The sequence below is a fragment of the Desulfovibrio sp. 86 genome (assembly GCF_902702915.1).
Taxonomy (GTDB): Bacteria; Desulfobacterota; Desulfovibrionia; order Desulfovibrionales; family Desulfovibrionaceae; genus Desulfovibrio.
Window position 1 is genome coordinate 1,901,512 of record NZ_LR738849.1, and the last position, 57,671, is coordinate 1,959,182.

At 55.4% G+C, this 57,671-nt stretch carries 34 protein-coding genes and 2 tRNA genes (1 of these 36 running past the window's edge); 17 read left to right on the forward strand and 19 right to left on the reverse strand.

Features of this window, described 5'->3' with window-relative positions:
- From DESU86_RS07845 to DESU86_RS07865, 5 genes are all read left to right on the forward strand, one after another.
- Positions 1-242 carry the 3' portion of an IMP cyclohydrolase gene (locus tag DESU86_RS07845; RefSeq protein ID WP_179980544.1) on the forward strand. 1,036 nt of this gene lie to the left of the window's left edge, so the window shows 242 of its 1,278 coding nt (coding positions 1,037-1,278); its start codon lies beyond the left edge, outside the window; it ends in the stop codon at positions 240-242.
- Positions 243-558: 316 nt separating this feature from the next.
- On the forward strand, positions 559-2,496 hold the full coding sequence (locus DESU86_RS07850; RefSeq protein ID WP_232088298.1) for a cobyrinate a,c-diamide synthase: 1,938 nt from the start codon (positions 559-561) through the stop codon (positions 2,494-2,496).
- On the forward strand, positions 2,489-3,907 hold the full coding sequence (locus DESU86_RS07855) for a glycosyltransferase family 2 protein (RefSeq protein WP_179980545.1): 1,419 nt from the start codon (positions 2,489-2,491) through the stop codon (positions 3,905-3,907). Before DESU86_RS07850 ends, DESU86_RS07855 begins: the two co-directional genes overlap by 8 nt.
- 452 nt (positions 3,908-4,359) lie before the next feature.
- Positions 4,360-4,641, forward strand: a complete 282-nt coding sequence (locus DESU86_RS07860) for a hypothetical protein (RefSeq protein ID WP_179980546.1) — start codon at positions 4,360-4,362, stop codon at positions 4,639-4,641.
- A 245-nt stretch (positions 4,642-4,886) separates the two neighbouring features.
- Positions 4,887-10,145, forward strand: coding sequence for a beta strand repeat-containing protein (locus DESU86_RS07865; RefSeq protein WP_179980547.1), 5,259 nt, complete (start codon positions 4,887-4,889; stop codon positions 10,143-10,145).
- Positions 10,146-10,817: 672 nt separating this feature from the next.
- On the opposite strand, the gene DESU86_RS07870 is transcribed toward DESU86_RS07865, so the two are convergent.
- Complete coding sequence (locus tag DESU86_RS07870) at positions 10,818-11,021, reverse strand: hypothetical protein (RefSeq protein ID WP_179980548.1); 204 nt, start codon at positions 11,019-11,021, stop codon at positions 10,818-10,820.
- On the opposite strand from DESU86_RS07870, the gene DESU86_RS07875 reads away from it, so the two are divergent.
- Entirely contained in the window at positions 11,022-14,336 is a 3,315-nt protein-coding gene (locus tag DESU86_RS07875; RefSeq protein WP_179980549.1) for a hypothetical protein, read from the forward strand.
- 672 nt (positions 14,337-15,008) lie between these two features.
- Here DESU86_RS07875 and DESU86_RS07880 read toward each other — a convergent pair.
- Complete coding sequence (locus DESU86_RS07880) at positions 15,009-15,212, reverse strand: hypothetical protein (RefSeq protein WP_179980550.1); 204 nt, start codon at positions 15,210-15,212, stop codon at positions 15,009-15,011.
- Between DESU86_RS07880 and DESU86_RS07885 the strand changes: the two genes are divergently transcribed.
- Positions 15,213-18,569, forward strand: coding sequence for a hypothetical protein (locus DESU86_RS07885; RefSeq protein ID WP_179980551.1), 3,357 nt, complete (start codon positions 15,213-15,215; stop codon positions 18,567-18,569).
- A gap of 290 nt (positions 18,570-18,859) precedes the next feature.
- On the opposite strand, the gene DESU86_RS07890 is transcribed toward DESU86_RS07885, so the two are convergent.
- Positions 18,860-18,935, reverse strand: a tRNA-Lys gene (locus DESU86_RS07890).
- 180 nt (positions 18,936-19,115) lie between these two features.
- A complete protein-coding gene (locus DESU86_RS07895) occupies positions 19,116-20,864 on the reverse strand; it encodes a glutamine--tRNA ligase/YqeY domain fusion protein (protein WP_179980552.1) in 1,749 nt (582 codons plus the stop codon).
- Between the two features lie 735 nt (positions 20,865-21,599).
- On the opposite strand from DESU86_RS07895, the gene DESU86_RS07900 reads away from it, so the two are divergent.
- From DESU86_RS07900 to DESU86_RS07915, 4 genes are all read left to right on the forward strand, one after another.
- Positions 21,600-21,694: transfer RNA gene (locus DESU86_RS07900), tRNA-Ser, on the forward strand.
- Between the two features lie 570 nt (positions 21,695-22,264).
- The gene (locus tag DESU86_RS07905; protein WP_179980553.1) at positions 22,265-23,662 is read left to right on the forward strand and encodes a 3'-5' exonuclease; all 1,398 of its coding nucleotides are present in this window, start codon (positions 22,265-22,267) and stop codon (positions 23,660-23,662) included.
- Entirely contained in the window at positions 23,659-24,291 is a 633-nt protein-coding gene (locus DESU86_RS07910) for a DarT ssDNA thymidine ADP-ribosyltransferase family protein (RefSeq protein WP_179980554.1), read from the forward strand. The genes DESU86_RS07905 and DESU86_RS07910 overlap by 4 nt, the downstream gene beginning before the upstream one ends.
- Positions 24,288-25,961 carry an ADP-ribosylglycohydrolase family protein gene (locus tag DESU86_RS07915; RefSeq protein WP_179980555.1) on the forward strand — a complete coding sequence of 558 codons (1,674 nt, stop codon included), beginning with the start codon at positions 24,288-24,290 and terminating at the stop codon, positions 25,959-25,961. The genes DESU86_RS07910 and DESU86_RS07915 overlap by 4 nt, the downstream gene beginning before the upstream one ends.
- A gap of 151 nt (positions 25,962-26,112) precedes the next feature.
- On the opposite strand, the gene DESU86_RS07920 is transcribed toward DESU86_RS07915, so the two are convergent.
- Positions 26,113-26,313, reverse strand: coding sequence for an integrase core domain-containing protein (locus DESU86_RS07920; protein ID WP_442873481.1), 201 nt, complete (start codon positions 26,311-26,313; stop codon positions 26,113-26,115).
- Positions 26,314-26,356: 43 nt separating this feature from the next.
- Here DESU86_RS07920 and DESU86_RS07925 point away from each other — a divergent pair.
- A protein-coding gene (locus DESU86_RS07925; protein WP_179980557.1) for an IS3 family transposase occupies positions 26,357-27,591 on the forward strand; the annotation gives its coding sequence in 2 pieces (ribosomal slippage) (positions 26,357-26,714 and positions 26,714-27,591; 1,236 coding nt in all).
- A 400-nt stretch (positions 27,592-27,991) separates the two neighbouring features.
- On the opposite strand, the gene DESU86_RS07930 is transcribed toward DESU86_RS07925, so the two are convergent.
- The 6 genes from DESU86_RS07930 to DESU86_RS07955 all read right to left on the reverse strand — a co-directional run bounded on the left by DESU86_RS07930 (position 27,992) and on the right by DESU86_RS07955 (position 36,434).
- Positions 27,992-29,563, reverse strand: coding sequence for an ABC transporter permease (locus DESU86_RS07930; protein WP_179980558.1), 1,572 nt, complete (start codon positions 29,561-29,563; stop codon positions 27,992-27,994).
- Positions 29,564-29,646: 83 nt separating this feature from the next.
- Complete coding sequence (locus DESU86_RS14390; RefSeq protein WP_197957551.1) at positions 29,647-30,762, reverse strand: ABC transporter ATP-binding protein; 1,116 nt, start codon at positions 30,760-30,762, stop codon at positions 29,647-29,649.
- A 142-nt stretch (positions 30,763-30,904) separates the two neighbouring features.
- Positions 30,905-31,894 (reverse strand): extracellular solute-binding protein, encoded by a 990-nt coding sequence (locus DESU86_RS07940; RefSeq protein WP_179980559.1) that lies wholly within the window; start codon positions 31,892-31,894, stop codon positions 30,905-30,907.
- A 304-nt stretch (positions 31,895-32,198) separates the two neighbouring features.
- On the reverse strand, positions 32,199-33,479 hold the full coding sequence (locus DESU86_RS07945) for a CdaR family transcriptional regulator (RefSeq protein WP_179980560.1): 1,281 nt from the start codon (positions 33,477-33,479) through the stop codon (positions 32,199-32,201).
- A 353-nt stretch (positions 33,480-33,832) separates the two neighbouring features.
- Positions 33,833-35,119, reverse strand: a complete 1,287-nt coding sequence (locus tag DESU86_RS07950) for an MFS transporter (protein ID WP_179980561.1) — start codon at positions 35,117-35,119, stop codon at positions 33,833-33,835.
- A 325-nt stretch (positions 35,120-35,444) separates the two neighbouring features.
- Positions 35,445-36,434, reverse strand: a complete 990-nt coding sequence (locus DESU86_RS07955) for a zinc-dependent alcohol dehydrogenase (protein ID WP_179980562.1) — start codon at positions 36,432-36,434, stop codon at positions 35,445-35,447.
- Positions 36,435-36,671: 237 nt separating this feature from the next.
- On the opposite strand from DESU86_RS07955, the gene DESU86_RS07960 reads away from it, so the two are divergent.
- The gene (locus tag DESU86_RS07960) at positions 36,672-38,645 is read left to right on the forward strand and encodes a sigma 54-interacting transcriptional regulator (RefSeq protein ID WP_179980563.1); all 1,974 of its coding nucleotides are present in this window, start codon (positions 36,672-36,674) and stop codon (positions 38,643-38,645) included.
- Between the two features lie 39 nt (positions 38,646-38,684).
- Here DESU86_RS07960 and DESU86_RS07965 read toward each other — a convergent pair whose 3' ends face one another.
- The 6 genes from DESU86_RS07965 to DESU86_RS07995 form a co-directional block, all read right to left on the reverse strand.
- A complete protein-coding gene (locus tag DESU86_RS07965) occupies positions 38,685-39,827 on the reverse strand; it encodes a glycerate kinase (RefSeq protein ID WP_179980564.1) in 1,143 nt (380 codons plus the stop codon).
- A 63-nt stretch (positions 39,828-39,890) separates the two neighbouring features.
- Positions 39,891-41,177 carry a phosphopyruvate hydratase gene (gene eno, locus DESU86_RS07970; protein WP_179980565.1) on the reverse strand — a complete coding sequence of 429 codons (1,287 nt, stop codon included), beginning with the start codon at positions 41,175-41,177 and terminating at the stop codon, positions 39,891-39,893.
- 40 nt (positions 41,178-41,217) lie between these two features.
- The gene (gene pyk, locus DESU86_RS07975; protein ID WP_179980566.1) at positions 41,218-42,621 is read right to left on the reverse strand and encodes a pyruvate kinase; all 1,404 of its coding nucleotides are present in this window, start codon (positions 42,619-42,621) and stop codon (positions 41,218-41,220) included.
- Between the two features lie 645 nt (positions 42,622-43,266).
- Positions 43,267-43,905, reverse strand: a complete 639-nt coding sequence (locus DESU86_RS07985; RefSeq protein WP_179980567.1) for a TetR/AcrR family transcriptional regulator — start codon at positions 43,903-43,905, stop codon at positions 43,267-43,269.
- Positions 43,906-43,907: 2 nt separating this feature from the next.
- Positions 43,908-45,500 (reverse strand): DHA2 family efflux MFS transporter permease subunit, encoded by a 1,593-nt coding sequence (locus DESU86_RS07990; RefSeq protein ID WP_269474308.1) that lies wholly within the window; start codon positions 45,498-45,500, stop codon positions 43,908-43,910.
- A 2-nt stretch (positions 45,501-45,502) separates the two neighbouring features.
- A complete protein-coding gene (locus DESU86_RS07995) occupies positions 45,503-46,726 on the reverse strand; it encodes an HlyD family efflux transporter periplasmic adaptor subunit (protein ID WP_179980568.1) in 1,224 nt (407 codons plus the stop codon).
- A gap of 501 nt (positions 46,727-47,227) precedes the next feature.
- Here DESU86_RS07995 and DESU86_RS08000 point away from each other — a divergent pair.
- The 3 genes from DESU86_RS08000 (at position 47,228) to DESU86_RS08010 (ending at position 49,346) form a co-directional block, all read left to right on the forward strand.
- Complete coding sequence (locus DESU86_RS08000) at positions 47,228-47,410, forward strand: hypothetical protein (protein WP_179980569.1); 183 nt, start codon at positions 47,228-47,230, stop codon at positions 47,408-47,410.
- Positions 47,411-47,926: 516 nt separating this feature from the next.
- Positions 47,927-48,712, forward strand: coding sequence for a hypothetical protein (locus DESU86_RS08005; RefSeq protein WP_179980570.1), 786 nt, complete (start codon positions 47,927-47,929; stop codon positions 48,710-48,712).
- Between the two features lie 403 nt (positions 48,713-49,115).
- Complete coding sequence (locus tag DESU86_RS08010) at positions 49,116-49,346, forward strand: DUF2188 domain-containing protein (RefSeq protein WP_179980571.1); 231 nt, start codon at positions 49,116-49,118, stop codon at positions 49,344-49,346.
- A gap of 400 nt (positions 49,347-49,746) precedes the next feature.
- Here DESU86_RS08010 and DESU86_RS08015 read toward each other — a convergent pair whose 3' ends face one another.
- Positions 49,747-50,958: an iron-containing alcohol dehydrogenase gene (locus DESU86_RS08015; RefSeq protein WP_179980572.1), complete on the reverse strand. Its 1,212-nt coding sequence runs from the start codon at positions 50,956-50,958 to the stop codon at positions 49,747-49,749.
- Between the two features lie 555 nt (positions 50,959-51,513).
- Between DESU86_RS08015 and DESU86_RS08020 the strand changes: the two genes are divergently transcribed.
- Positions 51,514-53,856: a Tex family protein gene (locus DESU86_RS08020; protein WP_179980573.1), complete on the forward strand. Its 2,343-nt coding sequence runs from the start codon at positions 51,514-51,516 to the stop codon at positions 53,854-53,856.
- Positions 53,857-54,478: 622 nt separating this feature from the next.
- Here DESU86_RS08020 and DESU86_RS08025 read toward each other — a convergent pair.
- Entirely contained in the window at positions 54,479-56,467 is a 1,989-nt protein-coding gene (locus DESU86_RS08025) for an ATP-binding cassette domain-containing protein (RefSeq protein ID WP_179980574.1), read from the reverse strand.
- Positions 56,468-57,671 lie beyond the last annotated feature (1,204 nt).

Consider the following 57,671-nt stretch of genomic DNA (forward strand, 5'->3'; position numbering starts at 1 on the left):
AAAAGCTGGCCGACATCGAAAGGCGCACCGAAGAGGCCCGTGGCGGGCTCATTGGCTCGGCTCTGGTGTCCGACGGGTTCTTCCCCTTCCGCGACGGCGTGGACGTGGCTTTGGCGCAGGGCGTGACGGCCATTGCGCAGCCCGGAGGCTCCATGCGCGACGCGGAAGTGATCATGGCCTGCAACGAGGCCGTGCCGCAGGTGGCCATGGTGTTTACGGGGCAGCGTTCCTTCAAGCATTAGACAGTGTAGTCACGAGCGCCTTTTCAGGCATCTCTTCGTCGAACTGCGCCTTTTATTTCGGTCGAGTACCATCAGAGTACACTCCCTGCATAAAAGGCTTGTTCTCCTTGATATGACTGAAAATTCATCTCGTGACTACACTGTCTGGATGTAATGCTCCAATAGGCTGTTCACCCTTTCCCTCTCTCGGTTTGCTGTTGTTTGCTAATTCCAGCTTTACCGATTTTGGTAGGGTGAGCAACCTATTGGAACATTACACTTAGGTATCCCCACCGGTTGAAGTCGTTTTTCTGACCCGGCCATTACGCGGAGCGCCATGAGCCACCAGCCCACATCCTCCACTTTCAGTCAGCACGGAGCCATGCCCCGTCTGTGCGTGACGGCCCTTTCGGGTGGCGGCGGCAAGACCCTGCTTTCACTGGGTTTGTGCCGAGCCTTTGTGGCGCGCGGCGTGACGGTGCAGCCCTTCAAAAAGGGGCCGGACTACATTGACGCCGCCTGGCTGCGTCTGGCCGCCGGAGTGCCCACCACCAATCTTGATCCGTATTTTCTCGAACCTTCGCGCCTGCGCGCGCTCTTTGCCCACACCATGCGGGCGGCTGCCGCAAGGCAGACCGGCGGCAGCCATGCCGACAGCCTGGCCGACAGCCCCGCCGACAGCCCTTCAATGGCGCGGCAGGGGCGGCTGATCGGCCTGCTGGAGGGCAACCGGGGTTTTTTTGACGGCATGGACGCGCGCGGTTCCTGCTCCACGGCGGAGTTGTCCCGCATACTGGCCTGCCCTGTGATCATCAGCGTTGACTGCACCAAGATGACGCGCACGGCGGCGGCTCTGGTGCGTGGCATGCTGACCTTTGAAGAGGGCGTCACTTTCGCGGGCGTGATCCTCAATCAGGTGGGTTCGGCGCGGCACGAACAGATTTTGCGGCAGGCTCTGGAGGAGCATACAAACGTGCCCGTGCTCGGCGCTTTGCCGCGCCTGGCTGAAAACCCGCTGCCGGAGCGGCACATGGGCATAGCGTCCTGCGGGGATGACCTCTCGCCGCAGGCGCAGCAGGTGCTGGACACGCTGGCGGCCTTTGTGGGCGGTCACGTGGATCTGGATCGCATCATGGCCGCTGCCCAAAGCGCTCCCGATCTGGAGGCCGAAGCCTTTTGGCCTGAATCTGCGGGGCCGGAATCTTCATGCCCGGAATTTGCGGCGGTGTCTGCTGGCATTCGGGTTTCTGGTGAAGAAACCGCTGCGGCAAAGAGCGTTCACGCGGATGCCGCAACAGGGGATCACGCTGCTGCCGAAACACGAGGCACGCCCCCGGTCGGGCAGGAAGGGGCCGCAGGCCGCAGGCCGCGCATAGGCTATGTGCGCGACGCGGCCCTGTGGTTTTACTATGAGGAAAATCTTGAGGCCCTGCGCCGGGCCGGGGCCGATCTTGTGCATCTGTCCCTGCTGCCCAGGGGGGATGACGGGGATGCCGGACACGGCGGCGCTGGCTGGCCGCAGGTGGATGGCCTGTATCTCGGCGGCGGCTTTCCCGAAGACCATGTGGCGGCCTTGAGCGCCTCGCCCCTGCTGCGTCAGTTGTCGCAGTGGGCAGGGCAGGGCATGCCCATCTATGCCGAGTGCGGGGGCTTTATGGTGCTGTCGCGCGGCATTGAGCGCGAAGGAAAACTGTGGCCCATGAGCGGCATTTTGCCGGTGACGGCGGTTTTTTGTCCCAAACCGCAGGGGCTTGGCTATGTTCGCGGCAAGATAACCGCCGCGAACCCGTTTTTTGCGCTGGATACGGAACTGCGCGGGCATGAGTTTCACTACTCCCACTGCCGCTGGGAAGAGCCGGAGGGCATGCCGCCCGGTTTGACCTCGGAATCTACTGTGGAATCCACTGTGGAAGCCGCCACGGAATCCCCAGGTGGGTTGTCGCCAGTCGGGCTGCCGTCAGCCAAAGAAGGAGCGCCGCCAGCCAGACCGTCATCAGCCATGCCGCCATCAGTCAGGCCGCCAGTCAGGCAAGCCAGCTCCTGGCCGCGCTGGGCCATGCAGCTGCACAAAGGGCAGGGCATGGGTCCTGCGCCGGGGCAGGAGCCGCAAAGCCCGCACGGGCGCGGCGCGCCAAAGGTCGATGGCCTTGTGTTCCGCAATGTGTGGGCCTCCTATACCCACATCTTTGCCCCCGCCGCTCCGGGCTGGGCAGAAAATTTCGTTGCGGCGGCCAGAAGTTTCGCCGCGCGGGACGGGAGCGCCAGCCATGAGTAGCGCGGCCAATAGCACGGCCAGCAGTGCGGCCAATAACGCGGCCAATAGCGCGGCCAGGGTTTCCGTTATCATTCCGGCCTGGAATCTCTGGGACATGACCGCCGCGTGCCTGCGTTCTCTGGCCGAGTGCACGCACGGTGAAAACATGGAAGTGGTGGTTGTGGACAACGGCTCCACCGACGCCACGGCCACCGAGTTGGAGCCGCTGGGCAAAGCCCTCTTCGGAGCGGATTTTCGCCCCGTGCGTCTGCCCGAAAACCAGGGATTCGCCAGAGGCTGCAATGCCGGAGCCGCTGCCAGTGAAGGCGACCTGCTCTTTTTTCTGAACAATGACACCACCATGACGCCGAACTGGTTGCTGCCCCTGCGGCAGGCGCTGGAACAGCCGCGCGTGGGAGCCGTGGGGCCGCTGTTGCTCTATCCCAACGGGACGGTGCAGCACTGCGGCATCTATTTCACGCCCTTTATGGCTGTGGGCCATCTTTATGAGGGCTTTCCGGGGAGCCACGCCGCGCCGCGCAAAAAGCGTCCTCTCCAGGCCATAACGGGCGCGGCCCTGCTGCTGCGCAAGTCCGTGTTTATGGACTGCGGCGGATTTTATGAAGAATACCGCAACGGCTTTGAAGATATGGACCTGTGCTGCGAGCTGCGCGCACGGGGGTACAAGCTTGCCGTGGAGGGCGGCAGCGTCATTGTGCACCATACCAGCCAGACGCCGGGCCGTTTTGACCACAATACGTTTAATGGCGAACTGCTCATGCGCCGTCACGGGAGCAGCGTCAAGCCGGACCTGCACACCCTGGTCGCCCTGGACGGCTATGAACTTGAGATGGGGCCGGATCTTGACGTCTGGCCCGTGCTGCCACAAGCGCAGGAAGAGCGGCGCAACAAGGCTTTTGACGCGCTTTCGGCCAGTGACGACGTTTGCCGGGAGATGCTTGAGCAGGAACCGCTTTGGCGGGGCGGCTGGCATCGGCTTATGGATATGCTTGAGGCTGGCGGAAACGCGCGCGAAGCTTTGCAATGCGCTGTGCGCTGCGCCATGTTTTTTGGCGACACGGTTTCACGTCAAAGGCTGCTGGCCCTTACCTCGCGGGTGGAAGGGGCGGACAGCGCCGTGTCGCTTCAGGCTGTCATGGAGGCAGATGCCTCGGAGGCGCAGCCGGGGGCTTCGCTTGAATGCTCTAAGGGCAACACTGCGGGCCAGACATCGGGCCAGGCTGTGGGCCAGTCTGCCGAGCCCCTTGCCCAGACCGCGCGCACGCCTGCCGAATCCGGCGGCATGGCTGACGGCAGGGCTGACCTGGCCAAGATACAAGTACAGCAGGCCAGGCGCGCCGCTTATGCGCGCGGGGACGCACTGCTGGCCGAGATTTTCAATCAGTGGCTTATGCGCTACAGCAGGCCATAAAAGGATTTTGCAGTACCAGGCCTGCAAGGCTGAAAAAGGTTCCCCGGTGCGCATGCCCGGGGTTTTTTTGTCTGCGCCGCGTTGCTTCCATCGACGTTATCCCCGTACCCTGTCTCAACACCAGCCCCACACGCGATCGTGCCCGCGACCCTGCCTACTCTTCTAAAGCATTTAACACTTGAAATGCTCGCGTACGGCAGGCAAAAGCCTGCCTACTCGCATTTCGTGGCAAGGATTTTCAGAAAAATCCTTGCAGAGCATTTAACTCATTTCATTCGTAAACTGCTCTATGGTTGGACGTGCATGATACACGTGATCACCATGCGAGCCTGCCCCGGCAGCCATCCCTCGGCTGTTGTCTGACTTTGCAGCCTGTCCATCGAGACTGCAAAGGAATTAACAATCCTGCATTTGCTGCCATCAGGAGCGTAAGCGACCACAAGAGGGATGGTGTGACGACGCGAAGCACCGGGGGACCGAAGATGCCGCTCTTGCCTGAAGAGGTGCCGCGTTGCGCCACACGCGGCACAACAAGCAGTATTTATGTGTCTTTTGCAGGCAAACAAAGCACAGCTTGTTGCGGGCAGACGCAATTCGATTATTCTATACAGGCTGGAGTGAATAAAAAACTTGTGTTTGGCAGTATTTATTATGCGATAATTAAAATCTATAAAAAAATGTCTGTTATGGTCATTTATTTAACATTCGAATTTAATATTCTATGCGATATGTAACAAAACATTTCTGCATTCGTTGACGCAAGTGATAACAGGTATTATTTCTGAGCGCGATGGGGTTTCCCCAGATCGCGAACCGCAGCTTCCACGTGTTCGCCATGTATTTTATGGGCCGCACCTTTATTCAAGAGTGTGTGGCCGGGGATATTTTCCTCAGAATCAGACGACATCTCTGCATTCTCCTTTCATATCAGACGCGCCTGAAGGCATATCAACGACTCTAGAATTCATGGGGGGCGATCATGACTATTTCTCAAATTTCACGTCCTGGCCCAGGTCAGACAATCACCATACACGCTGCTGGGAGTGATAAAATCACCCTCGGCTTTTCAACTGAAAGCATTACGTTGTCGCGCGACAATGGCGCGCTGGTTTTTACCTTTGATGACGGTGCCGCCATTCGCCTTGATGATTTTTACGACAGCTATCATGCTGGAAATATTCCTGAATTTGAAGCTGATGGCAAGCTGCTTTCCGGTACGGAATTTTTCAGTGCACTTGGGCCCGAACTGATACCGGCAGCAGGCCCTGCCCCTGTGGAGCGCTCCCATTCTGCTCAGGAGTACGGCGACGCCGACCTGTTGGGAGGGGTGGATCACCTGGATGGACTGGTCATGTCTGGTGAGGAAAAATCAGCTGCGATGGGCGGCGGCATACAGTTTGATCCCCTCCTGGCTGCCAGGGGGACGGATTTGGGCGGCAATCCAGGTTCGGCAGGCCCCGATGGTCCCAGTTTCACGCCGCCGCTGTTCCCCTCCGGGCCTTTTGTGCGCGCGGTGCTGTATTCCCCCGGTAATTCCAGCGATCCTGTAACCACCACCGTGTTTTTTGGCGGCAATGGCGTAGCCCCAGTGGCTGTTGCCCCTGGCGACATTGATTTTGCCGGTTCAGCGCCCGGGGCCCAGTATGCCGTGGCGGTTTCCCTGCCTGCCGGGTGGTCAACCTCGTGGGTAGACGTCAGTTTTGACAGCAGTGCCGGTCGGCTGGAATTCCGCCTCACCGCAAATGGCGTGGCTGAAATGCAGCGTCTCGGCCTTGCGGGTGAAAACCTGGTGGACTTCATCCATGTCACGGTTACAGACCGCGCTTCAGGCGATACCTTTGAATACAACGTGGAACTTGTGGCCACGGACAGCCAGAATTTTGATTCAGCGGCTCATGACAGCCAGTATGGCGGCCAGCATCTGGACAATATGGGCGAATTCCACCAGGGCCAGAATAACGGCGGGGCCTATTCCGTCATATCCTCGGCGCAGAATGATGAAATCATCATTAACGAAGCGGTGATCGGGGGCAGTTCCATACATGCCAGCGGATCGGCCGACCCTGCGCATATGGCTGACGACTATAATACCATCAACCTCAACGCCGGCGTTGTGAACACCACACAAGGCTCCGTCACGCACATCACTTCCGCCGACGGCGCGCTTGACGTGGTGGACGGCGTAGCCGTGCAGGGCAGCGGGGCCGAGAACGTCATTCATATGGGCAAGGGCTCGGTGTATGTCCAGCACGCCTCTGGCGATGGCGTGTCCGCTGCCGATGGCGGCAAAAATGCCGTCAGTGGCGGCGACGTGACTGTTTCAGGCCGCATCTATGGCATGACGAGCACCAATGCGGGAAGCAACAGCATAAACATCACCACCGCCAGCGGCAATGCAGACGTTGCTGGCGGCTCCCTTGGCATGTCTGCCATCAGCTCCGGCAGCAACAGCATCAATGCCGACAGTGGTGAGGTGAGGGTGTCGAGCAACGTCTGGGGTATGAATGCTTCCAGCTCCGGCGGCAACAGCATCAACACCAAGAGCGGTGACGTGAGGGTGTCGGGCAACTACCACGGTATGGACGCCTCCAGTTCCGGCAGCAACAGCATCAAAACAGATCTTGGCAATGTTAGCGTGTCAAGCAATACAGCGAGCATGTGCGCCTCCAGTTCCGGCAGCAACAGCATTGAAACTGAAGGGGGCAATGTGGGCGTTGCCGCCGTCGGTTCATACGGCGTGGGCATGTATTCCGATCTTACCGGAAAAAACAGCATTGACGCCAAGGATGGCAATGTGGCCGTTACCGCTACCGGGACTATTAACGGACACAGCATGTATGCCGCCAATGCCGGCAGCAGCAACAGCATTAAGACTACGGGCGGCACTGTGGAGATTTCCGCAACAAGTACAAGTACCGGTGGCTTTTCTGGTTTTGGATTCGGTATGCGGGCGGACGATTCCGGCAGCAACAGCGTCAAAACTGACAGCGGCGATGTCAGGGTTTCAGCTTCCACTGGCTACGGAAACAGCTATGGTGTTGCTGGCACCTCTTCCGGCAGCAACACCATTGAACCTTCCAGCAACAGCATTGAAACCTCCAGCGGCAACGTGACCATCGTCAGCTATGACACCAGCAACGGCACCAACTACGGTACCCACTACGGCACCTTTACCTCCGGTTCCAGTACCAGCATCGGCACCAAGGGTGGCAATGTATCCATCTCCGGCTCCGGCAAGGAGGCGTACGGTGTGCATTCCCAGTCTGGCGGCAATTTCAGCATCACCACCACAAGTGGCAACGTGACCGTGTCGGGCACCGGCCCCTCCTTTGGCATCGGCGTGCTTGCAACAGGGGCCACCAACACCATCGAAACTGAAAATGGCGCTGTAAGCGTTTCAGGCAGCACAAAGGGCCTGTATGCCACCAGTAAGGGCAGCAACACTATCACAACCAAAAGCAGCAGCCTCGGCGGCGCTGTGAATGTGTCGGGCGCTTACGCCATGCTGGCCGACTCTCTCGGCAGCAACGAGATCGAAACGGTAGTCGGCGACGTGACCATTGCCGGCGTCAATTCCGGCATGAGCGCCTATATCGGCAGCAACACAATCACAACCAGCAGTGGCGCGGTGAGTGTTACCAGCACCAGCAACGGTATCGTCAGCGGCGACGGCGTCGGCATGAAGGCCGAATCTTCCGGCAGCAATGCCGTCACCACCACAAGCGGTGACGTGACGGTGTCGGTCAACTCCGCCAGCGGTGCCGGCTACGGCATGTCCGCCTCTGCTCGCGGCAACAACAGCATCGCCACAACGAGCGGCAATGTGGTCGTCAGCGCACGCGACGGGCTTGCCGCCGACTTCGGGCAGAATACCATTACCGCCCATCAGGGCGGCAGCATCGAGGTCAAAGGCGACAGGCGCGGCATAGGAGCCTCAGCCAGTAATGGCGGCAGCAATACCATCACGGCCACCGGCAGCGCCACAGTGGACATTGCCAACAACAGCGAGGGGCTTGTGGCCGCATCGGGCGGCAGCAACACCATCAGCGCCGAGGACGGCAAGATATCCGTTTCCGCCAACAATACCGGCCTCAAGGCCGAAGGGTCTGGCAGCGGCAACGTCATTACCGGCAAAGACATGGACCTTGCTGGGGAAACCAGCGGCAGCAACGGCTTGTTGGCCAAAGCGGGCGGCATGAACAGCGTCTTCGGCACAGGCGGAAACGTTGCCCTGTCCGGCGGCAATGTTCTTCAGGCCGACGGAAGCGGCAGCGCAAACAGCCTGTCCGTAGATGGCGGCAGCATTGAATTCAATTCGTGGGCCAGCTGGGTGGTCTGGTCTCCCACGAACTCGTGGCTGTATTATAGTGACAGCGCCATGTATGCCATTGACGGCGGCGTCAACGCCATCACCGGCTCAGGCGGCACCGATATCAGTTTTACCGGACAGGCGGTCGGGCTTAAAGCCAACAGCGGCGGCAGCAACAGCGTCACAACGGACGGAGATGTCACCTTTAACGGCATCACACAGGCCCTGACCGCGCATGGGGCGACAGGCGGCAACACCCTGCAAGCGAAGAATATTATTATTGATTCCAAGGTGTATGCCGACCGAGACCTTGCCACCGTCAAGGCCCGGTCTGGCGGCAGCAACACGCTTGAGGCTTCACAAGGCGGGGCCATCACAATTACCACTTCCGCCGCGACCAACAGTAAGCGTGATCCGTATTCAACCAGCATAAATGACATGATTTCTGTGGAGGCTGACGGCGCAGGCAGCCACAACGCCCTGTCAGCGGGCGCGATCTCCATTGAGAACCAGTGCGGTATGGGGCTTTCTGCCACAAGCGGCGGCAAGAACACCCTTGAGTCCGCCATCAGATCGCCCCTCACCGTGACCATCACCGCGTCGGCCGATACCGCTGAAAAAGCCATTGCCATGTGGGCCAGTGGCGGCGGTTCCGTAAACCGCATCACCGGCCATTCCCAGGCAGGCGGTATGGGCGACAGTGTCACCCTGACCGCCAACAACGGCCAGGGGATCGCCATGCAGACCGCCAATGGCGGCGCCAATATCATCACCACAGGCGCTGGCGATGACAGCGTGGCCATCAACGGCAAAATCATCGGTGACGGCAATAAAATCGACCTGGGCGGCGGCAGCAATACTCTTACCCTCAACGGTGCGGTAGAGCCCGGCAGCCTGAATGTCGTTGCCACAGGCGGAACCTACACCCTGATACTTCAGGAATCCGGTGTTGAAAGCTTTGCCGACCGCTACGGGGACTGGCTCAACGGCATAGTGGCCAACAATCTTTTCAACGGGCTTTCAAGCATCCACTTTGAAGGTTGGGACGAGAACGCTCAGTCCGCAGGATATGTGGCGGACTTTATGGCAACCTTTGAAAATATCCTGAACGCTCTCCAAAATGCGGGCGTTTCCATTGAACCGCAGGCGCTTTCTGATTCCCTGACAGCCCCCAGCCCCGCCTTCAGCCCTGCGCCATTGCATGCGGAAACCGGCGTGGAACATCATGCGCAGGACGCGCAGCATGCTGCAGCCGGACATGCTGACAGTGCCCACGACGCGCAGCATGCCGCAGCCGGACATGACGACACGCAGAATGCGCTCCTGTCCGCGCATGGCGCCCCGGTATTCATGACAGGCGATGGCAGTCAGGAGGCCACCTTCAACGCGCAAGCGGACACTCCTGCGGCGCACGCGGGTATTCTTGCGCCTGACGACAGCGCACATCCAGACTTGATTGCGGGCCATCATGAGGGGGAACCGGCGCAGCCGCTTTTCGCCTTTCTGAATGCCCCTGGCGCAGGCGCGCACGTGGACACGTCCGCATACGAAGGTGATGCGTCCGTGCACAACGGCTACCTTGGCAGTGGAGAAAGCCAAAGCGGCAACGCCGGGGTTCAGGGCGAGATCGCTTTGACCCTTGGGGATGAGAGCCTTGACAGCCTGTTTGCTGGCACTGACCAGCAGTTGGCGGACAATGGCGAGCACGGCCTCTGGTACGTTGAATCGGGCGCAGAACTGCACGAAGTGGCTCTTGCCGACTTGAGCAAGATTGTTGTTCAAGGAGGCTCCGGCGAACATGCCGTTGAGACGCCCGTCATTACCGGGGAATATGCACCAGTGGAGCAGAACGTCGGCAGCGCCCCCACTGTGATGGATTCCAATCAGGAAACGACGGACAACGCCGCACGGGAAATGACCACATACTAGAGCATGTTAACGCTTGAAATGCTCGCGTATGGCAGGCAAAGACTGACTGCTTGCATTTCAAGCGTTAACGGCCCTGAAAGATGTCGGGTTACGTCATTCACATAGGATGCCGTATTTATTTGTCTTTTTCTATGAGGGTTAGTGCGGCTGGGTGTGCGACGGAACGTGCACCCGGGCAATACTACGAAGATAGCAGGGACGAAAAACGTTACGCAAGGCACGATGTATCGCTTTTACTTCCATAAAGTATTATATCAATAAGAACGGGTTGTTATCAGCAAGTCTGCGATAAAAAATAGCCTTGTAAATCAATAAATATATAAAATAGCTTTTTATATATTGACGCAAGCGCTAACAGGTCTTATTGCTAGAGCGATGGGTTCTTCCCAGTACGCGAACAGCAGCTTCCATTTGTTCGCCTCGTCTTTTCAGGGCCGCACCTTTATCAGAGGGTATGCGGCCGAGGATATCTTCCCCAGAATCAGAAAACTTCTCTGTATTCTCCTTTCCTATCCCCCCCGCCTTAAGGCGCATCAACGACTCCAAAAATCGTGGGAGGCGACCATGCCCCTTGATCAAATTTTACGCCCTGGCCCAGGTCAGACACTTACCCTGCACCCTGCTGCAAGTGATAAAATTACGCTTGGCTTTCCGACTGAGGGCGTTACGTTGTCACGCGATGATAACGCACTGATTTTTACGTTTGACGACGGTGCGGTCATTCGGCTTGTCGATTTTTATGTCGATTATCGTGCGGATTTTATCCCCGAGTTTGAAGTTGATGGCAGGCTGATGTCCGGCACGAATTTTTTTACTACTTTCGGGCCAGATCTGCTGCCGGGAGCAGTGCCTGAACATGAGACGCGTAATGCGCACGTGATTCAGACAGACGGCGACTCCAGCCTGATGGGTGGGTTGGACCACCTGAATGGCCTGGATGCCTCAGCGCAGGAAAAAGCAACTGCAGCCGATAGCGGCATACAGTTTGATTCCGCTCTGGCTGCTGGCCATGGGCCTGCTGACCATGGTTCGGGTTCGGCAGACCCCGAACTACCGCCGGCTGCTGAGGTAGCCTTTGTGCGCGCTGTGCTCTATTCCCCCGGCGATCCTGGCGATTCCGTATCCACTCCCGTGTTTTTTGGCCGCAATGGCGTGGCCCCTCTAGCCGTTCCCCCCAACGACATTGATTTTGGTGGTTCAGCGCCCGATGCCCGATACGCTGTCACGGTTTTCGTGCCTGAGGGATGGTCAGCCTCGTGGGTAGATATCAACGTTGACAGCTCCACTGGCCGGTTGAAATTTTCTCTCACTCCAGATGGCGCGGCTGAACTGCAGCGTCTTGGCCTGACAAATAAAAACCTGGTGGACCTGGTTCATGTAAAGGTTGCTGACCGGGTTTCAGGCGGCACTTTTGAATACAACGTGGAGCTTGTGGGCACGAGCACCCAGAATTTTGATTCCATAGAGTATGACAGACAGAGCGTCGAACATAATGCTGAAAATATAGGTGAATTCCATCAGGGTCAGCATAACAGCGGGGTTTATTCCATCATATCTTCCTCGCGGAATGATGAAATCATCCTGAACGATAACGTGGCCGGCGGCAGTTCCATCTACGCCAGCGGTTCGGTTGACCGCGCGCATATGGCTGACGACACCAATACCATCACCCTGAACGCCGGTGTTGTGAACTCCACACTGGGTTCCAGCACGCAGATAATTTCTGCCAACGGCGCGCTTCAGGTGGCAGGCACTGTTGCTGTGGAGGGCAATATTGGGGAGGACCTCGGAGCCGAGAACGTCATTGCTATGGGCAAGGGCTCGGTCTACGTCCATAACCCCTCTGGTGATGGCGTAAGCACCACCTATTACGGCAAGAATGACATCAGCGGCGGCGCCGTGGACATCACGTCAACAAGTGGTAGCGGATTGAGCGCGTCTACGGAAGGGGCCAACAACATCGCCTCTAGCGGTGATGTGACTATTGCCAGCACTAATCGTTCTGAATCTAGCCAAGTCGAAAGCAACGGCATCTATAGCGATGGCTACGGCAACAACAGCATCAAGGCCGACAGCGGGGATGTGACTGTTACCGCCGCTGCCGCTGGCTCTACCAAGGTTTATAGCTACGGCATCAATGCCGCTTTCAAATGCACCAACAGCATCAATGCCGACAGCGGGGATGTGACTGTTACCGCCGCTGCCACTGGCACCAGCGATGTCTATAGCGACGGCATATTTAGCGGTAACTTCGGCAGCACCAGCATCACCACAAAGAGTGGCGATGTGACCGTTACCGGCAATGCGACCGCTACCAGCGATACCCACAGCAAAGGCACCGGCGTCACCACCGAGGCAGGCGCTAGCAACATTATCACCACTGACAGCGGCTCTGTGACCGTTGCCGGCAAGGGCTCCGTGATTGGCGCGGGTATGGATTGCAGTGGGGGCGGAAGCACGAGTACTATTACCACCGGCAGCGGCGCCGTGACTGTGTCGGGCGCGGGTACAACCGTTGGCTATGGCATGTATATAACAGATGGCCACAATACTATCACAACCAACAGCGGCGAGGTGAAAGTGTCAGGCTCCGGTGCTGACAGCGGACACGGTATGTCTGCCGAATTTCGCGGCATAAACACGATAGAGTCCACCGCGGGATCGCCCCTCACCGTGACCATCACCGCATCGGCCGATACCGCTGAAAAAGCCGTTGCCATGTGGGCCAGGGGCGAGTACGTCGGCGGCGTAAACCGCATCATTGGCCATTCCCAGGCGAATGGCACGGACAGAGTCACCCTGACTGCCAACGACGGGCAGGGCATAGCCATGCTGGCCGACTATGGCGGAAAGAATATTATCACCACAGGCGCTGGCGATGACAGCGTGACCATCAACGGCGCTGTCAAGAGCATCTTTCCTTTGGTTGGCAGCGACCCCGCCAATGAAATCGACCTGGGCGGCGGCAAAAATACCCTTACTCTCAACGGTGCGGTTGAGGCTGGCAGCCTGAAAGTGTCTTCAGAGGCGGGGACCTATACCCTGGAACTTCAAGCGCCCGACGCTGAAAGCTTTGTCGCCCGCTATGGAGATTGGATCACGGCCATTGGCGCTGATCCGCTCATTGCAGACGGTCTGAGGGGCATCAGTTTTGTCGGTCTGAATCCTGCCGACTTGCCTGCTGACTTTATGACAACCTTTGAAGGGGTTTTGGAAGCAATCTACACTAGAGCGGGTGCGGATGCCATTGTTCCTCCGGAACTTATACACCTCTTGCCAGGGCACGACTCCGACTCCGGTTTTGCGGTTTCGTTTGCGGAAACAGACGCAGAACACCAGACGCAGGACGCCCAGCATGCCGCAGCCGGGCATGACATCAGCACGCAGGATGTGCAGCATGCCGCAGCCCAGCATGCCGCAGTCGGATATGACGCCAGCACGCAGGATGTGCAGCATGCCGCAGCCGGATATGACATCAGCACGCAGGATGCGCAGAATGCTACAACCGGGCATGACGCCAGCACGCAGGATGTGCAGCATGCCGCAGCCGGATATGGCGCCAGCACGCAGGAGACACCGTCCGCCGCTCATGAGGGTTCGGTTCATATGGCAGGTGATGACAGTCAGGTAGCTGCAGCTGCCGCCAGCGTGCAGCCGGACACTGCTGCGCTGCATGCGGATATTCTTGTGCCTGACGACATCGCGCAGCCAGACGTTGCCGTTGTCCAACACGTAGTGGAGACGGCACAGCCGCTTTTCGCCTTTTTAAATGCCCCTGGCGCTGGCGCGCACGTGGACACGTCCGCATATGAGGGGGACGCGCCCCTGCATAACGGCCACCTTGGCAGTGGAGAAAGCCAAAGCGGCAACGCCGGGGTTCAGGGCGAGATCGTTTTGACCCTTGGGGATGAGAGCCTTGACAGCCTGTTTGCTGGCACTGACCAGCAGTTGGCGGACAATGGCGAGCACGGCCTCTGGTACGTTGAATCGGGCTCAGACCTGCACGAAGTGGCCCTGACCGATATGAGCGAAATTATTGTTCAGGGCGGCCCCGGCGAACATGTTTCTGATGCTGGCGTAACTACTGAAGAATACGCACATTTGGAGCAAGAAGTCGTCAGCGCCCCCACTGTGATGGATCCCAATCAGGAAACGACGGACAACGCCGCACGGGAAATGACCACATACTAGAGCATGTTAACGCTTGAAATGCTCGCGTATGGCAGGCAAAGACTGACTGCTTGCATTTCAAGCGTTAACGGCCCTGAAAGATGTCGGGTTGCGTCATTCACATAGAATGCCGTATTTATTTGTCTTTTTCTATGAGGGTTAGTGCGGCCGGGTGTGCGACGGAACGTGCACCCGGGTAATACTACGAAGATAGCAGGGACGAAAAACGTTACGCAAGGCACGATGTATCGCTTTTACTTCCACAAAGTATTATATCAATAAAAACGGATTCTTATCAGCAAGTCTGCGATAAAAAAATAGCCTTGCAAATCAATAAATATATAAAATAGCTTTTTATATATTGACGCAAGCGCTAACAGGTCTTATTGCTAGAGCGATGGGTTCTTCCCAGTACGCGAACAGCAGCTTCCATTTGTTCGCCTCGTCTTTTCAGGGCCGCACCTTTATCAGAGGGTATGCGGCCGAGGATATCTTCCCCAGAATCAGACAACTTCTCTGTATTCTCCTTTCCTATCCCCCCGCCTTAAGGCGCATCAACGACTCCAAAAATCGTGGGAGGCGACCATGCCCCTTGATCAAATTTTACGCCCTGGCCCAGGTCAGACACTTACCCTGCACCCTGCTGCAAGTGATAAAATTACGCTTGGCTTTCCGACTGAGGGCGTTAGGTTGTCACGCGATGATAACGCACTGATTTTTACGTTTGACGACGGTGCGGTCATTCGGCTTGTCGATTTTTATGTCGATTATCGCGCGGATTTTATCCCCGAGTTTGAAGTTGATGGCAGGCTGATGTCCGGCACGAATTTTTTTACTACTTTCGGGCCAGATCTGATGCCGGGAGCAGTGCCTGAACATGAGACGCGTAATGCGCACGTGATTCAGACAGACGGCGACTCCAGCCTGATGGGTGGGTTGGACCACCTGAATGGTCTGAATGCCTCAGCGCAGGAAAAAGCAACTGCAGCGGATAGCGGCATACAGTTTGATTCCGCTCTGGCTGCTGGCCATGGGTCTGCTGGCCATGGGCCTGCTGACCATGGTTCGGGTTCGGCAGACCCCGAACTACCGCCGGCTGCTGAGGTAGCCTTTGTGCGCGCTGTGCTCTATTCCCCCGGCGATCCTGGCGATTCCGTATCCACTCCCGTGTTTTTTGGCGGCAATGGCGTGGCCCCTCTAGCCGTTCCCCCCAACGACATTGATTTTGGTGGTTCAGCGCCCGATGCCCGGTACGCTGTCACGGTTTCCGTGCCTGAGGGGTGGTCAGCCTCGTGGGTAGATATCAACGTTGACAGCTCCACTGGCCGGCTGAAATTTTCTCTCACCCCGGATGGCGCGGCTGAACTGCAGCGTCTTGGCCTGACAGATAAAAACCTGGTGGACCTGGTTCATGTAAAGGTTGCTGACCGGGTTTCAGGCGGCACTTTTGAATACAACGTGGAGCTTGTGGGCACGAGCACCCAGAATTTTGATTCCATAGAGTATGACAGACAGAGCGTCGAACATAATGCTGAAAATATAGGTGAATTCCATCAGGGTCAGCATAACAGCGGGGTTTATTCCATCATATCTTCCTCGCGGAATGATGAAATCATCCTGAACGATAACGTGGCCGGCGGCAGTTCCATCTACGCCAGCGGTTCGGGTGACCGCGCGCATATGGCTGACGACACCAATACCATCACCCTGAACGCCGGTGTTGCGAACACCACATCGGGTTCCAGCACGCAGATCATTTCTGCCAACGGCGCGCTTCAGGTGGCAGGCAGTGTTGCTGTGCAGGGCGGTCGTGTTATACCGGACCTCGAAACCGAGAATGTCATTGCTATGGGCAAGGGCTCGGTCTACATCCATAATTCCTCTGGTGATGGCGTAACCAGCTATAACGGCAAGAATGACATCAGCGGCGGCACCGTGGACATCACGGCAATAAGTGGTAACGGGTTGAACGCGTTTACGTATGGGGCCAACAACATCGCCACTAGCGGTGATGTGACTATTACCAGCACTAATCGTTCTGAATCTAGCGGAGTCAATAGCAGCGCCATCTTTTGCGGTAGCTACGGCAACAGCAGCATCAAGGCCGACAGTGGGGATGTGAAGCTTACCGCCGCTGCCGCTGGCTCTAACAACGTTTCTAGCTACGGCATCAATGGCGATGCCAAATGCAGCAACAGCATCAATACCGACAGCGGGGATGTGACGGTTGCCGCCACTGCCGCTGGCACCAGCGATGTCTATAGCTATGGAATCTATAGCGGTTTCGAAGGCATAAACAGCATCACCACAAAGAGTGGCGATGTGACCGTAACCGGCAATGCGACCGCTACCAGCGATACCAACAGCCAAGGCACCGGCATGGGTATCTTCGAAGTCGGTAACAACACTATCACCACTGACAGCGGCTCTGTGACCGTTACCGGCAAGGGCTCCGTGATTGGCGCGGGTATGTATTGCAGGGGGAGCAGCGAAAGCACGAATGCTATTACCACCGGCAGCGGCGCCGTGACTGTGTCTGGCGAGAGTACAACCGTTGGCTATGGCATAATGGGTGAGCACAACACTATCACAACCGGCAGCGGCGCCGTGACTGTGTCGGGCGCGGGTACAACCGTTGGCTATGGCATAACAGGTATCCACAACACTATCACAACCGACAGCGGCGAGGTGAAAGTGTCAGGTTCCGGTGCTGACAGCGGATGCGGCATGTATGCAAATTATGACGACGCAAACACGATAGAGTCCACCATCAACTCGCCCCTCACCGTGACCATCACCGCATCGGCCAATACCGCTGAAAAAGCCATTGCCATGTGGGCCGTGTACGAGTACCGCCGCGGCGTAAACCGCATCACGGGCCATTCCCAGGCGAATGGCACGGACAGCGTCACCCTGACTGCCAACGACGGGCAGGGCATAGCCATGCTGAGCGACAATGGCGGAAAGAATATTATCACCACAGGCGCTGGCAATGACAGCGTGACCATCAACGGCGCTGTCAGAAGCCTCAATCCTTCGGCTGGCAGCGGCCCCGGCAATGAAATCTACCTGGGCAGCGGCAAGGATACCCTTACTCTCAACGGTGCGGTTGAGGCGGGCAGCCTGAAAGTGACTTCATGGGGGACCTATACCCTGGTACTTCAAGCGCCCGACGCTGAAAGCTTTGTCGCCCGCTATGGGGATTGGATCACGGCCATTGGCGCTGATCCGCTCATTGCAGGCGGTCTGAGGGGCATCAGTTTTGTCGGTCTGAATCCTGCCGACTTGCCTGCTGACTTTATGACAACCTTTGAAGGGGTTTTGGAAGCAATCCACAGTGCAGAGGGTGGTACCATTGTTCCTCCGGAACTTATAAACCTTTTGCCAGGGCACGACTCCGGTTTTGCGGCTTCGTTTGCGGAAACAGACGCAGAACATCATACGCAGGACGCCCAGCATGACGCAGCGGGACATGACGCCAGCACGCAGGATGCGCAGCATGCCGCAGTCGGGCATGCCGCAGCCGGATATGACGTCAGCACGCAGGATGCGCAGCATGCCGCAGTCGGGCATACTGACAGCGCGACGCAGGACGCCCAGCATGCCGCAATCGGGCATGACGCCAGCACGCAGGAGACACCGCCCGCCGCTCATGATGGTTCGGTTCATATGGCAGGCGATGACAGTCAGGTAGCTGTAGCTGCCGCCAGCGCGCAACCGGACACTGCTGCGCTGCATGCGGATATTCTTGTGCCTGACGACATCGCGCAGCCAGGTTTGGTTGCGGGCGAACATGAGGTGGAACCGGCACAGCCGCTTTTTGCCTTTTTAAATGCCCCTGGCGTAGACGCGCACGTGGACACGTCCGCATATGAGGGGGACGCGCCCCTGCATAACGGCCACCTTGGCAGTGGAGAAAGCGGAGGAGGCAACGCCGGGGTTCAGGGTGAGATCGCTTTGACCCTTGGGGATGAGAGCCTTGATAGCCTGTTTGCTGGCACTGACCAGCACCTGGCGGAAAATGGCGAGCACGGCCTCTGGTATGTTGAATCGGGCTCAGACCTGCACGAAGTGGCCCTGACCGATATGAGCGAAATTATTGTTCAGGGCGGCTCCGGCGAACATGTTTCTGATGCTGTCGTAACTACTGAAGAATACGCACATTTGGAGCAGGAAGTCGTCAGCGCCCCCACTGTGATGGATTCCAATCAGGAGGCCACGGACAACGCCGTAAGGGAAATGACGACATACTAGAGCATGTTACCTTTGAGACTGTCTATTCCCAAAGTTTAAGGCACGCTGGCTACTGTGCTTGACCGCACAGATAAACTGCGCTGGCACCTTCGTAGCGGACAAAAAGGTTTTGAGAAGGCTGCCTGGCGTGGCTTCGAAAAAGTTCGCACCATGCAAAAGAAAGGCGGCTGGCTCCACTGGAGTCAGCCGCCTGTTTTATCAGGGGCAAGGAACGTATCCAAAACGTATCCGGAACGTATCCGCAATAAAAAAGCGGCCAGCCCTTGTGAGGCTGGCCGCTTGATTTTTTATGGTGGGTCGTGCGGGGTTCGAACCTGCGACTCTCTGCTTAAAAGGCAGATACTCTACCTGCTGAGTTAACGACCCATTGAGACGCGCACTATATATACTGGTGTTTTGGCTGTCAAGTGACAAAATGCGTATCTGACGCGCCGTGACGTTCCAGGCTGTAATCGCTGGCGTTCTCTTGTTATTTAAGTGGGTTACGCATGGCGCTGTGCCCTATTTCGGGCAGCCCCGTTGTCCATATGGCGCGGATTGCCCTTGCTAGCCCTTTTTTTCCTGTTTGGCCCAGGTGTCGCGCAGCGTCGCCGTGCGGTTGAAGACCGGGCGGGCATCCGTGCTGTCCTTATCCTTGCAGAAATACCCCAGACGCTCGAACTGAACCTTTTCGCCCACGGGCAGGTTCGCCAGGGCAGGCTCCAGCAATGCCTTGACAACAGTGAGGGACTGCGGGTTGATATAATCCAGAAACGTCTGGCCTTCGGGGGTTGCATTGGGATTTTCAGCGGCAAAGAGCTGATCGTACAGGCGCACTTCCGCCGGAATGGCGTGCCGGGCCGACACCCAGTGGATGGTTCCCTTGACCTTGCGGCCATCCGGGCTTTGGCCGCCGCGACTTTCGGGGTCGTACACGCAGCGCAGTTCGATCACGTTGCCTGCCTCGTCCAGAATGGCCTCGCGGCAGGTGATGAAATAGGCATAGCGCAGACGTACCTCCGCGCCGGGGGCCAGGCGGTGGTATTTCTTGGGCGGCTCCATGCGGAAATCGTCCCGCTCGATGTACAGTTCGCGCGCAAAGGGAACCTTGCGGCTGCCGTAGCTCTCATCCTCGGGGTGGTAGGGCATGTCGAACTCTTCCACCTGTCCTTCGGGGTAGTTTTCAATGACCACCTTGACGGGATCAAGCACGGCCATGACGCGCGCCGCATGGGCGTTGAGGTGCTCACGCACGCAGAATTCCAGCATGGAGTATTCCACCGTGGAGTCGGCCCGCGCCATGCCAATGCGGGAGCAGAACTCGCGCAGGGCTTCGGCAGGCACGCCCCGGCGGCGCAGGCCGCAGAGCGTGGGCATGCGGGGGTCGTCCCAGCCGCGAACGTGTCCTTCCTTCACAAGCTGGATGAGCTTGCGCTTGGAAAGGACGGTGTAGGTGACATTGAGACGGGCGAATTCAATCTGCTGCGGGCGGTATGCGCCAAGCGTTTCCAGCACCCAGTCGTACAGTTCGCGGTTGTTGATGAATTCCAGGGTGCAGAGCGAATGGGTGATGCCCTCGATGGAGTCCGACAGACAGTGCGTGTAGTCGTACATGGGGTAGATGCACCACGTGTCGCCCGTGCGGTGGTGCGCGGCATGGCGGATGCGGTACAGCGTGGGATCGCGCATGACAAGGTTGGGCGAAGCCATGTCAATCTTGGCGCGCAGCACGCGCTCGCCATCGGCAAATTCGCCCGCGCGCATACGGCGGAACAGGTCGAGGTTTTCTTCCGCGCTGCGGTTGCGCCAGGGACTTTCGCGCCCCGGCTCGGTCAGCGTGCCCCGGTACTCACGGATTTCTTCCGCAGAAAGATCGTCCACATAGGCCTTGCCCATTGTGATGAGCTGTTCGGCGTATGCGTAGAGTTGCTCAAAATAATTGGAGGCGTAAAATTCCCTGTCCTGCCAGTCGCCGCCAAGCCAGCGCACGTCCTCGCGAATGGAATCGACGTATTCCTGCTCTTCTTTCGTGGGATTGGTGTCGTCAAAGCGCAGGTTGCACAATCCGTTGAACTCTTTGGCAACGCCGAAGTTCAGACAGATGGACTTGGCGTGCCCAAGGTGCAGATAGCCATTGGGCTCGGGAGGAAAGCGCGTATGAACCCTGCCGTTATAGCGGCCTGTGGCATTGTCTTCAATGATGCGGGCACGAATGAAGTCCACGCCGGGCTTGTTGGCGGTGTCCGCCGCCGCGTCCGTGGCATTGGTGCAGTGGGGGTCGGCGGTGGGGGTCATGTTTTTTGTCTCGGGGGCCATGATGCGCTCCATTACTTCCTGGCGATAATGTAAACTGTAAAGCTACGCCAAGCCGGGGCAGGGGTCAATCGTGCGTATGCGGGCAGCCGGGGCGTCCGGGGGGCGTCCGGGGCGGTCGTCACGAAGCGGCTTGGCTGTATTGCACAAATTTGGCTGTATTGCACAAATGTTGGTTTCTGTTGCAGCCGTCGTGGCGGTCGAGGTGGCGTGGCCCACTGCAGGGATGCCGTTTTTTGTTGATGCAGGCAGCCGGGGCGTTACACGGCGGTTGCAGTTTGCCTTTCTGTGATGCTGGTTTGTGCTGGTGGCAGCCGGGGCGTTACACGGCGGTTGCAGCTTGCTTCGCAGGGATGCTGTTTTCTGTTGATGCAGGCAGCCGGGGCTACACGAGGGCCGCAGCCTGCTTTGCAGGGATGGGCGTGGCCCACTGCAGGGATACTGATTTGTGCTGTTGGCAGCCGGGGCGTTGCACGGCGGCCGTAGGCAGGTTTGCGAGGATAGATTTTCTGTTGCTGACCGCCGTGACTGTGGCAATCACGAAAGGCCGGCACCTGCTTCGCAAAGATGCCGTTTTCTGCTGTTGGGTGCTGTGTTTCTGGCAACCTCGACAGTGCAGCATGACAAGGCGTTGCGACAGGCCGTGAGCAAAAGAACAAAAATCTCCGCACGCTTGACAGCCATGCCAACCTAAGCTAGCTTGCACTTCTGCATTCGGGGCGCACTGCGCCCAAAAGCGGAGAGGTGTCCGAGTCGGCCGAAGGAGCTCGCCTGCTAAGCGAGTATACGGGCTTAAACCTGTATCGAGAGTTCAAATCTCTCCCTCTCCGCCACATAGCAAGTAAAACCGCCAAGTTATCTGATGATAACTTGGCGGTTTTTGCGTTCAAAAAAGGTATGTTTTTAGCGAGTACACGGCCGTATCCATACCGTTGTCCATACTTTGTATTAATGTTTTACGAAAAAAACAGCGCTTGCAGAAGGTATTCTTTGTGGGCGAGGCGGTGCGTTTGAAAAGGTATTTGGGTTGCAATGAGGTTGTTCATTATTTATTGCACGTTCACAAAAACGCGATGGGCCTTCAATCTAGCCTTGATTGGTCTTGGCCGAGTTGTTGTAGTAATTGGCTTAGCAATGATGACGGAGAAGTTAGCTGCCCTTAGCAATACTCCATTTTTAGGGGGTGAGGCACAATTGGCGGAATGGGGATAATGACGGCTATGCCGAATCGGAATAGGCCGCAGCAACGCTAATAAAGAGAGGCTTCAACTCTTTTTTATTAATCATCAAATATTGTATAAACGTCCTTACTATATTATAAGAATTCACAGATTGATTAGAAATTATACTCTTGGACAATTTTCAGAATTAATTTAGCACGATAACCGAAGTGAGCCTTCTATATGCGAATAGAACTGCCGCCAAGACCTTCTCCAGAACAGTTAATTATATTGCAAAGACCATTGCGTCCTGTAGAAATTATTAAAGGGGCAGCAGGTAGCGGAAAAACGTTAACAGCTCTTTATAAACTAGTTTTTGCGACAGGATACATGGCTACCTATAAAAGTTGTATCAATATTCTCATTCTATCATATAATAGAACGCTGAAAGGATACATTGAGGCGATGCTGCAGAACTCTCGTTTTCCTATTCTGCCACGTTCAACACAAATTCACTTAACAGTTGGAACATTTGCCCGTTGGGCTATGAATGCATGTAATATCTCTAGGCTTAATATTTGTAGTGCTCTTGAATTTATAAATATGAACTATGCTCAATTGCCATTAAGCTCAGATTACTCTCCTGATTTTATCGCTGAGGAAATGAGTTATATTTTAAAAAGATTTCCCCACAACAATCTGAATTCTTATATTGATGCAAGGAGACATGGAAGAGGTGCTAATCCTGCAGTTGACTCTAATGCTCGGGCTATCCTTGTAAACGAATATATTAGCCGGTACACAGAATGGAAAAATATCCATTCTCGGCAAGATTGGGAAGATGTTGCTTGGCATGCAAATACCGTTTCACATTTATCATATGACATAATTGTTGTTGATGAAGGGCAAGACTTTACGGCTAATCAATACAGAGCCATTGTTAATTCATTAGCAGAAGACTCTTCATTGATCTGTGTTATTGATACCGCTCAAAAAATTTACCTCAATGGATTTACATGGATGGAATGCGGGATAGATGCGCGTAGGCATACACCGGTCACTCTATCTGCAAATTTTAGAAACACACAAGAAATTGCTTCCCTCGCGGCAGAGATATTGTCAAATGTCACAATTGACGAAGATGGCGTGCTTCCTGTGCGCCATTATACTATGCGAACAGGGGGGCTACCTGTTCTTTTGAGGGGCAACTTTTCACACCAGATGGATTATATAATAGACAGGATAAGGTGTCATCTAGCTGCAGGTGAAAGCTGTGCAGTTTTGTTAAGGTCAAGTAATTGGGATTCTGAGGTAAAGAGAAGGATCAGATTGGCTGGATTTGAGTTTGCTTCGATTACTTGTGAAGACTCCTGGCCTGAGGAAAATATCAATCTTGTTATCTCTACTATGCATTCCGCAAAAGGGCTCGAATTTGATCATGTGTTCATGCCTGGAATAAACGAGCAGTTATTTCCTCAATATTCTGATTCTGCCCAAGAACATGAGCATCGAGACAGACGTCTATTGGCAATGGCAATTGGTAGGGCAAGGCATACAGTCACTTTAGGAGAAAAACCCGGCGAAGAGAGCCATTATTTTAATGCTATTGATATTGGTACTCTACAAAGGATCAGTGTATGACGACGCGTGATATTATAGAGGATAGAGGAGTTACTGACGTTTTACATTTTACGACCTCTGATGGTCTATTAGGGATGTTGGCAGCGCCATTTCCTCAGCTGCTTCCTCGCGCACAATTGGCAGAAACCAAGCACCTTGAGTATATTATTAAGTACAATTCTCCGACAAGAGTAGACACTGAATGGTTCAACTACAATAGTTTATCCATTTCAGAAGTGAATAGGTTTTTTTTCGGCTGTTCATTTAAAAAACATCCGGATGCTTTTTGGGCCGTCCTCGAATTTTCAGCAGACATCTTGACTCATGAAGGTGTATTTTTTGCCACCACGAACAACATGTACCCAGACGTTGTGAGACACGAAGGTGGAAGGGGGCTTGCGGCTCTCTTTGCTTCACGAATAAAAAACGATAGAGTTCGCACAGGGTGGCTTTCAAGATTTAATGACCGCCCTTTAAATTGTCCGACGGATAACCAGGCTGAGGTTCTATACCCAGGGGCATTATCCTTTGAATATCTAAAAAGAATTCATGTCCCAGACGACGCAGGCTTTCGGTTGGTGAACGGACAACTCACTGCATGCCATTGCGCCTACGATGTCATGATCTCGCCGGAGCACTTTTTGAAATGAGCGAACAGCAAATTATAAATTCTTCAGTATGGGCTGCCCTTGGGGATGCCCTTGGATACGTCACTGAGCTTGGTGATGAATCTACGTTTGCTCATCGGTTGAATGGCAGAACAGATGAGTGGGGCAAGTCCTCTTGGCGGCGAAAAATTGGTGGCCCTTATGGATGCCATGTAGAATTCACCCCTGGAACTTACTCGGACGATACCCAACTCCGACTTGCTGTTAGTCGATCAATAAATTCTGAGGGTGTTTTTCAAAAAGAAGCCTTTGCTAAAATTGAACTCCCCGTATGGCGTTCCTATGCTCTTGGCGCTGGGGTTGGAAGTACTTCCGCCGCAGAAAATTTGGTTAAGGCTAATGTAAATTGGAATAGCAATTTCTTTAATAATAAAAATAGTAACTACTGTAAGGGCGGTGGTAATGGTGCGGCTATGCGCATCCAGCCCCATGTTTGGTCAGCTCCCGACTGGCAACATCCCCACCTCTACCTGTCAGACGTTGTATCCAATTCCATAATAACCCATGGACATGCTAGAGGAATTTTGGGGGCAGCATTTCACGCAATTTGTCTGGCAATGACGCTGGCCAACAAAGAACCTCTTTCCCAGCCATTTTGGAATGAAACGCTCCCATTTCTCAAAGGCATTCCCTCAATAATTGAGAAGGATTTCTTTCTGACCAGTATCTGGATTCCACAATGGCAAATGCAGAGTAAGGATGACTTTGCTGCACAAGTTTCAGAAGTAGTAGATGAGTTCAAAACATATTTTAAAGTGTTTCTCCAGCATAAAGATGGCTCACCGACGGAACGGTATTATTCTTTTGCTAAGTCTATTCAAGCCGTTGGCGGTAGAGAAATTGGTTCAGCCGTAAAAACATCGGTATTAGCATCGGCAGCGGCTTTGCTTTTCAAAGATGAAGCCCCGGTTGATTGCCTACGTTCTGTATCTTCTTTATTTGGAAGCGATACTGATACAATTGCCACTATGGCTGGTGCGCTAATCGGAGCTACTGTGGCGGATGAACCGCTACTTCCGATCCAAGATAAAGATTATATAGAGAGAGAAGCAAAGAGATTAGCGCGCATCGCTAGAGGCAGTTTGGCAGAGAGCTTTGTCTATCCGAGCCTTCTTTCTTGGAAATCACCTCGAGCAACGCTCGATATCACTGCTCGTTATGGTGAAGATTTTTATGTAGATGGATTGGCCAAAATAGACTTCTTTGGGAGAGAATACCACAACAACACAACAACATGGCAATGGGGGAAGCTAGCTTTCGGGCAGACGATACTTGCTAAGCGTCGACGAGACGGCTGTGTTGTCGACTTTCAGCCTGCAGATGGAAGATACATGGCTGTTGAACCTACAAAAACGCACACTGCACGCCAATCTTCCCATGACGCCACAACCCGAGCGCAACCAAGCAAGCAGATAAATCAAGCATTCTTACTTGATAATATGATTGTAAACAAGCACAAGGAAAAATCCTCAAGTGATGCCGCGATGGAAGATATTTTTCGGCTTGTAGCAGCTATCGAAAAAAAGGGATTTCCTCCAGAGGATATTGGTCATGCTTATTTTTATTTAAGTAGCAAATATCGTGATTATTTTTATCTATCTGAATTTATTTCTCTTTTATATAAAAAGCAAAATGGCATTAAGCACCCGTAATGGAAGATGTATTTGGTAGATTTTCTGTCTAGTATATTCTTTTCTATGAGAATTATATTCAAAGGAAGCGGGAAAATAAAGACAAGTGCAAGTCTCTTTTTAGCCGCCAAGGTGGCTAATGGTAGCTTGGCAGGTTTGCGCCCAAATGACCTTACCCCACTGCGTATACCACTCGTAAGTTAGTGGTTCCCAATGGGTTGCAGGTTATATTCTTTGCGCGAAATTCTTCCGGTGCCAGCCAGCCCAAGGAACTGTGCGGTCGCCGTTGGTTGTAATCCTGCCGCCAGGCTTCGACTGTTCTGCGGGCATCGTGCAGGGACAGAAACACGTTCTGATTTGGAGTAGCCCCCATTTCGACTGGACACCCCTCTAACTAAGGAGGAGGTGCTGGAACTATGTCTGGAACTAGTGCTAAAACAAGTTCAACGGTGGAGATAGTAAACATAACGCCCCGTCGCCGTTGGTCTGTCGGCGAGAAAGTTCGCCTGATAGAGGCCAGCATGGCCCCAGGTCAGTCGGTTTCTCTGGTGGCACGAACGTATGGCGTTGCTCCCAATTTGCTTTACTGCTGGAGAAAGCAGATGAGTGAAGGCGGCAAAACAGCCATTGAAGCCAATGACGAGGTTGTCAGCGTTGCCGAAGTAAAGGCCCTGAAAAAGCGAATCCGTCAGTTGGAACGCGTCCTTGGCAACAAAACACTGGAAGTGGAAATCCTCAAAGAAGCTGTTCGCATTGGCCGCGAAAAAAAACTTATCTCGCGGCTGCCATTGTCCGGCGTGGAGGATTTCCAGTGAAACAGGTCACAGACGCCCTGGCGGTGTCCCGATCCAACACCTATGAACGTAGCCGCAGCCCACGGCCTCGCCCGGAACGATACAGCAAAGCAGAAGACACATTCCTTCTACCGCTGATCGTCGAACTTTTGGGCGGACGCCAGACCTACGGCTATCGGCGTATCCAGCGACTGCTTAATCGGCAACTGGTTGCCGATGGGCGCACTCCGGTCAACCATAAACGTGTGTACAGGATAATGAGGCAAAATAACCTGTTGCTGGCATGGTTTACTGGCAGCCAACCTGACAAAGCACACACGGGCAAAGTTTCCACACCACAAAGAAATCAGCGTTGGTGCTCTGACGGGTTTGAGATTGCCTGCGACAACGGTGAGCGGGTGCGCGTCATTTTTGCCCTGGATACTTGCGACCGAGAAGTTATGGCCTATGCCGCCACCACTGGCGGGTACAGTGCTGACATGGCGCAAAGCGTCATGCTGGCATGCGTTGAAAAACGGTTTGGGGATGTCAAAACATTGCAGCCAGTTGAATGGCTCTCCGACAACGGCTCCTGCTACACGGCAAGAGAAACAATAACGTTGGCCGCCGCGTTGGGCATCGTCAGCAAGTTTACTCCAGTTCGCAGCCCCCAAAGTAACGGTATGGCTGAAGCTCTCGTCAAAACATTCAAAAGGGATTACGTCTTCTGCAATGATCGACCGGATGCCGAAACTGTGATGGCGCTACTCCCTTGCTGGTTCGAAGACTATAATGAAAATGCCCCGCACAAGGCCCTGCGGATGCTCTCGCCTCGTGAGTTTATCCGTTCATTGCAAATCTTGGAGTGTCCGGTTTAGCAGGGGCAACTCCATGCAAAGCGATACTGCCCCCTTTATCCACTGGGTCACAGTAAACTCTACCCTTCTACTTCAGCCTTCTACTTGTGGGTAGCTACAGACTGAACCACACCTTCAATGCCCCCGGCCAAGCGATCAAGGTTGTGGGGGCAACGCTCCGCAGGTAAATATCCGTTGTGGTGGGCCTCTGGTGGCCCAAAAGCTGCTGTATGTCTTATGTCTGTCTTCTGCGATTTGACCAGACTGACGGCAAAATAGTGCCGAAAGGCATGGAACCCGAATGGCGCGACCTCCGACTATTTGCAAAGCCGCCCCACACCATGGTGCGGGACGGCTCTGCAAGGCTCCCATAAACGGGGCATCCGTAGCCAACGCAAATGTCTTGAATCTGCGTGCACCGCTACAGCGCGGTGGTCAGATCTCGGCCCAAAAACTTGCTCAGCAAAAACAGCGGAACCAGTACGGAAACTATCAAAATAGCCCCGTAGGCAGAGGCAGGGCCAAAATCTCCGCTGCCAATGTACTGAAAAACCTGCACAGTCATCGTGCTCCACGGGCCATAGTACAGCACGATGGTAGAGCTAAGCTCCGCCAGCGTTGTAACCCACATGATAATGGCCCCGGCCACCACCCCAGGCAGCATGGAAGGCACCACTACCTTGAGAAACGTCGCAAACGGCGGCACACCCAGGCTGATGGAAGCTTCTTCTACCGACACTTCAATCTGGTGCAGCAGGGCCGATGTTGTTTTGACGGAAAACGGCGTCTTGCGGATAAAATATGCCAGCACAATGATCATCCATGTGCCGGTGAGCACCACTGGCCCTTTGTTATATGACGCTGCCAGCGCAATGCCCAACACAGAACCGGCAATAACCAGCGGCAGCATCATGGCCAGATCAAGAACATAGCCAGCCACTCCCCCTTTGCGCACCACCAGATAGCTCACGGCCAGGCCAAACACCATGCCGATAACCGTGGCCGTTGTGGACAGAAAAAACGAGTTAAGAATGGGGCGCGGGGCCACCTGAAGGGCAATCAGCAGGTTATCGAGCGTAAACTGCCCATAGTACATGACCGGGCCGTTTGTTTTGGTAACAGCAGCCACCATAACTACGGCAAACGGCGCCAGCGAGATAAAAACAATACCGGCGCAGAACGCCCAGGCAAGCTTTTTGCCCAGGGGCGACAGGGTCTTGACCTCCGGGGGCCGTAGTGCCGACATGGCATAATTTTTTCGCTCTACCCACACTTTTTGCAATACGGTCAGAACCAGGGTCACCACCACCAAAACCGTGCTCAACGTGCCTGCCATTGAGGGGTTGCCCCCCATCTCGCTGACAAACTCGCTGTAGGCCTGCTCTGCCAAGACCTTATAATCATTTCCGATAATTGTTGGCACGCCAAAGTTTTCAATAGACATGCAAAAAACTATCAATGCGCCGGACGCAATGGCTGGGGTAACCACCGGCAGCGTCACTGTGCGAAAAACCCGCCATGGGGAAGCCCCAAGGTTGCGGGCGGCTTCTTCCAGTGACCTGTCCACAGAATTGATGGCCGCAGAAACCATCAGAAACACAAAGGGAAAAAACTGAAGGGTAAAAACCAGCACAACGCCCTGCCAGCCGTAAATACTGGGGATATGCAGGCCCAGTTCTGCAAGCTGACGGGTGACGATGCCGTTGCGGCCAAGCAAAAGCAGCCACGCTTCTGCGCCGATGAAGGTCGGTAAAATAAGGGGCAGCGTGGCCAGCGTGCGCAGCGTGGTTGCTCCGGGCAGCCTGTAACGCGTGGTAAAAAAGGCAAAGGGCACGCCGATAAGCACGCTGAATACCGTGGAAAGGCCGCTCATGAACAGGCTGTTGACCAGGCAGCGCCGGTAAAAGGGGGTACTGAAAACGCTGGCGTAGTTATTCCACGTAAACACCCCCGTGTCGGGATCAAGCAAGCTGGCCTGAAAAATGGCGTACATGGGGTAACCCACGAGCAATACAAGCGTTATCAGGGCGAGCAACAAAACCGCGTTCCATGCGGAAAATAGCTTTCGCAGGCCCATCACGCGTTCACCTTGACCGGGCTGGTCGGCGAAAAGCAAAGCGTAATGGCTTCGCCAACCTTTTTGAAATTTCCGCAGTCCAGAGCGGGAACATCCACCCGCAGCAGGGTGCCAAGGGCGGCAACCTGATACACCATCACTGTGCCCAAAAACATGACCTCATGCACATGCCCGGTAAAAACATTCTGCGCGGGGGTATCGGGCAGCACCTCGTGTATCCAGTCCGGGCGAAGCATCACGCTCACTAGCTCATGCAGCCGGGGTTGCACTGGGGCCTGGTCATGCAACTCTCCATGGCTGACGCCGTGAGAATTGTGCATGGCCACCTCAAACTCCACCCCGCCGCACAGCATGCGGGCAAGGCCCTGCTCGCCGTTCCATGACAATGGGGTCATTTCCAGAATATTGCACGAGCCCATGAATTCTGCCGTAAACCTGTTGGCAGGCGAAAAATATATGCCCTGCGGATCAGCCACCTGTTGCAGGCTGCCATTATAAAAAATGGCCACCCTGTCGGAGACGGCCATGGCTTCTTCCTGATCATGCGTCACATATATTGTTGTTATACCTAGGTGTTGCTGCATATGGCGAATTTCTTCCCGCATGGTGACGCGCAGCTTGGCATCAAGATTGGACAAGGGTTCGTCCATAAGCAGCACATCGGGCCGAATAACAAGGGCGCGGGCCAGGGCAACGCGCTGCTGCTGCCCGCCAGAGAGCTGCCGGGGGTATCTGCCGCGCAGATCGAGCAGTTGCACAGAGTCAAGAATTTCCATGACCCGTTTGTTGATGGTATCACGCGGTAGTTTTCGGGCCTCCATGCCGTAGGCCACATTGTCAAAAACAGTCATATGCGGAAACAGGGCATAATTTTGAAAAACCATGCCCGTATTGCGCCGGTGGGCAGGCAGCGAAAGTACCGACTTGCCCCCAAAAAGGATATCACCGCTGTCAGGGTCGTTAAACCCGGCAATCATGCGCAGCAGCGTGGTTTTACCACAACCGCTGGGGCCCAGCAGAGTAAAAAATTCGCCGTCGCCAATGGTCAGACTGACCTTGTCCACAACCCGGAGAGAACCAAATTGCTTTACGATATCAGCAAGTTCTATACGCACAAAAATATCCTTGTCTGCAAGGGCAACCTGCGTGTTGCTGCTGCCAGCGAGGAGAGCTACCAGCCCCAGCCAGGCAGCTGCATATTACGGCAAGTTTCCGGCCATAAAAAAGGCGCGGAGAGAACCGCGCCTGGATGTTCGTCTACTGCTTTTGCAAAACCAGCTTTTTCCACTTGGCGAGCATGTCTTTTTCCAGAGCATTGGCTTCCGCCGGATCAAAATCCTTGAGCATATTAAGCTCTTTCAGCGAGGGCATGCCCTCTACCGCAGAGGCGTCCGGCCGTGCAGGCCGACGAAAATACTTCTGGAACACGGCATCCACCACGGGCTGGGAGAGCAGATAGTCCGCAAGCACCTTGGCTTCTTCGGGATGTTTGCAGTCGGCTATGATGGCAAGGCCTTCCGGGGCGGCAATGACGCCGTCGGCGGGATAGATAACCTGCACGTTCTGCGCGCCACCGGCCACATAGCGGTGGGCCGCGTATTCCATGGTGATGCCAAGGGCAAATTCACCTTCGGCGGTTCCCTTGTAAACAAGGCTGGAACTGTCAAGAATCTTAACGTTGTTAATGAGCTTTGTCAGTCCTTCCCAGCCATACAGCTTATAAAGGCCATATACCTGCGCATAGGCAGACCCGGATTTGAGCGGATTGGCCATGACCACCTTGTCCTTCCACTTGGGATCAAGCAGGTCGCCCCATGTTTTGGGCAGGTAAGCAGCAGGAACAAGCTGGGTATTGGCCATAATGACCATCAGATGCATGTTGGCCGCCGTCCATTTGTGGTCCTTCTCGATGAAGGATGCCGGCAAACTGGCGGCTTCCGGTGAGGTGTAGGACATGAAGTTGGCCTTGGCATTGTCCAGCACAGCCACGTCTCCACTCCAGAACACGTCGCACAGGGGGTTGGCTTTTTCGGCTTCGATACGCTTCATGGCTTCGCCGGTGCCCATGCGAACCACGGTAAGCTTGATGCCCGTTTTGCTTTCAAAATCCTGTGAAATAGCATCCAGCATGTCAGGCTGGTTGGAAGAATATAGCACGACTTCTTTTGCAGATGAACACACCGCCATGCCCAAAAATACGGCAAACAGCACCAGCGCAAAACACAGACTTTTGATACAGGCCTTCATACTTCCCCCAACATGCAGCAATTCAACAAATAAATGTGCCCCCAGCACCGCCCATTTTCACCTATATCCAGATGGTATTCTCCAACTGCCTGGTGGTCAAGGCAGGCAGGCTGTTGTTTTGCCCGCCACGCGCTGACTGCAGTCGCTTTTGGCCGTGATCACGGCAGCCAGCGAGGCAAGGAACATATCAAGGGCACTAACGTTTTAATGGCATACTTTTCGGGGGGAAGGTCAGTTGTCGCAAACCGCATTTTTCGGCTGAATGAAAACTTTGAAATGCTTCTCATTTCAAAGTTGATCTGACCTAGAAGCAGCTCTTGAAATCATCAGGGGCGCTTTTGCTGGGAAGGCGCGGGTTGCGGCCTGTACGGAGCGAGTGAAACAGCATGGCAAAATACAGCACTACACCGCCATGCGCGGTGCGCAAATCATAGCCCGTTTCTTTCTGCATATTCTTTATTTTGTATTGCAACGTGTTCTTGTGCATAAACAGTTTTTGCGCAATCTTTTCTATGGAACGGTCATTGATAAAATATTGATCAATAATCATAGAGTATTCTTGTATCTTTTCTTCAGCAATGTTTGAAAAAATGAGATCCGCATACTCCTTTTTTATGGCGTCATCGACAGAGTGCACAAAAAGCCCAATATCCATGTCAGAATACAGCACTATTCCATGCCCTTCTGAACGCAGGGCAGCATCAAGCGCCCTGGATGCCTGGCGGTAGGATTCATACAGACTGCTGCTGGCGGCGGAAAGCTTTTTGTCACACCCGCAGGCCCGGGCTTCCAGTTTTGCCGCTGTGGTTTCAGTGCCATCAATTCCCACGACAAGCGACAGATCAAAACGCTTCTGCACCAGACCCTGCATTTCTTCTGCCACGGCCAGCAGTTCGCTGTTTCGCATTGAAGGCATCAAAAAAATGAAAGACTGCCCGACACGGGCCATCAGCGCGCTTTGCCACTGGCGCGAGAGCATCTCCATGGCCTTTTCAATCAGGTCGTCATGCCCTGCCTGCGGATGAGCCTCCCCTGAAAGCGGGACCAGCAGCGCGCATGCCAGAACCCGCCGGTACTGCGCCAGATTTATGCCGATAGATGCTCCCTCCCTGATAAATTCGGGCGAAGAGATGTTGTGCGGCGAACTCATCAATCGGCCAATATATCTGTTGCGGATATGCTCTTGTATACGTGCCTGTTCAGCGATGTCGTTCTCACGCAGCAAGATTTCCATCATTTTCCAAATGACATGCGCGTAACGAACCATTTCCTTGCTCTCGCCAGTGACGCCGATAACACCAACATTCTTTCCGTTTTTTGTGATAGGCAGGTTGATTCCTTTCTGGCTGTTGATAAACTGCCCGTCCTGTTCAATGGTCAGCATTTCAATGTCATGCTCAAGCAAATATTTGGCCCCGCCATGCAACTGCCCGATGCGCTGCGGATTTGTGCTGGCAATTATCACGCCCTCGGCGTCCATGAGGTTCACATTGTTTTGCAAGACGTCGCTCAACTGACGCACAAGCTCAAGGGCGTTTTCACGAGATATGTTCAACTGCCCGCAGGTGCTGCTGGTTTGTTTCATCGCCGTTTCTCCGTGCAGAGATTTTGGGTGAGATCAATGGTGTTGTCAAAAAAAAGCAGCTTTGACGTCTCTTGCCCCAAGGCGGAATGCCAGCCCCTGAAACAGCATGCCGGATAAAAAAATGGCCCCAAGGGAATCCCCTTGGGGCCGTTGAAACAGAACTACTTGCCGGGAGCCAAATTCAGGCCCTGTAACTGACTGCGTCCGGATGGACAGCATCCCTGCGCGGTTCCCTGCAAATGGTGAAGGCCCTTTGGGTCTGCATGTTTCGATCAAGAGGCTCTCATAATGGGGGATTTTTGCCCGAAGGGGCCGGGGCAAAGCCCCGGCCGTTCGGAATCGCCCTTCTGACCTTAATTCAAGCCAAGCTCTTCGTTGACGGAGTATTCCGGCTTGATAAACAGCCAGATAATGCTGCCCACAACAAGGAGGCTGCTGGCAAGGATAAACGGATAAACCCACGAACCCGTGTACTGAACAATAACGCCAAACAGGAATGGCGACAGGATGGAGCCTACGTTGCCGAAACAGTTCATCATACTTGAAACAGTACCGGAGTATTGCTCGCCAATATCAAGGCACACTGCCCAATATACGCCCACGGCCATTTCCAGCCCGAACAGCGAACAGGCCAGGAAGAAAATGGCCATGTACGGCGATTCGGTCATTGCCCCCGGAATCATGAAGCACGCGGCTATCAGCAGGCCGACAATGGCCACTATGCGCCTTGAAAAATTGCCCTTGCCGGTCTTTTTCCACAACAGGTCGGAAAGATAGCCGCCAAGCGTATCGCCAATGGTGCCCGCCAGCAGGGGAATACTGGCAAAAATGCCCATTTTTACAATGGTGAATCCGCGGGCGTCCACAAGATAGGTGGGCAGCCAGGTAAGGAATATCCAGAGGTTGAAGTTGTAGCAAAAGTATGCCGCGCACACAGCCCAGGCGTTCTTGCTTTTAAAAAGCGCCTTGATGGGCAGCTTTTGGCCCTTTTTCGCGACAACGCGGCCATCATTGATAAGATCAATCTCCGCCTGGTTGACCTTGTTGTTCCAGCGGGCATTGAATTCCTGCGGCGTGTCCCTGTACCAGTAGAACCAGAAAATGGCCCATACAATGCCGACGCCCGTACAGATATAAAAAGCTTCTCTCCACCCCAGAGCGAACACGATGGGGGCCATTATCAACGGCGTAACCGCCCCGCCGAACCGGGCAAAGGCGTGGGTTATCCCTTGCGCGAAACCGCGCTCCGTCTTGGGAATCCATGCTGAAAAAGCACGGGTCGCAATGGTGAAGGCGCCTGCCTCGCCAATGCCGAAAAGAAAGCGCAACACGATGAGTGAGCTGAAGCTCCAGGCCAGCGTTATGGCAAAGGTGAAAAAAGACCAGACAACCACAAGTCCCGTGAGCACAACACGCGGGCCATACTTGTCTCCAAGCATGCCCACAGGTATCTGAAAGAGGACGTAACCGACCATAAAGGCCGAAAAAACAGCGCCAAGCTGTGCCTTGCTGATGCCGAATTCCTGCATCAGCAGGGGGGCTGCGACAGAGACGTTAACGCGATCGAGATAGGTAATAAAATACACGAGGCAAACAACGAACAAAACCAGCAATCTTTGGCGAGTTGGTTTAGTGGGCATGTGTTCTCCTGTTAGGGGGGCCGCGTTACGCTAGACAGGGATAACAATAGGCAACTGTGCATACGTGGTTGCACCTGGCCGCGACGCCAACTCATCTGCCGGGCGGGAAAATTTTGAAAGGCGGGCCTGGCGGTTGTGTCTTATGATATGGCTTCAAACTGTTATCTTCATACTCTGAGTAGCTATAGCGCGTCCTGATAGTGGCCACGCGAAGAAGCATAAAACCGCATGATAAAAAGCGTGGTTACGCTGGCTGCCGCAAGGCTGTGCCATAAGCCGCCCTTCCGCATGTCAGAGCGGCTTATGGTGACAGGGTCACGCGCCGCTAGTCTGGCCTGAACACAATCTTGATTGCCGCGTCGTCTTTGTCGGCCAGTTCAAAGCCTTCCCTGATCTGGCTCAGGGGGAACTCATTGGTAATGAGCGGGCGTATGTCAACCATCTTCTGCACAACAGGGCGCAGTGCCTCGGGCGTCCACACATACCGTTCACGCCAGGAGTGGTGCACAAGGCAGGTGTTGATGAATTGCAGCCCGTCGTCATGCCAGCGGCTGATATTAAGCGTCACCGGCTGGGTCACCCAACTGTAAAAAACAAACTTGCCGTTGTGTCTGAGCACTTCAGAAGCCAGGTTGAAAGAGCTTTCCGAGCCTGCAGCTTCAACAACCACATCGACGCCCTTGCCATTGGTGAGGGCAAAAATTTCTTTGGCAGCGTCGATCTTGGTCAGATTCAGCACATGATCCGCGCCCAGTTTTTTTGCCAGTTCAAGCTTGCCGTCAAGAATATCGGCAACAATGACGCAGGCTGCGCCCTTGCGCTTGGCGCACTGGGCAACGATCTGCCCGGCAAATCCGGCCCCGAGCACCAGCACGGTATCGCCCAATTGGACACCGCAATGCAAACCGGAGTGCATGGCACAGGCAATGGGCTCGCCAAGGCCGATAAAGTCCATTTCAAGACCTTCGGGGGCGGGCTGCAGCTGCCACGTGGGCGTTACAAAGAAATCGGCATAGTTGTTGTTCCAGCCAAAGGCTATAACCTTGTCGCCAACCTTGTAGTCGGTAACCTTTGAGCCGACTTCAACAATTGTGCCGCCGCTCTCATGCCCCAGAGGAAAAGGAAATTTGGGCTCATGGCGAAACTCGGCGGTTTTTGGGGGCAGCTGACCGCGATAAAACGATTTGTCTGACCCGCAAATGCCAATGATGTGGTTTTTTACAATAACCTGCTCATCTCCACAGACAAGCTTTTTTTCTTCAAGGACGATGTCCCGAGGGCCACGTAATGTGGCAGCCCTTGTCATTATGGCCATATGCCAGCTCCTCTCGGTAAAATGGTGAAACGCATCCAGGTGGAGTACTCCTGCAGGCCCTATAGTGCAGAGAGTGTGCCGGGGGCATGCCGTTATTTTTTTTCTTATATTTCATATTGTTAAATAGTTTCAGGCTTTCGGGCTTTATGTCGTTTGTTTCATTATCTTAACAAACATGTTACAAACCGTTTAAATGAAGCATGCCTGATTCAACCTCTACATAACATACGAACATATATGATACATATTACGATAATCGCTCCATATCTCGAGATGAGCAAAGAAGTGGAAGCCTGCCAGCTTGTACTCAATGACCCCACCGTTGCCATTGAGGTCAAGGATCTGGTAGGCGTCGCCGCCTTGCAGCAGCTCCCCATCCATGCGGATGCGGTCATCAGCCGTGGGGCCACAGCCACTGCCTTGCGCAAGGCCTTGCCCCCGAACTGCATTCTGGTTGAACTGCCTGTCACGGGCGCGGATGTGCTTCGTGTGCTGCTCAAGGTAAAGGAGCGTGTGCCCTATTCCAGGATTGCCCTCGTAGCCCCACCCAATATGCTGAATGGGGTCGAGGAGATGATCCAGCTGCTTGATGAGCCGATACACAGTTATCCGGTGCTCGACGAAGAAACGGCCATCAAGCAGATACTGGCCTGCAAGAAAAAAGGGATTGAAATGGTGGTTGGCGGGTCTATGGTCACAACCCTTGCTGCCAGTTACGGCATGAACGCAGAAATGATATATTCGGGCAAAGATTCGGTGCTGCTTGCCATCAATGAAGCAGTACGTTCAGCCCGGCTGGCCCAAAGGGAGCGGGCCCGCTCGGAGCGGTTCAGAACGACCCTCGACCTTATTGAAGAAGTGATTTTTTCTTTCAACAGCGCGGGCGAACTCGCCGCGCAAAACGCAAAGGCGTTCAAGCTTCTGGCGGACTCGGCAGAGGGTGAGCACGCCAACGCCATCCCGAAACTGCGCGCATATGTGGAACGAGTGCTGAAAAAAGGGCGGTCAGAGACCGACATCATCATTGAAATCGGCAACAAGCTCGTTACCGGCACAGTGCAGCCGGTCATTGACGGCCAATCGATAGTTGGCGCGGTGGCCGCCTTTCAGGAAGCTGGCGCGGTACATGACAGGGAAGTGGCGCTGCGCCACTCGTTCACCTCAAAGGGGCACCGCGCCAAATACAGCTTTCGGGACTGCGCCGGGGTCAGCGCAAAAATCAATAACACCGTAGACAGGGCGCGGCGCTTCAGCTCTGTGGACTCATCCATCCTTATTTATGGAGAAACAGGCACAGGCAAAGAAGTTTTTGCCCAGAGCATCCATGCGGAAAGCAAAAGAAAGAACGGGCCTTTTGTCGCCGTCAACTGTGCGGCGATCAATGACAACCTTCTTGAAAGCGAACTGTTCGGGTACGTCAGTGGCGCATTTACCGGGGCCAGAAAGAACGGCAAGCCCGGCATGTTTGAAATGGCCCACACCGGAACGATCTTTCTGGACGAAATTTCTGAAATCCCTTTCTGGCTGCAGGGCCGCCTGCTGCGCGTGCTGCAGGAACATGAGGTCATGCGCCTTGGGGACGACAAGGTCATTCCCGTTGATGTCAGGGTCATTGCCGCATCCAACAAGGATTTGCGGCAACTCGCCCGCGAAGGGAAGTTTCGTGCCGACCTGCTCTTTCGCCTGAATATTCTTGAATTGCACCTGCCGCCCTTACGGGAAAGAAAAGAGGACATACCCGCGCTTGTCACGTCCTTTCTCAGCTACTTCAACACCAAGTACAAAACAGGCAAGCTCATCTTGCAGGATGCGGCGCTCTGGCTGCTGATGCATTATGACTGGCCGGGGAATATCCGCGAATTGCGCAATATCTGTGAGCGAACCTGCGTTTTGAGCCCGCAGCATATTGTGACCGAAGAGGATCTGAAAAAAATACTGGAAAATGTGCTGCAGGCGGATATGCCGTCCCACTCCGCAGCATCTGCCGCCTCATCGGCCATGCCCAACGGGGCTGCTGCCCAGAGCGGGCCTGCGGAACAGGCCCACCTGGACAAAGCCGTTCTTGGCAGCAGCTACGCGGCAATACAACAGGCACTCGCCGCTACCCACGGGCATATGGGAAAAGCGGCGAGTCTGCTGGGCGTAAGCCGTGTTACTTTGTGGCGTAAGCTGAAAGAGTACGAAAAGAGCGTATCCGGCGCTGCGGGCTAAGCCTTTCTGCCGCCTGGACCCAAAGGCTCCCTGGCAATTCTATGCCAGGCGCATTCCCACGGCCAGCAGGCGGCACGTGCGTTCAGCCGCCGCTTCAACAAGCGTTTCGCCTTTGGCAATGCAGTCCTCAAGCGAGGCTGGCCCGGCCGGGCAACCCGCAGCCGCGTCGATTCCTTGCGCGTAGATGGCTTCATACCCGTTATCCAGGCCGCCGGAAAGGCAGATCACAGGGATGTTTCTGGCTGCGGCGAGTTTTGCGACCCCGACGGGCGCCTTGCCATGCGTTGTCTGAAAATCAGTGTTGCCTTCGCCGGTAAAGACGAGGGACGCGCCCTCAAGCTTTTTCTCAAGGCCGATAACCTGCAAGACGATATCAATGCCGGAACGCAAGCGGGCGTTGGTAAAGAGCAGCAGCCCAGCCCCGAGACCGCCCGCCGCGCCTGCTCCGGGGATGTCACGCACGGATTTGCCAAAGCTTTTTTCCGCCAGATCGGCATAGTGGGCCAAGGCTGCGTCCAGTTGCTGCACCATCGCGGGGGTAGCGCCCTTTTGGGGGCCAAAAACGGCAGACGCCCCGGTCGGCCCGCAGAGCGGGTTTGTCACGTCGCAGGCGACCATAATGTCAACTGAGGCAAGCCGGGGGTCCAGCGCGCTGCCGTCAATCCTGGCAAGCTCCTGCAGGGCCGCGCCGCCCTCGGGAAGTTCCTTGCCGGACGCGTCAAGAAAGCGTGCGCCCAGCGCACGGGCAAAACCGCTGCCCCCGTCATTGGTGGCGCTTCCGCCAATGCCGATGACAATGGCGGAAACCCCGGCGTCAAGGGCGGCGAGCACCAGTTGTCCGACGCCAAAAGTGCTTGCCAGCAAGGGATTTTTTTCTTCGGCGGCAAGCAGCATGAGCCCGGAAGCCGCCGCCATTTCGATTACCGCTGTGGCGCCGTTGTTGATGAGCCCCCACTGCGCCACAACCGGAGTTCCCAGAGGGCCGGAAACCGTTGTCTGCCGTATTTCGCCCTGCGCGGCGGCAACAACCGTCTGCACTGTGCCCTCGCCCCCGTCGGCAATGGGAACATACTCAATGGCGGCGTCAGGGAAGATCCTGTGTATGCCCCGCCCCATCGCGCGCGCGACGGCTATGGCAGAGACGCTTCCTTTAAACGAATCGGGTGCGACTAGTATTTTCATATGCTTACCTGCGTGATTGATCTGCTGCAATGCGCTCGCCTATCTCATTGGCGCAACAAACTGCTATCCAAAGCGTTTTTTCATTGTCGCGCCAAAGTACCCGGCATTTCCCTTGAGGCGGGCGTTGATGCGCAGCAGCTGGTTGTACTTGGCGATCCGGTCGCTGCGGCACAGGGAGCCTGTCTTGATCTGGCCGGCATTGGTGGCAACCGCGAGGTCGGCGATAAAGCTGTCTTCTGTTTCACCGGAACGGTGAGAGATGACATTGGCGTAGCCGCTTGTTTTGGCAAGCTCGATGGTTGCCAGGGTTTCAGAAAGGCTGCCGATCTGATTCAGCTTGATAAGAATGGCGTTGGCGACGCCCTTGTCTATGCCTTCAGCCAGAATGGCCTTGTTGGTCACAAAGATGTCGTCGCCCACAAGCTGCATGCGGCTGCCCAGGCTCTCGGTGAGTTTTTTCCAGCCCGCCCAGTCTGTCTCGGCCAGGCCGTCTTCAATGGAGATGAGGGGATACTTGGCAACAAAACCTTCAAGATAGGCCACCATTTCATCGCTGGACAAGACCCTGTTTTCTCCCTTGAGCGTATACGCGCCGTCGCCATAAAATTCGCTCGATGCGGCATCAATACCAAGAAAAATATCCTCGCCCGCTCTGTAACCCGCGTTTTCTATGGCCTTCATGATATAGTCAAAAGCGGCGGTGTGGCTGCCGAGGTTGGGGGCAAACCCGCCTTCATCGCCAATGCCGGTCGAAAGCCCGTCGTGTTCCAGCAGCTTTTTGAGCGCATGAAATGTTTCCGTCCCCATACGCAAGGCTTCGGGAAAACTCTCGGCGCCTACGGGGATGATCATGAATTCCTGGATATCCAGCGTGTTCGCTGCATGCGCCCCGCCATTGATGATATTCATCATGGGCACAGGCAGCGTCAGCGCGCCGGGCCCGCCAAGATACGCGTAGAGCGGAAGGTCAACCGCCAGAGCTGCGGCTCTGGCGCAGGCCAGGGAGACGCCAAGAATGGCATTGGCGCCGAGGGAAGACTTGTTTTCCGTGTTGTCCAAAGCGAGCATGGTGGCATCGATGTCGGCCTGATCAGTCACGGTTTTATCAACAAGCGCAGGGGCTATCACGGCATTGATATGCTCCACCGCGCGCAAAACGCCCTTTCCGCCATAGCGTTTTTTATCGCCATCGCGCAGCTCGAGGGCCTCCCTTGCGCCCGTGGAGGCCCCGCTCGGCACGCAGGCGCAGGCGCACAGCCCGGACTGCAACACCACTTCCGCCTCAACAGTGGGGTTTCCCCTTGAATCAAGAATTTCTCTGCCTATAACAGTTTGGATTTTATCTCGCATTGTCATCTTCCTTTTGCGGTGACCATAGATTCCTGCCAGGCTACTTTACGTAGACTTTGACAAGATTGGTTCCGGTAAGATGTGTATCCTTCTTGCCCTGGCCGGCCGTGATAACAAAGGCGTCGTCAGCGTTAAAGTCGGGGTTGGCATCGATGAAATTCTCCACACGCTCAAGGTGAGAAGAAAACTGCTCGCCCACAAGCCTTGGCTGAACGCCCCAGGAAAAATTGAGATATCTGAGTGTGGTGACAGAGGGCGTCAGCACATACACGTCATGCCCCATACGCTTGGCGGCAATGGCCCTGCCTGAAGCCCCTGATATGCTGTGGGACAGGACAGCCCTTACAGACAGGCTGTCTGCCAGCAGGTGGGCGGCTTGCGACAAAAATTGATCCGGCTTGAGGGTATCAAGGATAATGATCCCTTTGCCGCTGTTCTTTTGCACCAGCAGGTCTTCGGCCTTGGAGGCTATCCTGCGCATGTACTCGACGGTTTCAACCGGGTGGGCTCCAATGGCTGTTTCTTCAGACAGCATGACGCAATCAGCCCCGTCGAGCACGGCATTGGCAACGTCGGTTGTTTCTGCCCGTGTCGGGCTGGGAGCGCTCACCATGGAAAGCAGCATCTGTGTGGCCACAATGACCGGCTTGGCTCTCTGATTGCACCCGCCAATGATTTTCTTCTGAATGCCGGGCAGGTCTTCAAGGGGGCACTCGACGCCCAGATCCCCTCTGGCGACCATGATGATGTCGGCAACATCAAGGATGGCATCAAGGTGTTCTACGGCGTTCCTTCTTTCAAGCTTGGCGCAGACGGGGATGGCCTTGCCGTGCTCGGCAATGATTTTTTTGGCCTCCAGAATATCTTCGGGAGTCTGCACAAAGGAGAGCGCAACTGCGTCCACACCGAGCTTGAGGCCGTCTTTCAGGTCACGGCGATCCTTTTCGGTAAGCGCGGGAACTTTGACTGTCTTGCCGGGCAGGGCAAGACCCTTGCGCGAAGAGATGAGGCCGGAGTTTTTGGCTTCAAGCACAAAGCCGTTGCCCCGCTTTTCAATGGCAAGTAATTGCAGCGTGCCGTCAGCAAGCACCAGCACGTCGCCTGGCGAGATGGCCTCGAGCACAGGCGCTATCGTGAAGGGAATGTGCGGCAGTTCGCCGTCGTCTTCCGGCCCGAGAAAGGCCCTGTCGCCCGCTGCAAACGTGATGGGGCTCTCCAGAATGCCAATGCGGATTTTCGGGCCAGAAAGATCCTGAAAAATGGTAAGCACTGTGTTCAGTTTGCTTTCCACCTCTCTAATATTCTTGATTGTATCGACAAACTGGCTGGCGTCACCGTGCGAAAAATTAAGACGAAAAATGTTCACCCCAGCTCTGGCAAGGTTTTCAATCTGTTCCCTGTTATTTGTCGCTGGGCCCAATGTAGCTATGATTTTTGCTTTCATCTTTTTGCCCCAAATGCTATAAATTAAGGTTAGTTGCCGCGCAGTGGCCGCAATAAAAAAAAGAGCAGTGTGCAAGATACCACTGGGGACTTTTTTTCGACATGGTATGAAAGACATAAATTATGCAGAAAAATCGTATCGGGTAACAAGCGGGCCGGCGTTATCACCGTGCTCCGGGGCATCGGGCGATTGTATTGTGGCGGGGAATGACGAAAAAAGGCGGGCGGGAGAGAAAAACCAGCAGCGTGACGTCAGCGCCTGCGGGCATGCGCGGCGCTGACAGGTAATCTCTCCGGAAAAAAGTAGAATTTCCGGGAATAAGCAATCAGGAGATGTTACGATGAAAAGAGCCTGATTCACGGCCAGTCAAATCTTGGCGCTCGTAAGGCAGGCCGAGAATGGGGGCACGGCCCCGGATTTTGCCGTGAGCACGGCATGAGCAGCGCGTCTTTTTACGGCAGTGCCAAAAACTATCTGGTAAAAGAAGAACTGGAGTCCTTGGGCCGTATCGTTAACGCGTGGCTGGATTTGCCGAGGATAGGGCCCGGCGCAATATTCCTCCCATGACCATGGAAGATTGGGCCAAGCGCCTGGGCGGCTTTCTGGAGTACACCGAGCGGGATATTTTACAGGGCAGCGGCAACGTCAGCCCTGAGAGGACATCCCGAAGGAATATCCTGCCGCCGTCAGCAGGGCGTCCAGGTTGGCGCGATACGCGCCGACAATGTCCTGTGGCGCCAGATCGCCCATAATCCCTTGCCAGAGGACGCCCTGAATGAGCGGAGCCATGATCAGTTGCGGATGTTCGCATACCGGGCCGCTCAGGCCAACCTCACGCATGTGGTGCTGCAACGCGGTAAGCGTGCTGACGATCTGTTCGAGGTAGGGCCGCACCAGCAAGGGATTGTGCAGTCCTTCGGCATGGATGAGGCGAATGATCTGCATGCTGCGGGAGACGCCGTTATTTTGCAGAAAGGGCTGGGCCATGCGCCAGAGGCGCTCGTGCAGGGGTAGCTCCGTGCGGGCCAGCATCGCCCTGATGCTCTGGTGCAGGGCAAGAAGGTCTTCGAGCGCCAGAGTGTTAAAGATATCCTTTTTGTCGGCGAAATGAATATATATGGTTCCCTTGGCGACTTTGGCGGCGCGGGCTATGTCTTCCACGCGGGCAGCGGCAAAGCCGTGCGCCGAAAAAACCTCCAGGGCGGCATCCAGAATGGCCTTACGGCGGCTTTCATTTTTTATTTCGCGTTTCGTGGGCTCAGGTCGCACGGATGTTTCCGACATGTCTATCTCCTGCGTTGCGGCGCGGGCGCGAGCCACACCAGTCCGGCCATGAGGCAATACGCCCAGCCTCCGGCCCAAAACAGTTCGTTGAATCCCACAAGAAAGCCCTGGCGCGTCACTTCCTGATTGATCCATGCCGTTGCCTGCATAGCGCTCATGCCCATGCCTTGCAAACCCTGCATGGCCTGGGCAAAAGGGAAGCTGGCGTCGGTCATGCCTTCGGCAAAGCGTACATGGTGCAGGGCCTCCAGCCGTTCCCACTGGGTCATGACCAGCGAAGAACCTATGGAACCGCCCAGAGTGCGCAGGCAGGAGGAAAGGCTCATGGCGCTGGCAATGTCGCTGCCAGGTATGCCGTTGAGGCTGAGACTGGTCAGGGGCATAAAAAAGAGCGCAACAGCCAGCCCTTGCACAAATTGTGGCCACATGACGAAGGATACGTCCATGTTAGGGGCAAAATAGCTGCGCCAAAAAAAACACAGGGCGAAGATCACAAAACTGATGCTGGCCAGCACGCGCATGTCCAGCTTGGCGGCATTTTTCCCTAAAATAGGCGAGATAAAAAGAGAAAATATGCCAATAGGAGCCAGGGTAAAGCCTGCCCACATGGCGGTGTAGCCCATGCGCGTCTGGAGCATCATGGGCATGAGCACTACCGATGCGAAATACAGCATGAACCCTAAAAATATGCAAATAGTGCCAACAGTAAAGCTGCGGTGGCGAAAAAGTGAAAGATCCACCACAGGGTCTTTTTCCGTTAATTCCCATGCTACGAAAAATACCAGAGCGATGGCCGCAACAACACCAAATCCGAGAATTAAAGGGGAGGAGAACCAGTCATGGTCCTTGCCTTCATCCAGCATCAGTTGCAGGGAACCCACGCCCAGCACCAGCAGTATCAGACCGATCTTGTCTACGGGTGCGCGCATCACAGGGGTTTCGCGTCCCTCCAGAACTAAACGCAGGGTCATCAGGCAGAAAATGCCCAGGGGCACATTGACAAAGAAAATCCAGTTCCATGAAAAGTCGTCGCAAATATAGCCGCCGAGAATGGGTCCCAGAATGGGACCGACCACGATAGTCATGGACCACATGGCCAGGGCGAGGCCGCGTTTTTCCGGCGGGTAGCAGGTCAGCAACAGGCTTTGGGACAGGGGAATCAGCGGCCCGGCGGCCGCCCCCTGAATAATGCGCGCGGCGATAAGCATGAGCAGAGAATGGGAAAGCCCGCAGAGCAGCGACGCCAGCACAAAGAAAAAGGTGGCCAGGGTAAAAACGCGCACCTCGCCGAAACGCCGCGCCAGCCAGCCGGTAAGGGGAATGGCGATGGCGTTGGCGACGCCATAAAAGGTGATGACCAGCGTGCCCTGAGAGGCGGCCACCCCCAGGTTGCCCGCAATGGTGGGCAGAGCCACGTTGGCGATGGTGGTGTCCAGAACGGTCATGGCCGTGACCAGGGCAATGCTCACCGTGGCCAGTACGCGCATGCCTCCGGGCAGCGGCTCCACAGACCGCACCTCAGGAGACGGGGCCGCAGTGGCGGCATCTTTTTCGCCGGGTTTGGACGGCAGGGTCTGATGTGCCGGAGAACTCATGCTCAGCGCTCCGTTGCCCCGTTGTCGGACGGGCTGTTTTGGGCAATGACGCTGCGGATGCGCTCTTCAATGGGCTCCATGTCCGGCTCCGTACCCCGCGCCGTCAGCACGGGCGGGAGGGGACGCTGCCGCGCGGCGTCGGTCAGCAGCGGACCCGAGGCATCATCGATGTTCACCGTCACCAGGGAAGACAGGCCGATAAGCAAAGAATGCCGTGCTGCGTCTCCGCCTTCCAGTTCAATGCGCACCGGTACCCGCTGAACGACCTTGATCCAGTTGCCTGTGGCGTTCTGGGCCGGAATCAGCGCAAAGGCACTGCCCGTGCCGGCGGAAAATCCCGCCACACGGCCCTGATAAGTCACCCCCGATCCGTGCATGTCCACCCTGATGGAGGCGGGCTGGCCCACGCGCATATGACGCAACTGCACTTCCTTGAAATTGGCCTCCACCCACAGGCTGTTAAGAGGAATAACGGCCATGAGCGGCGTTCCCGCAGCGACCACCTGGCCGGATTGCACGCTGCGCTGGGCCACCTGCCCATCCACGGGGCTGCGTATGACTGTGCGCTCCAGCGTCAGCCAGCATTCACGCACCCTGGCCGCAGCCTGGCGCACCATGGGCTGATCCTCCACCGGGCCGTGCAGCAATTGGGCGTCCAGGGCCTTCTGGCGCTGGCGGGCCGCATCCAGTTGCGCTGTGGAGCTTTTGACCTGCGCGTGGAAGTCCTGCACCTCTTCCAGGCGCACGGCCTTTTCGCGCCCCAAAATTTCGCGGCGGCGCAGATTGGTGATGCCCTGTTCCAACGTCACTTCCGCAACCTTGATCAGCGCCAGGCTTTCGCGCCGCTGCGCCTCAAGACGGGCAATCTCCCGCACCACCGAGGCGAGATCCACCAGCGCGCGGTCCAGGGCCAGACGCGCATCGTCGTCATCCAGACGCACCAGGGGCTGCCCGGCGCGCACGCTGTCCGTATCATCGGCCAACACCGACACCACACGTCCTGAAATTTGGGACATGATACGCACAACATTGCCGGAAACATAGGCGTCATCAGTGTTTTCCTCAAAGCGCCACACAAAAAACCAGCACGCCGCCCAGGCCAGCAAAGCCGCTGCCATGAGCAAGCCCAACACGAGCATTATCCGCGTACGGCGCGAAGAAGGCGGCCGTTTTTTCATGGAAGGCTCTTGAGCCTGGGGGGAGGATACGGATGTGGAATCAGACATGGTGAACCCCTTAATAAAACTGACTGGTCAGTTTTATTAAGAGAGGCTTCAAAAATCAAGAGAAAGTTTGATGGAAGTCCAGGTTCTGCGAATCAAGGCATCAAGCCTTGTGCTGCAAGAAGACGGCCATGCACAGCCGATATTGTGAAGGAACTGTCGGCGTTTCTGTGATGGCAGGACTACGCGCCCGCTTTGCACGATGTGCCTGAGGCGAGAAGTATTCATGGAAGGGGAAAGCGCCTGATGGGCAACATCCCAGACCTGGTTTTTGAAGTTACGGTTGCCCTGTTTGCCCTGACGAGGGGCATCCATCTGATGTCCACACTTGTTGCCGTTACGCAGTGTCAGGGCGTGTAGCCGCGTGTGCCCATAGCCTGAAATGTTTGTAATAATCTAAAATCAGTATCTAAAAAGACCTGTCTATTCGACTGCCAGGCACATAATTTTGTCAAATATGGGCATGGTTCAAAGAAATTTATCTCGAACGGCTTCCGGCATGATGTGATCAATCTTCAACTGTCACATGCTCTGGAACAAGATGCAGCCAAAACGCTTTATGACAAGGTGCAGCTTTTGCCGAAGAGCCGGGAAATGATGAAAACCTATGCCGACTATCTCGAAGAATTGCGGGAACAAGCAACGCAGAAAAAGGCAGCATACGACAGCCATGATGCCGGGGTGTGACTGCTTTTGCTCCGCGGCACTTTTAAGGGTGTCACTCGTAACCGCTGCGCCGCCCCTTTTGTATTTCCAAGCTCCAAAAAGCAGCCTTATGTTGCTCATGTTGCCGAGCTGTCAATTAACGCGCACTTTTTCCGTTCCGGGCAACAATGGACAACATCCGGCAACTTCGAGCTCAAAGATTGAGGGCCAGACATGTAACGTACTATACCTTCGGTATGAACTTTACGACCTGCCTTTCTGGTAAGAGCTTATTGCAGCCTGTCCTGCTCAATTGAGGACACTTATGGGCAATCTCGATATTTCCCTTTAAAATATTGTCAATACGGCCTTCTTGATGTTGTATTGAGACAAATTGAGGCTAGCCAAATAACGCTTTGGGCAGGTTGCCGCCAATAAATTTATAAAATAAATAAAATAATACAGCATGTTATGAATTATTTGTAAAAAGAACCTTATATATTGACACGGGCCAACGAAACGACTAAGAATAGCTAAAGAATTAGCGAGGGGGTCGTCATGAGTGAAGAAGAAAAAAAAACCAAGCCAAAGAGCAGAGAATATCCTGCGAATACTCTGAGTAAGACTCTTGAATTCCTAGAAAAATTTAAAGGATACCCGCAAGGCAAGCCCATATCCTATGATGCTGCTGCCAAGGAGTTGGGCGTAAGCTCAAATACCAAGTCTTTTCGGTACTTGATTAGCTCTGCCCGCCAGTATGGCCTTATTTCAACTGCAGCCGGGCAAACCATGTTAATGCTTGAACCTGCTAGTCGCTTAATTCGGCCGACTGAACAAGAAAATATACTCCGGCAGTTAAAAATCGAATGCTTTAAAACGCCCAGGATGTACAGCGAACTCATTGCCCAATATCAAGGGCAATCTATGCCAGCGATTACAACCCTTGAAAATGTTCTAATAAACTACCATGGGATCGTGCAAACTATTGCCAAAAATGCAGCAAAAACATTCATTGATACAGCGAACGAACTCGGTGTAGTAATAAATGGCGTAATAGATTTGGAAGTAACACATGATCTTAATCCTAATTCCAATAAAGAGATTCAAAAAGATGAAGATTCTCAAAAAAATGAAACAGGTATACAGAATGATTTGACAGATATAGTTCCCAGTATGAAGCAATCGGATTCGGAAGAGTTTGCACTTCCCATCACTGTTCCCCTGAGTGAACAGCGAAGAGCGATACTTCACATGCCAATAAATACAGAAAAGGAAGATGCTGAGTATGTTCTTGAGATGATAACGCTTATGTTTAGGAAGCTGTACGGAATTAATCGCGCATAAACAATTTCTTGCATATATCAATGTTATTATTGAACAAATATTTTTGAAGGTTAATTATGCAAAAAAATAACATAGTTAAAAACGAGTAAGGGCACCGCTCACAACGTGGTGATAGGTGCCCCTTCACACAACTCCATCAGGAAATCGTGTTAACGTGGAAATTAATGCTAGTTCCTTTTGGTAGTTTTCGCAAGACCTATCGCCACTAAATACAATGGAGGATTCGGATGGAACCGAATACCCAAGTAAAAAGTGGCAATGGCCCATCCCCTGAAAATGCTGTTTACGTTAAGTCGTACACGAATCGCTGGGGACAAGAAATGCGGGCTGAGGACTATGGGCTAAAGGCTTTCGTCTTTTATCCCAAAAGAAAAAAGTCCTCAAAAACCAAAAGGAGTTAGATATGGGTAAACCCAATAGTATCCATGTTGTCCCTCATCCGGATGGTGGTTGGCAAGTCAAAAAAGGTGGAGCTGAAAGAGCTTCTCTTCGGACTGGTACACAAGCTGAAGGATTCGAACGCGCACGAGCAATCGCTCAGCGTGAGGGCCTAGAGCTTTGTATCCACCGCCCGAATGGTCAAATTCGAGAGAAAAATGGCTACGGAAATGATCCGTATCCGCCCAAGGGCTAACTAACCAAACCTCAAGGGCCGCAGGAGTTTACTGTGGCCCTTTTTTTGGATCGTCTCAAGGTGTATTGCTGCAGGCACGCCTGAATGCTTCTGCTTGAGGTTTCTATGAAACCCTCTTCAAGGGGACAATATAAATTTGTCTCGTTATATTAAATTAATGACTTTAGATGGATATTGTAATTGTTCAAATCCTGCCACTCCGTCACAGAGCAAGCGACAACTGCGAATTATTGATTACGCATGCGCAATATTCCTGAAACAAAGAGCCATCCGACAAAGTACAGCGGCAAGCCTCCATCACTGGTGGCTTGCCGCTGCATGGCCCGACAGGCGTGCTGCCGGGGTGGGTGGGTACCTTACCGGGCGCCCGGCGTGCGTTGTCTCAATCCTGTTTTTTCCCTCAGGCCATAGGGCGCAAGGAATTGGCGTAGATGCGGGCCACGTTCTCGCGCGTGGCCTTTACCGGAGCCACGGATAGCAGCAGTCCGAGGGAGGGGGTCTGTTCCACAAGGTCGCAGAAGGTGTCCACATCGGATTCCTTCACGCCCAGATCCAGAAGCTTCTGGGTCACGCCCAGCCCGAAGAGCCATTGTTCCACGGCTTTGGCCACCTTGTCGGCTTCTTCGGGCACGCCCGCAAGGCCCGGAACAATGGGCTCAAGAATGTGGGCCAGCACGTTGGAACGCGCCGGGTAGCACTCCTTGATGACGGCAGGCAGCAGCGCGGCCAGGCCCAGCCCGTGGGACAGGTCGTGGCTTACGGCGCTCAAGGGGTGTTCGAGCGCGTGCGTGAAGTGCAGCAGGCCATTGTCAAAGGCGACGCCAGCCTCAAGGGCAGCGAAGCAGAGAGCGTAACGGGCTTTGAGATCCGTGGGATTTTCCAGCGCAATGGGCAGCCAGCTGTGCACAAGGCGGATGGTGTCCTGGGCCAGATTGACGGCAAGCGGGTTGGAAACTGTTGTTGTGGCCGCCTCCACCACGTGGTTGACGGCGTCGATGGAGACGTATCTGGTCTGATCCATAGATAATCCGGTCATTAATGCGGGGTCGTCAATGGCAAAGCGGGGATAGATGCAGTCGTAGGCAATGGCGGGCTTGTAGTTGAGCCTGGTGACCGTGGCGACGGCGAAGCGGTTCACCTCGCTACCTGTGCCGTGGGTCAGGTTGATGGCAATAATGGGCAGGGCCTTTTCGGGCGTGAAACGGAAGCAGTAGAGGTCCTCGCCGCTTTTGCCGGGGTTGGCCAGCAGGATGGCCGCGCTCTTGCCACAGTCGATGGGGCTGCCGCCGCCAATGCAGATGACGGCTCCGGCGTTGATGGCGCGCCCCATTTCTGCGGCCTCGTCCACGCTGTCCGTACTGGGATTGGGGGTGACGCGATTGTACAGGGTGAGGGTGATGCCGTGTTTTTGGGCCGCAGCCTCCACCTTGTCCCAGGCTCCCGTAGCCTTGTAGGAATGCCCGCCGCTGACGCAAAGGATGGACGCAATCCCTTCCTGCTTCATCTGGGCCAGGATGTCGTCAATCTTGTTGATGGCCCCAACGCCGATATAGGCTGTCGTCTTGACGCGAATTTCCCGAACAACATTGTAATCGCTAGTTTCGTCCCACATGATGGCCTCCTGCTGGCGCCAGGGGTATCCTGTGCCATGTTGTATGTACCGAACGATTGTTATTTTTTTCACGTGCTTTTTTTATATGCCCTATGGGATCAGTAGTAAAGCTCATTGGGCACACAAACAATATTATTGGGCAAGTATTGATGTTTTTTTCACGGTGCGCATTTCCCTGAGTTCTCGCACCGCGTTTGTTGCCGCAGCTGGCGCGCGTCAGGAATGGGTGCCCGTCGATGCGCATGCCGTTCTTCATTTTCTGGAGGTTTGTCGTCCACTGCGTGCGGATGTCAGGCAACCGCTCTTGCACGCTTGCCGTGTTCGTCCGCGCTTGCCGCGTTTGCCCGTGTAATGCGGCATACGCGATGGGCGGCGCGGTCCTCGTGCATGCCCGCGTATGCTGATATGGCACCGGCGCAACATGGAGGCGGGGCGGGGCGTCTTTTCCGCTCCCGACCATGTGTTCTTGCCGGGCATATGCAAAAACGGTATGCACTCCCGTGAGCGCCCGCCGCCCTTGCGGCCCTGTTTTTTCACCGAACCAAAGGATCCCCTGTGCAGTTTTTTGAGCAGATCGCAAAAGAGTTGAGCATTGCCCCCGGTCAGGCCAAGGCCGTGGCGGAACTTCTGGACGAAGGGGCCACCATTCCCTTTATCGCCCGCTACCGCAAAGAGGCGCACGGCTCGCTGGACGAGGTGGCCGTCACCGCCGTGCGCGACAGGCTCACGCAGTTGCGTGAACTGGAAGCGCGACGGCAGGCCGTCCTTACGTCACTCACCGAGCGGGAACTGCTTACCGAAGAACTGCGCGCCAGCGTCATGGCCGCCGAAACCATGACGGCTCTGGAAGACGTGTACCTTCCCTACCGCCCCAAGCGGCGCACCCGCGCCACCATGGCCAGAGAAAAAGGCCTTGAGCCCCTGGCCCTGACCCTGCTGGAGCAGGCCGCCGGTCTCTTGCCCGAAGATGCCGCCACGCCCTTTGTAGATGCGGAAAAAGGCGTGGAATCCACCGAGGCAGCCCTGGCCGGAGCCCGTGACATCATTGCTGAAATTGCCAGCGAGCACGCTGCGGCCCGCGCTGCCATGCGCGAATATTTCGCACGCAAGGCCGTGGCCGCGTCCAGCGTGGCCAAGGGCAAGGAAGAGGAGGGGGCCAAGTTCCGCGACTATTTTGACTGGCAGGAAAGTGCCGCCAAGGCCGCAGGGCATCGTCTGCTCGCCATGCTGCGCGGCGAGGCAGAGGGCGTTTTGACCCTGCGCTTTTTGCCGGAAGCCGAACCGGCCCAGGCGCTTTTTCGGGGCATGTTTGTCAAAAACGCTTCGCCCGCAGGGCAGCAGGTTTGCGAAGCCGTGGACGACGGCTACAAACGCCTGCTCGCGCCCTCGCTGGAAACGGAACTGCGCGCGACCCTGCGCAAAAAGGCCGAAAGCGAAGCCATTGCCGTGTTTGCCAGGAACCTGCGCCAGCTTTTGCTGGCCTCGCCCTTGGGGCAAAAGCGCGTTCTCGCCATTGACCCCGGCTTTCGCACGGGCTGCAAGATTGTGTGTCTGGACGCGCAGGGCGCGCTGCTGCACCACGACCTCATCCATATTTTGAGCGAGGGTCAGCGTAAGGACGCCGGGGACAAGGTGCGCAAGCTCGCTGCCGACTACGGTGCCGAAGCCATTGCCATAGGCAACGGCACGGCGGGGCGCGAGACGGAAACTCTCGTGCGCTCCCTGCAGCTTTCGCTTCCGGTGCTTGTGGTCAGCGAGAGCGGGGCCAGCGTGTATTCGGCCTCCGAAACGGCGCGGCGTGAATTTCCCGACCTGGACCTTACGGTGCGCGGCGCTGCTTCCATTGGGCGCAGGCTTATGGACCCGCTGGCCGAACTGGTGAAGATCGACCCCAAGGCCATTGGCGTCGGCCAGTATCAGCACGATGTGGATCAGGCTGACCTGAAAAAGAGCCTGGACGATGTGGTTGAAAGCTGCGTGAACGCGGTGGGGGTGGAGGTGAACACGGCCAGCACCGAGCTTCTGACGCACGTTTCCGGCCTTGGCCCGGCCCTGGCCAAGTCTGTGGTGACCTACCGCGAAGCCAACGGCCCCTTTGCCCTTCGCAAGGATCTGAAAAAAGTGCCGCGCCTCGGGCCAAAAGCCTTTGAGCAGGCGGCGGGCTTTTTGCGCATCCACGGCGGGGCGAACCCTCTGGACGCTTCAGCCGTACACCCCGAATCCTATGGGATCGTCAAGGCCATGGCCGCTGATCTCGGCTGCTCCGTGTCAGACCTGCTCGCCAACGCCGAACTGCGGCGGCGCATCAGGCCAGAGGCCTATGTGACGGAAACCGTGGGGCTGCCCACGCTTCGCGACATCCTCGCCGAACTGGAAAAGCCTGGCCGCGACCCGCGCGAAGCCTTTGAGGCCTTTGCCTTTGCCGAGGGCGTGACGCGCATTGAAGACCTTGAGGCGGGCATGCGCCTGCCGGGCATCGTCACCAATGTGACCAACTTCGGCGCTTTTGTGGACATAGGCGTGCATCAGGACGGGCTGGTGCACATCAGCCAGCTGGCGGACAGCTTTGTCAGCGACCCGCACACGGTGGTGAGCGTGCAGCAGCCGGTGAGCGTCACCGTGCTGGAGGTGGACGCGGCCCGCAAGCGCATTTCCCTGTCAATGCGCAAAAACCCGGAAGCGTCCCCGGCACGGGGGCAGGGCCGCGAACAAGGTCGAGATCAGGGCCACGAACAGGGCCACGAACGCAACACAGCAAAGCCGCAGGCCGCGCGCGAAAACAGGCCGCGCCCCAAAATTGATAATCGCCCCCGGACCGATAATCGACAGGATCGCCAAAAGCCGGAGCAGGGGCACAGGCCCTTTCAGGACATGCTCGCCAAATTTGGCAAACAATAAGGCGTAGATGGCTCTGTTATTTTGAAATACTTTGTGGGGGAGGGACCCTTTTGAAAAAGGGTCTCCTCCCCCACGCCCCCACCCCCTAAAACCTTTATCTGGGGGCAGTGCCCTGCCTGTGACCTTTCGCGGGTAGCACGGCAAACGGCCCTTTTCACGACGAAAGCGTACACATGGTATGCTCCCGTCGTGAAAAGGGCCGTTTTTTTATTTTTACGGCGCATGTGCGTTCGGGGTATGCCTTTGCGATGCGCGGTTCCCAATGGTTGCAGCGTCCTCTGCGGCGCGAGCCAGCGGGCCTGCCCGCGCGGCAAGGAACCTAAGAAGACACTGATTAAAGAGCCTCATGGAAACGCGCAGTTATTTCGTTTGGCAAGGCGCGAGCTTTTTTTGAAGCAGGAGTGGACTCTTCCGTCCTCGACTGTTTCAAAAAAAGTGAAGCAACGCCGCCAAACGGAATACACCAGTGTTTCCCTAGACAGTGTGGTCACGAGATGAATTTTCAGTCATACCAAGGAGAACGAGCCTTTTATGCAGGGAGTGTACTCTGATGGTACTCGACTGGAATAAAAGGCGAAGTTCGACGCAGAGATGCCTGTAAAGGCGCTCGTGACCACACTGTCTAGCCGAGTTCTTCCAGCCTTCGCTCCACTGCTTCCCAGCGCAACAGCAGTTCCGTCTGTTCTTCTTCCAGCGCGGCCAGGCGATCGGTTGTGCGGGTAAAGGCCGCCGGGTCCCTGGTGAAAAGCTCCGGGTCTGCCAGGGCCGTCTCAAGGCGATCCTGCTCCTGCTCCAGCGCGTCCATGCGCTCCGGCAGGGCTTCCAGTTCTTTGGTCAGCAGGTCGAATTCCCGCTGTTCCTTGAAATTGCGGCGGCGGGGTCTGTCGGACGGCTGTTGCTGGCCCGGCTGCTGACCAGCCTGCTGATATGCCTGGGGGCCAGCCTGTTGGCCTGTCCTGCCGTTTTTTTCATCGGACTTTTTGTCCTGCGCCGGGGTAGCGCGCTGGCGCAGCCAGTCCGTATACGCGCCAACGTATTCGTGCGCCTTGCCGTCGCCTTCGAGCGCGATGACGCTGGTGACGAGATTGTCCAGAAAGCTCCGGTCATGGCTGACGATAAGCACGGTGCCCGAATACTCCGACAGCAGTTCTTCAAGAAGTTCCAGCGTTTCCACGTCCAGATCGTTGGTGGGTTCGTCCAGCACCAGCAGATTGGAAGGCCGGGTAAAAAGCTTTGCCAGCAGCAGGCGGTTGCGCTCGCCGCCGGACAGCGCCTTGACCGGCAGGCGCAGGCGATCCGGGGTAAAGAGAAAATCCTGTAGATATCCGGCCACATGGCGCGTGTTGCCGCCCACGGTCACCACATCGTTGCCTTCCGCCACGCTGTCCATGACGCTTTCTTCCGGGTCCAGACTTTCGCGAAGCTGGTCAAAATAGCTGATCTGCAAATGGGTGCCAAGGCACACCGTGCCATTTGTCGGGGCCAGTTCGCCAAGCAGTACGCGCAGCAGGGTGGTTTTGCCGGTGCCGTTGTCGCCGATGAGGCCCACGCGGTCGCCGCGCTGGATGATGGTGGAAAATTCGCTGAAAAGCGGCGTCTTGCCGGGGTAGGCAAAGGTGACGTTGTCCGCCTCGATGACAAGCTTGCCCGAACGTCCGGCCTCCTGCGCGGCCATACTCACGTTGCCCTGTCTGTCGCGCCGCTCGGCGCGCTCGACCCGCAGTGCCTCAAGGGCGCGCACCCGGCCCATGTTGCGCGTGCGGCGGGCCTTGATGCCCTGACGTATCCACGCCTCTTCCTGGGCGAGTTTTTTGTCAAAAAGCGCAAAGGCGCGTTCTTCGGCGGCCAGGCGTTCTTCACGGCGTTCGGGATAGCGGTCGAAGCCGCAGGAATAGCTGTGCAGCTTGCCCCTGTCGATCTCCACCACCCGCGTGGCGAGCCGCCGGGAAAAAGCCCGGTCATGGCTGACGAAAATCAGGGTGCGGGCCTTGCGCAGCAGAAAGTTTTCCAGCCATGTTATGGTGGCCAGATCAAGGTGGTTGGTCGGCTCGTCCAGAATAAGGTCTTCAGAGCAGATGAGCGCCCGCGCCAGGGCCACACGCCGCTTCGTTCCGCCGGAAAGTGAGGCGAACTCGGCATCCGGGTCCAGTTCCAGATGGTTGATGACCGCAAGGACTTCGCCGTAGCGCTCCCAGTCTGATCCGAGGTGAAGGTCGGCCTCCTGCCCGGTGGCGGCGCTGCCGTCAAAAGGCGCGGGATTGGCCTCCTCCGCGCTGTCGGTCATGCCAGCGTCAAGACCCGTTCCGGCGTGGGCGGCGGCAAGGGCCTTGCCTTCGTCGCCAAGGGCGGCGGCCACCAGGGAAAATACGGAGCCTTGCCAGTCTTCGGGCACGTCCTGGGGCATTTGCCCGATCTGGGTTCCGGGGCGGATGATGATGCCCGAATCCGGCTGCATCTGCCCGCCAAGAAGCGCCAGCAGCGAGGATTTGCCCGCGCCGTTGCGGCCGATGAGGCAAAGCCGCTCGCCGGTTTCAACGGAAAAATCCGCCGCGTCCAGCAGCGGCTTGCCGCCGAGGTTCAGGGTCACGCCCTGCATGCTCAAAAATGCCAAGAGGTTCTCCAGCGCAGTGTGCTATGTAGTGTATGCTCAGGGTTGTTAAAGCACCGGCCGCCTGCCCGGCGCGCGAGCGTATGAATACCCCAGCGGGCGCACCGACGCAACGGCCACAGTCGGACTCCCGGAGCGCAAACGGCAGGGCGGAACGCAGGCGGCAGCTCAGTTGAATGACGGTCGCTCATGTGCCGGGCGGCAGGCCGGAACGCAGGCGGCAGGGCGGCTTGCGCATGGGGGATGTAGCCGCAGTGCGCTATGCATTTCGCATGACCGTGATGGCGTAGCTATTTTCGTATGTCCGACATCAGTATAGCGCTTACGGTTTTATTTTTTTGTTTGCAGCAGAATGTACGGGGATCGTCACAAAAAAGTACAAAAGGACGGGGAAAATGGCCGTAAAAGGTCGCTTGGACAGTGTGCGCCGCCGCTTTGTCAGCAAGACTGCCGTATCTTTAATGCGTAATCTTATATTTTATATTATTTTGCGATAATCTGGCTGCTGCAGGCGCGAAAAGTCTGGGCTGATTGGTGCAGCAAAGCCTCATAAAAAAGCGCATGGGCGCAGTTGCCGCAGCAGGGCAACTGCCTGACGCTGCCCTGCGTCAGTATGTGTAAATCCCGACATAAAAAGTTGTATTTCCGTAAGGGAATATGGGACTGTTGGGACTGTATGGATGCCCGTGTCTGGCGGCTTCGGAGTTGTCTGTCTTGCCTGCCGGAAACAGGAACTGTGGTGCAGTGCGGTCAAAGCATGCAGGGTGTGGGCAAGTAAAAAATACATTATCAGAATTATAATTCTTGACACGTATATAGATATGGCGTTAAATTCAGCTTGCCAAGAATAAGAACTGTTGTTTATAGCGTCTGAAGCATGCTTTGCTGTCAGATCTCTTCGTTCGCGTTCTTGTAGCGGAAATTGCCCCGGAATTTCCCCACCTGTCTTAACGCATCATCTTCCCTGTTACATAATCGGGGACAGTGATGTCCGAAAAAAGCTTCGCGAAGTGCGCTTTTTTGCACTGCGCGGCGTCTTTTTTGCGTGGAAGGTTTCTCTTTCTCTTCTCTCCACTATATTGGTGCCTTTTTTGCATTGTTTGTACCGCGCCGTCCGGTTTACGGCGCGGGCCAGCCTTTTTTTATTTTGTACGTATTTTACTAAACGCAGTCCTTCTATACCAAGAAGCCTGTAGAAAAGGTGCAC

Excerpts from the sequence above, each read along its gene's own strand:
- DESU86_RS07850 (WP_232088298.1), top strand. The coding sequence starts at position 559 with ATGAGCCACCAGCCCACATCCTCCACTTTCAGTCAGCACGGAGCCATG.
- DESU86_RS07855 (WP_179980545.1), top strand. The coding sequence starts at position 2,489 with ATGAGTAGCGCGGCCAATAGCACGGCCAGCAGTGCGGCCAATAACGCG.
- DESU86_RS07865 (WP_179980547.1), top strand. The coding sequence starts at position 4,887 with ATGACTATTTCTCAAATTTCACGTCCTGGCCCAGGTCAGACAATCACC.
- DESU86_RS07895 (WP_179980552.1), bottom strand. The coding sequence starts at position 20,864 with ATGGCCCCCGAGACAAAAAACATGACCCCCACCGCCGACCCCCACTGC.
- DESU86_RS07905 (WP_179980553.1), top strand. The coding sequence starts at position 22,265 with ATGCGAATAGAACTGCCGCCAAGACCTTCTCCAGAACAGTTAATTATA.
- DESU86_RS07910 (WP_179980554.1), top strand. The coding sequence starts at position 23,659 with ATGACGACGCGTGATATTATAGAGGATAGAGGAGTTACTGACGTTTTA.
- DESU86_RS07915 (WP_179980555.1), top strand. The coding sequence starts at position 24,288 with ATGAGCGAACAGCAAATTATAAATTCTTCAGTATGGGCTGCCCTTGGG.
- DESU86_RS07920 (WP_442873481.1), bottom strand. The coding sequence starts at position 26,313 with ATGGGGGCTACTCCAAATCAGAACGTGTTTCTGTCCCTGCACGATGCC.
- DESU86_RS07930 (WP_179980558.1), bottom strand. The coding sequence starts at position 29,563 with ATGTACGCCATTTTTCAGGCCAGCTTGCTTGATCCCGACACGGGGGTG.
- DESU86_RS07940 (WP_179980559.1), bottom strand. The coding sequence starts at position 31,894 with ATGAAGGCCTGTATCAAAAGTCTGTGTTTTGCGCTGGTGCTGTTTGCC.
- DESU86_RS07945 (WP_179980560.1), bottom strand. The coding sequence starts at position 33,479 with ATGAAACAAACCAGCAGCACCTGCGGGCAGTTGAACATATCTCGTGAA.
- DESU86_RS07950 (WP_179980561.1), bottom strand. The coding sequence starts at position 35,119 with ATGCCCACTAAACCAACTCGCCAAAGATTGCTGGTTTTGTTCGTTGTT.
- DESU86_RS07955 (WP_179980562.1), bottom strand. The coding sequence starts at position 36,434 with ATGGCCATAATGACAAGGGCTGCCACATTACGTGGCCCTCGGGACATC.
- DESU86_RS07960 (WP_179980563.1), top strand. The coding sequence starts at position 36,672 with ATGATACATATTACGATAATCGCTCCATATCTCGAGATGAGCAAAGAA.
- DESU86_RS07965 (WP_179980564.1), bottom strand. The coding sequence starts at position 39,827 with ATGAAAATACTAGTCGCACCCGATTCGTTTAAAGGAAGCGTCTCTGCC.
- eno (WP_179980565.1), bottom strand. The coding sequence starts at position 41,177 with ATGCGAGATAAAATCCAAACTGTTATAGGCAGAGAAATTCTTGATTCA.
- pyk (WP_179980566.1), bottom strand. The coding sequence starts at position 42,621 with ATGAAAGCAAAAATCATAGCTACATTGGGCCCAGCGACAAATAACAGG.
- DESU86_RS07985 (WP_179980567.1), bottom strand. The coding sequence starts at position 43,905 with ATGTCGGAAACATCCGTGCGACCTGAGCCCACGAAACGCGAAATAAAA.
- DESU86_RS07990 (WP_269474308.1), bottom strand. The coding sequence starts at position 45,500 with ATGAGTTCTCCGGCACATCAGACCCTGCCGTCCAAACCCGGCGAAAAA.
- DESU86_RS07995 (WP_179980568.1), bottom strand. The coding sequence starts at position 46,726 with ATGTCTGATTCCACATCCGTATCCTCCCCCCAGGCTCAAGAGCCTTCC.
- DESU86_RS08005 (WP_179980570.1), top strand. The coding sequence starts at position 47,927 with ATGAGTGAAGAAGAAAAAAAAACCAAGCCAAAGAGCAGAGAATATCCT.
- DESU86_RS08010 (WP_179980571.1), top strand. The coding sequence starts at position 49,116 with ATGGGTAAACCCAATAGTATCCATGTTGTCCCTCATCCGGATGGTGGT.
- DESU86_RS08015 (WP_179980572.1), bottom strand. The coding sequence starts at position 50,958 with ATGTGGGACGAAACTAGCGATTACAATGTTGTTCGGGAAATTCGCGTC.